This window comes from Acidobacteriota bacterium, assembly GCA_038040445.1.
GTDB classification, from domain to species: domain Bacteria; phylum Acidobacteriota; class Blastocatellia; order UBA7656; family UBA7656; genus Onstottus_A; species Onstottus_A frigus.
In genome coordinates this window covers 1-57,671 of the sequence record JBBPIG010000004.1, presented here as the reverse complement: position 1 = coordinate 57,671, position 57,671 = coordinate 1, and the positions used below count along the sequence as shown (strand labels likewise).

38 protein-coding genes (1 of these 38 running past the window's edge) are annotated in these 57,671 nt (G+C 57.8%); 22 read left to right on the top strand and 16 right to left on the bottom strand.

The window, feature by feature from the left end; translation table 11 throughout:
* Window positions 1–736: the 5' portion of an alpha/beta fold hydrolase gene (locus AABO57_05605; protein MEK6285198.1), read on the bottom strand. Its footprint begins 272 nt before the window's first position; 736 of the gene's 1,008 nt are visible here — the first part of the coding sequence; its start codon is at window positions 734–736; its stop codon lies off the left edge, out of view.
* 297 nt (window positions 737–1,033) lie between these two features.
* Between AABO57_05605 and AABO57_05600 the strand changes: the two genes are divergently transcribed.
* Window positions 1,034–3,136, top strand: coding sequence for a PQQ-binding-like beta-propeller repeat protein (locus AABO57_05600; GenBank protein MEK6285197.1), 2,103 nt, complete (start codon window positions 1,034–1,036; stop codon window positions 3,134–3,136).
* 92 nt (window positions 3,137–3,228) lie between these two features.
* Here AABO57_05600 and AABO57_05595 read toward each other — a convergent pair whose 3' ends face one another.
* Window positions 3,229–4,671 carry a M20/M25/M40 family metallo-hydrolase gene (locus tag AABO57_05595; protein MEK6285196.1) on the bottom strand — a complete coding sequence of 481 codons (1,443 nt, stop codon included), beginning with the start codon at window positions 4,669–4,671 and terminating at the stop codon, window positions 3,229–3,231.
* A 158-nt stretch (window positions 4,672–4,829) separates the two neighbouring features.
* On the opposite strand from AABO57_05595, the gene AABO57_05590 reads away from it, so the two are divergent.
* Both AABO57_05590 and AABO57_05585 read left to right on the top strand, forming a co-directional pair.
* Entirely contained in the window at window positions 4,830–5,888 is a 1,059-nt protein-coding gene (locus tag AABO57_05590) for a lysophospholipid acyltransferase family protein (protein ID MEK6285195.1), read from the top strand.
* A gap of 64 nt (window positions 5,889–5,952) precedes the next feature.
* Window positions 5,953–6,738, top strand: a complete 786-nt coding sequence (locus tag AABO57_05585; protein ID MEK6285194.1) for a DUF1295 domain-containing protein — start codon at window positions 5,953–5,955, stop codon at window positions 6,736–6,738.
* A 26-nt stretch (window positions 6,739–6,764) separates the two neighbouring features.
* Here the strand turns inward: AABO57_05585 and AABO57_05580 are convergent, their stop codons facing one another.
* The 3 genes from AABO57_05580 to AABO57_05570 form a co-directional block, all read right to left on the bottom strand.
* Window positions 6,765–7,217 carry a hypothetical protein gene (locus tag AABO57_05580; protein MEK6285193.1) on the bottom strand — a complete coding sequence of 151 codons (453 nt, stop codon included), beginning with the start codon at window positions 7,215–7,217 and terminating at the stop codon, window positions 6,765–6,767.
* A 113-nt stretch (window positions 7,218–7,330) separates the two neighbouring features.
* Complete coding sequence (locus AABO57_05575; GenBank protein MEK6285192.1) at window positions 7,331–7,600, bottom strand: UBP-type zinc finger domain-containing protein; 270 nt, start codon at window positions 7,598–7,600, stop codon at window positions 7,331–7,333.
* Between the two features lie 4 nt (window positions 7,601–7,604).
* The gene (locus tag AABO57_05570) at window positions 7,605–8,531 is read right to left on the bottom strand and encodes a bifunctional 5,10-methylenetetrahydrofolate dehydrogenase/5,10-methenyltetrahydrofolate cyclohydrolase (protein ID MEK6285191.1); all 927 of its coding nucleotides are present in this window, start codon (window positions 8,529–8,531) and stop codon (window positions 7,605–7,607) included.
* 250 nt (window positions 8,532–8,781) lie between these two features.
* Between AABO57_05570 and AABO57_05565 the strand changes: the two genes are divergently transcribed.
* The gene (locus tag AABO57_05565) at window positions 8,782–10,044 is read left to right on the top strand and encodes a sialidase family protein (GenBank protein MEK6285190.1); all 1,263 of its coding nucleotides are present in this window, start codon (window positions 8,782–8,784) and stop codon (window positions 10,042–10,044) included.
* Here AABO57_05565 and AABO57_05560 read toward each other — a convergent pair.
* Window positions 10,037–10,999 carry a hypothetical protein gene (locus AABO57_05560; protein ID MEK6285189.1) on the bottom strand — a complete coding sequence of 321 codons (963 nt, stop codon included), beginning with the start codon at window positions 10,997–10,999 and terminating at the stop codon, window positions 10,037–10,039. The genes AABO57_05565 and AABO57_05560 overlap by 8 nt on opposite strands.
* Window positions 11,000–11,145: 146 nt before the next feature.
* Here AABO57_05560 and AABO57_05555 point away from each other — a divergent pair, with 146 nt between their 5' ends.
* From AABO57_05555 to AABO57_05545, 3 genes are all read left to right on the top strand, one after another.
* Window positions 11,146–12,426 carry a Glu/Leu/Phe/Val dehydrogenase gene (locus AABO57_05555; protein ID MEK6285188.1) on the top strand — a complete coding sequence of 427 codons (1,281 nt, stop codon included), beginning with the start codon at window positions 11,146–11,148 and terminating at the stop codon, window positions 12,424–12,426.
* A gap of 412 nt (window positions 12,427–12,838) precedes the next feature.
* Complete coding sequence (locus AABO57_05550) at window positions 12,839–15,355, top strand: OmpA family protein (GenBank protein ID MEK6285187.1); 2,517 nt, start codon at window positions 12,839–12,841, stop codon at window positions 15,353–15,355.
* Window positions 15,356–15,805: 450 nt separating this feature from the next.
* Window positions 15,806–18,691, top strand: coding sequence for an AMIN domain-containing protein (locus AABO57_05545; GenBank protein MEK6285186.1), 2,886 nt, complete (start codon window positions 15,806–15,808; stop codon window positions 18,689–18,691).
* Window positions 18,692–18,698: 7 nt separating this feature from the next.
* Here AABO57_05545 and AABO57_05540 read toward each other — a convergent pair whose 3' ends face one another.
* The 3 genes from AABO57_05540 to aroB form a co-directional block, all read right to left on the bottom strand.
* The gene (locus AABO57_05540; protein MEK6285185.1) at window positions 18,699–21,806 is read right to left on the bottom strand and encodes a pitrilysin family protein; all 3,108 of its coding nucleotides are present in this window, start codon (window positions 21,804–21,806) and stop codon (window positions 18,699–18,701) included.
* 288 nt (window positions 21,807–22,094) lie between these two features.
* Window positions 22,095–22,478 carry a hypothetical protein gene (locus tag AABO57_05535; GenBank protein MEK6285184.1) on the bottom strand — a complete coding sequence of 128 codons (384 nt, stop codon included), beginning with the start codon at window positions 22,476–22,478 and terminating at the stop codon, window positions 22,095–22,097.
* A gap of 102 nt (window positions 22,479–22,580) precedes the next feature.
* Window positions 22,581–23,672, bottom strand: a complete 1,092-nt coding sequence (gene aroB, locus AABO57_05530) for a 3-dehydroquinate synthase (protein ID MEK6285183.1) — start codon at window positions 23,670–23,672, stop codon at window positions 22,581–22,583.
* Between the two features lie 722 nt (window positions 23,673–24,394).
* Here aroB and rdgB point away from each other — a divergent pair.
* From rdgB to AABO57_05510, 4 genes are all read left to right on the top strand, one after another.
* On the top strand, window positions 24,395–25,027 hold the full coding sequence (gene rdgB, locus AABO57_05525) for an RdgB/HAM1 family non-canonical purine NTP pyrophosphatase (GenBank protein ID MEK6285182.1): 633 nt from the start codon (window positions 24,395–24,397) through the stop codon (window positions 25,025–25,027).
* 28 nt (window positions 25,028–25,055) lie between these two features.
* On the top strand, window positions 25,056–26,744 hold the full coding sequence (locus AABO57_05520; protein ID MEK6285181.1) for a carboxypeptidase-like regulatory domain-containing protein: 1,689 nt from the start codon (window positions 25,056–25,058) through the stop codon (window positions 26,742–26,744).
* Between the two features lie 332 nt (window positions 26,745–27,076).
* Complete coding sequence (locus AABO57_05515) at window positions 27,077–30,079, top strand: ATP-binding protein (protein MEK6285180.1); 3,003 nt, start codon at window positions 27,077–27,079, stop codon at window positions 30,077–30,079.
* A 61-nt stretch (window positions 30,080–30,140) separates the two neighbouring features.
* A complete protein-coding gene (locus AABO57_05510) occupies window positions 30,141–31,541 on the top strand; it encodes a sigma-54 dependent transcriptional regulator (GenBank protein MEK6285179.1) in 1,401 nt (466 codons plus the stop codon).
* Between the two features lie 45 nt (window positions 31,542–31,586).
* Here AABO57_05510 and AABO57_05505 read toward each other — a convergent pair whose 3' ends face one another.
* Window positions 31,587–34,169 carry a S8 family serine peptidase gene (locus tag AABO57_05505; protein MEK6285178.1) on the bottom strand — a complete coding sequence of 861 codons (2,583 nt, stop codon included), beginning with the start codon at window positions 34,167–34,169 and terminating at the stop codon, window positions 31,587–31,589.
* 275 nt (window positions 34,170–34,444) lie between these two features.
* Between AABO57_05505 and AABO57_05500 the strand changes: the two genes are divergently transcribed.
* The 6 genes from AABO57_05500 to AABO57_05475 all read left to right on the top strand — a co-directional run bounded on the left by AABO57_05500 (window position 34,445) and on the right by AABO57_05475 (window position 39,744).
* A complete protein-coding gene (locus AABO57_05500; protein ID MEK6285177.1) occupies window positions 34,445–35,086 on the top strand; it encodes a hypothetical protein in 642 nt (213 codons plus the stop codon).
* A gap of 100 nt (window positions 35,087–35,186) precedes the next feature.
* Window positions 35,187–35,732 (top strand): hypothetical protein, encoded by a 546-nt coding sequence (locus AABO57_05495; GenBank protein MEK6285176.1) that lies wholly within the window; start codon window positions 35,187–35,189, stop codon window positions 35,730–35,732.
* A 373-nt stretch (window positions 35,733–36,105) separates the two neighbouring features.
* Entirely contained in the window at window positions 36,106–36,615 is a 510-nt protein-coding gene (locus tag AABO57_05490; protein MEK6285175.1) for a GspH/FimT family protein, read from the top strand.
* Window positions 36,616–36,630: 15 nt separating this feature from the next.
* Complete coding sequence (locus AABO57_05485) at window positions 36,631–37,245, top strand: prepilin-type N-terminal cleavage/methylation domain-containing protein (protein ID MEK6285174.1); 615 nt, start codon at window positions 36,631–36,633, stop codon at window positions 37,243–37,245.
* Between the two features lie 7 nt (window positions 37,246–37,252).
* Window positions 37,253–37,888 carry a prepilin-type N-terminal cleavage/methylation domain-containing protein gene (locus tag AABO57_05480; protein ID MEK6285173.1) on the top strand — a complete coding sequence of 212 codons (636 nt, stop codon included), beginning with the start codon at window positions 37,253–37,255 and terminating at the stop codon, window positions 37,886–37,888.
* 17 nt (window positions 37,889–37,905) lie between these two features.
* On the top strand, window positions 37,906–39,744 hold the full coding sequence (locus AABO57_05475) for a hypothetical protein (protein MEK6285172.1): 1,839 nt from the start codon (window positions 37,906–37,908) through the stop codon (window positions 39,742–39,744).
* Window positions 39,745–39,830: 86 nt separating this feature from the next.
* Here AABO57_05475 and AABO57_05470 read toward each other — a convergent pair whose 3' ends face one another.
* A complete protein-coding gene (locus AABO57_05470; protein MEK6285171.1) occupies window positions 39,831–40,223 on the bottom strand; it encodes a hypothetical protein in 393 nt (130 codons plus the stop codon).
* Window positions 40,224–40,600: 377 nt separating this feature from the next.
* Window positions 40,601–40,993 carry a response regulator gene (locus AABO57_05465; GenBank protein ID MEK6285170.1) on the bottom strand — a complete coding sequence of 131 codons (393 nt, stop codon included), beginning with the start codon at window positions 40,991–40,993 and terminating at the stop codon, window positions 40,601–40,603.
* 323 nt (window positions 40,994–41,316) lie between these two features.
* Here AABO57_05465 and AABO57_05460 point away from each other — a divergent pair, with 323 nt between their 5' ends.
* The 4 genes from AABO57_05460 (at window position 41,317) to AABO57_05445 (ending at window position 48,336) form a co-directional block, all read left to right on the top strand.
* Entirely contained in the window at window positions 41,317–42,870 is a 1,554-nt protein-coding gene (locus AABO57_05460; protein MEK6285169.1) for a prolyl oligopeptidase family serine peptidase, read from the top strand.
* Between the two features lie 339 nt (window positions 42,871–43,209).
* Window positions 43,210–45,237, top strand: coding sequence for a S8 family peptidase (locus tag AABO57_05455; GenBank protein ID MEK6285168.1), 2,028 nt, complete (start codon window positions 43,210–43,212; stop codon window positions 45,235–45,237).
* 100 nt (window positions 45,238–45,337) lie between these two features.
* A complete protein-coding gene (locus tag AABO57_05450) occupies window positions 45,338–46,243 on the top strand; it encodes a GNAT family N-acetyltransferase (GenBank protein ID MEK6285167.1) in 906 nt (301 codons plus the stop codon).
* 29 nt (window positions 46,244–46,272) lie between these two features.
* Window positions 46,273–48,336 (top strand): HD domain-containing phosphohydrolase, encoded by a 2,064-nt coding sequence (locus tag AABO57_05445; protein ID MEK6285166.1) that lies wholly within the window; start codon window positions 46,273–46,275, stop codon window positions 48,334–48,336.
* Between the two features lie 8 nt (window positions 48,337–48,344).
* On the opposite strand, the gene AABO57_05440 is transcribed toward AABO57_05445, so the two are convergent.
* The 3 genes from AABO57_05440 to AABO57_05430 form a co-directional block, all read right to left on the bottom strand.
* On the bottom strand, window positions 48,345–49,871 hold the full coding sequence (locus AABO57_05440) for a M20/M25/M40 family metallo-hydrolase (protein MEK6285165.1): 1,527 nt from the start codon (window positions 49,869–49,871) through the stop codon (window positions 48,345–48,347).
* A 156-nt stretch (window positions 49,872–50,027) separates the two neighbouring features.
* The gene (locus AABO57_05435; GenBank protein ID MEK6285164.1) at window positions 50,028–50,810 is read right to left on the bottom strand and encodes a hypothetical protein; all 783 of its coding nucleotides are present in this window, start codon (window positions 50,808–50,810) and stop codon (window positions 50,028–50,030) included.
* A gap of 55 nt (window positions 50,811–50,865) precedes the next feature.
* Window positions 50,866–52,203: a S41 family peptidase gene (locus tag AABO57_05430; GenBank protein ID MEK6285163.1), complete on the bottom strand. Its 1,338-nt coding sequence runs from the start codon at window positions 52,201–52,203 to the stop codon at window positions 50,866–50,868.
* Between the two features lie 753 nt (window positions 52,204–52,956).
* Between AABO57_05430 and AABO57_05425 the strand changes: the two genes are divergently transcribed.
* The gene (locus AABO57_05425; protein MEK6285162.1) at window positions 52,957–56,763 is read left to right on the top strand and encodes a multifunctional oxoglutarate decarboxylase/oxoglutarate dehydrogenase thiamine pyrophosphate-binding subunit/dihydrolipoyllysine-residue succinyltransferase subunit; all 3,807 of its coding nucleotides are present in this window, start codon (window positions 52,957–52,959) and stop codon (window positions 56,761–56,763) included.
* A gap of 270 nt (window positions 56,764–57,033) precedes the next feature.
* Here the strand turns inward: AABO57_05425 and AABO57_05420 are convergent, their stop codons facing one another.
* Window positions 57,034–57,402, bottom strand: coding sequence for a nuclear transport factor 2 family protein (locus AABO57_05420; protein MEK6285161.1), 369 nt, complete (start codon window positions 57,400–57,402; stop codon window positions 57,034–57,036).
* Window positions 57,403–57,671 lie beyond the last annotated feature (269 nt).

Here is a 57,671-nt window from a genome sequence, read left to right as displayed (position 1 = left end):
TAGTCGTCCACAACACCGGGTTCAAAACCGCGCCGGGCAGCCGGGTGGCTCGCTTAACAAATTCTTCGGTTATGCGGCGCAGTGACGCGAAGGGGCTGTCCGCCCACACCGCCCGTATCCACGGGTTGTGAGCCGCGACTTGAAGCGCGATGGCCGCGCCCATTGATTCTCCGGCTATTCCAACCCGATTGCGGTCGATCTTTTTCTCGTCTGCCAGCCACTCAATCGCCGATTCGACGTCGCGGCGTTCGTAAAAGCCGTATGTCACAAAGCGCCCCTCACTGTCGCCGTGTCCGCGGCCGTCGAAGATCAGCACGTTGAAGCCCGCGCGCCGCAGCACCAGGGCAGCTCGCAAGACGTCCGTGCGATTCTTCTTCACGCCGTGAAGGACGACCACCGTCGGCGCTTTTCGATCGGCGCTCATCCACCAGCCGAATAATCGCGTTCCATCGAATGAGGGAATCGTGACATCTTCGAATGCTATGCCGTTTCGGCGAATCAGGTGTCTGATGTGTGGGCTTTTGAGTTGAGAGAGTCGCTTGAGTCTGGGACGAATGAGCAGTCCCGAAAGCGGGTAGCTCGCAGCGCCCATTGCGATCGCAAGCGAGCCCGCCGTCCCTAGCGCCAGGTAGCCCGCGAGCCGCAGCCAAGCCGGCACCCGTACTCTTGGCGGGCTCGCTGGGAGTTCGGTTTGCAGAGCCGTCAGTGTTTCGTTGTCAGCAGGCATTTGGCTCATTCGTTCACCTATCGGCACGCTCAATCTTTAGCAAGCTCAATGCCACTATGAGATGGTACGCTATGCGACCAGAGTTGTTTGCGATCGCTCGAACGGATGACGGCGGCGTCGTTGGAGCCTGCCGGTGATCCGGATCGGGTCTTCCCAGGCCGCGGGAATCGGAACTCCAGTGACATTCGAACTATCCTAGGAGTGTCACGGCGCTGATCTCGCCGTATTTGCGCGACCTGATTCGGCGTTCGGAGTCTCACCTGGAAGGGTGACCCGTGAATCGAACAGTTAGGAATGTACCCCCTTATGCCAATTAGAGCAGCCCAATACCTTGTTATTGCCATCCCCCTCCTCTCACTTTGTTTTGCGCCCGCGTCAATTGGACAGGTGGGCGCCGGCGTGCCGCAAAACGTCATCTGGATCAACACGACGAACTGCACGATCGCCGGGAACAGTCTTCAGAAGACCGCGGGCCGCAGCGATTCCGCGGATGCCGGAGCGAGATCGCAGCAGATCGTGACATCAGGCGATGCCCTTTTCGAATTTGCCGCCGGCGACTCAAACAAGGTCTTATTCTGCGGGCTTACACACGCAGCCATCGGCACCGGGTTTTCAGAGATAGACTTCGCCATCAAGCTCACCGAACTTGGCTTCGCTGAGATCCGCGAAAACAACGCCTACGGAGGAGAGACTTCCTACCGTATAGGCGATGTGTTTCGCATAGCAGTACAAGCGAACGTGGTGAGGTACTACAAAAACGGCGGGCTTTTTCATACGAGCTCGAAAGCTCCGAGCTACCCGCTATTTGCCGCAGCGTCTTTTCTGACGGTCGGCGGCAGAATCGACAACCCGGTCATCGGAGCGCTGGCGGTCAGCACGTCAGCCGAGTGGACATCCTATCAGCATGACTCAGCACATTCGGCGTTTTCGGAAACGTCGGCGGTCGGCGCCGCCAACGCCGGGACTCTGACACAGTCATGGTCGTTTCCAACGGGCGACTGGGTTACCGGTACGCCTCTCGTGTCGGGTGGTGTTGTTTATGTAGGCTCGTGGGACGGCAACATGTACGCGTTGCGCGAGAGCGACGGAGCCGTACTCTGGAGCTACAACGCGGGCACTATACGCATAGATCCCTGCGCGGACACCTACGGGATCGATGGCACGGCTGCGCTCTCGGGTGGCAAGTTGTATTTCGGCAACGGTCTGGCGCAGCTTCACGCTGTGAATGCAGCGAACGGGCAAGCAATCTGGCGGACCCAGCTTGCAGATCCCACCCAGGCTTTTCACATCTATGGTTCACCCCTGGTGTTTGACGGAAAGATATACATAGGCTTAGCCAGCCACTGCGTGAACCCATGCATTACCGGCAGACTGGTCTGTGTGGACGCGAGCGACGGGCGCGTTCTCTGGAATTTTGCGACGGCGCCCGACGGAAGCAAGGGCGGGGCGGTCTGGTCGTCGGCCACCGTAGACCCCGGGCGGCGGATGATATACGTAGGCACGGGCAACTTCTGCACCGGCGCCGATACTCATTCGTCCGCGGTAATAGCGCTCAACGCGGACACCGGAGCACTGGTATGGGAGTTCAAGAAGCTGCGCGCCGACCTGAACAATCTCGACTTCGGCGCATCGCCGGTCTTGTTCGACATCGACGGTCGTCCGATGCTGGCGATCCCATCCAAGGACGGACACTGCTACGGGCTCCATCGGGCGACCGGAGAGTTGATTTGGGATACCGTGGTGAGCGACGGCGACTCACGAGGCGGCAGCATCTCGTCGCCGGCCACAGCCTACGGCAAGATCTTTTTTGGCGCGACCGTCAGAGTCGCCACCGGTAAAGTTGTAGCGCTCGATCAACGAGACGGACGGATAGTTTGGGACACTCCGCTATCGCTTCCTGTGATAGGAGCGGCAGCAGTGGCCGGAGGCGCGGTGTTCGTCGGGGGCGCTGACGGAAGGCTTCGCGCTTTTGACGCTTCGACCGGGAGCGAAATCTGGAACACCCCGCAGCACAGCCAAATGTTGGGTGGGGTGTCGATCTCAGCAGCGAGCGTATTCATCGGATCGATAGATAACAGTGTTTATGCGTTCTCTCTTCCAAACGTGGGCCCTCAACCGCCGGCCTCCGCATCGATTGCGGTTAACTCGCCAAGCGCCGGCGAGCAATGGACGCCTGGTGAAAAGTACAGAATTAGCTGGTCCGCGAGCGCAGCCGTGAACAAGCTCGACGTCAGCATCTCGCGTGACGGCGGAAGTACGTGGCAGGTATTGGCCGAGGACGTCGATTCAAGCTTGGGTACGCTTCGCGTCAAAGCCAAGAAACCAAGGTCTGAGACTGTGCTCGTGCGGCTGACAGACTCTTCAAACGACTCGGTGTTTGGACAGTCGGGAATGTTTTACATCAGGTAGGACAGAAGGCAGAACGCAGAAGGCGGAAGGCAGAAGTCAGAAGGCAGATGTCGCGTCTCTGCCTTCTGCCTTCTGCCTTCTGCCTTCTCGCCTCACTTCCATATTCCTGCCGCGCGCCACTGTTCATCCACTTTTGATTCCGCCGCCATCTTCCTCACCTCCTCGGAAGTCAGCCGGCGTCCGAAACGATTCACGCGATCGGCTATGCCGAACGTGCTGGCGGCTACCGTAGCAACACACGTCGCAAAGTCACGCGGGTCTGCCTTATCAAAGGTGTCGGCGACGGTGTGATGCACGGTGAAGTATACCGACTCGTCCTGAAGCAGGATGAGGTTCGGGACGCCCTCAGCCATGAAGGCGGCGTTGTCAGTGGCGGCGAAGGCGCCGTGCTCGATCGTAGACACGCCGAAGGGCGCGAGCGGCTTCATCAACTCTCGAATCTGCTCGTCGAGATCTGTTCGTCCCATCGAAAACCATCCAACAGGCCTTCCCGCTCCGACGTCCATTATCAAAGCCGCGACCGTGCTATCCATCTCGTCTCGATGCCGAGCCACGTAGGCGTTCGAGCCGAGCATTCCTTCCTCCTCGCCGGTGAACAGAACGAAGCGGATGGTTCGCCGCGGAGCTACCCCAAGCGATTTGATCGCGCGAGCCGTTTCCAATACCGCTGCCGAACCCGCTGCGTTGTCGAGCGCGCCGGGGCCGAGATCGTTTGAGTCGAGGTGCGCGCCGAGCAAAACTATCTCGTTCGGGCGCTCGCGCCCGATGATCTCGCCGACGACATTGGTTGATTCAAAGGCCGGACCAAGCTTGTTGCGCACGTCCAGAGCAATGCGCGGCTTCTGACCGGAAGCAAGCAAACGCTGAAGCAAGCCCACGTCTTCGCGCGCAAGGGAGAGAGTCGGGAGCGCCGCAACGCGAGCGTTGAAATCGACGGGCGCTGTGTACAGCATTGCGTGTTGCTTGTCCGAAGCGATCAGCAAGGCGATAGCACCTGCATCTCTTAATTCACGCGCAAGCAGCGGCGTGCGATAGAAGTTGTAGATGACCGCGTCGAGCGTCTCGCCCGCTGGAATCGCAAACGCGACCCGCCCTCGCAAGCGCGCTCGCACTCGCTCGACGTCTTCCGGACGGCCGGCCCCGACGTCGACGACTTCCCCCTCGATAGCCCCGCCGGTTCCCGGCGTCCACGTGTACGAAGCGACCGTGAGCGGGCGGTTCGAGTGAGAAACAAGCCGCGCCTCGGCCGAGCCGCGCTCCCAGGACACGGCAACTGTGAACGCCTCGCGATGTACGTTCGCCAGTCCGAGCCGCTTCATTTCGGCTTCCATTGCTTCTTCGGCCCGGCGCGCGCCAGGTGAACCCGTCAGGCGGCTGCCGATCTCATCGCTGAGCATCGAGAGGTATTTCAACTGTTGACCGCTCGTGAGTACTTCGCCAACTAACCGTGAAGACATCGTGTCGCTTGATTGAGGCGCGGCCATTTGGGGCCAGGTCGCGAGAAGCAAGACGAAGGCGCATGTCGTTTTTCGCATCGAGTGATCCTCCGGGAGTCAATAAAGGATGAGAAGTATAAAGCAATTTGATAATCTCCCCGAACTGAAAACGAGGCCCGGCAAACTTCAAGTTGTCGCGTTTGCGAACACGGCCGAGGCCGAACGGGCGACAAGCTGAAGTTTGCCGGACATTGGAGATGAACCGAAACGGCATGAAGCAACAGACGCAAGGCTCGCCGATGGGCAACGGGTTGGGCGCGGCCGAATCGTTTGCAAAGCGATGGGGCCGGCGAGCGATCACTGTGCCGCTGTACACAGCGTCGTGTCTCGCGCTTCTTGCCAGTCTCCCCGCGCTGATCGTGATTGCCGCCGTTGCGGACATCGCGCGCCGAAGCAACTGGGCCGCCGTTCGCTTCATCGCGCTTCTGGCGTTTTATCTATGCTGCGAAGTGGCGGGGATCGCGATGAGCTTTTTCCTATGGCTGGCGAGCGTGCTTACACGAGCCGGGCATGAGCGATTCCTCGACTGGAACTTTGCGCTGCAACAGTGGTGGGCCGGCTGTTTGTTCCGCGCGGGAAGGGTGCTCTTTCGAATCAGGGTCGACATCGAAGGAGCGGACGACATTGGAGAAGGGCCGTTCATCGTTTTCATTCGGCACGTGAGTCTTGGAGACACGCTGCTTCCGTCGACTATCTTGTCGAAGCGGCAGGGTCTTCGGCTGCGCTTCGTGCTCAAGAGTCAACTTCTGTGGGACCCGTGTCTGGACATCGTAGGCAACAGGCTTCCCAACTGCTTCGTGCGCCGGGGGGCCGGGGACGAGCTGGCAATCTCGGCGGTGCGGCGGCTGATGGATGGTCTGGGTACGAAGGACGGTGTGCTGATCTATCCGGAAGGTACACGCTTCACCCCTGAAAAGCGCGAGCGGATACTCGAGCGGCTGGCGAGCGGCGACGGCGAACTTTTTCGCAAGGCGAGCACGCTCAAGAATGTGCTGCCGCCTCGACTGGGAGGGACGCTTGCTTTGCTCGAACGGAACGTCCGTGCGCATGCGCTTTTTTGTGGACACTGGGGTCTGGAGGGCGTGACCAACTTTCGGGATTTCTTGCGAGGGTCTATGGTGGGCGCAGTGCTCCGCGTCCGCTTTTGGCGAGTGGCATTCGAAGAGATTCCGAGAGATCGCGCGTCCCAGACCGCCTGGCTGTATGAGCACTGGTCGCGGGTCGATGAATGGGTGGGACAACAGAAACAGCGTTGACGTAGCGTAGACTCAGTCTGCGCAAACACAGACTAAAGTCTGTGCTACCTCTCGGAGGTGATTTGTGAGCGAAACACTGTGCGTCATCCTCACCACGTTGGCCGCGACTGGCGGGTTGATGCTGAGCGTCTGGTTGCTGAGCCTTATCAAGAAGGACGCGAGCATCGTCGACATCTTTTGGGGACTCGGATTTGTTCTGATTGCGGTCGTGTGCTATGCGACCACAAACGGCTACCCGGATCGCAAGGTCCTGATAACGTCGCTCGCCGCGGTGTGGGGACTTCGGCTTGCGTCGCACATCTTCTGGCGGAACAAAGGGAAGGGGGAGGACTTCCGATACCAGGCGATGCGAGCGCGTTTCGGCAAGCGATTCCCGATCGTGAGCCTCTTCACGGTGTTTGGGCTTCAGGGGTTGCTGATGTGGATCATTTCATTGCCGCTTCAGATAGCGCAGATTTCGCGCGAGCCTGCGCGGCTCACCTGGCTCGACTGGGCCGGCGCAGCGATATGGCTCATCGGATTTCTGTTTGAATCAGCCGGTGATCTTCAGCTCGCGCGGTTCAAGGCTGACCCCCGGAACAAAGGCAAGGTTATGGACCGTGGGCTGTGGCGCTACACGCGGCACCCGAATTACTTTGGCGATGCGCTGTTGTGGTGGGGCTGTTTTTTGATCGCGCTGTCTACGCCCGGAGGAGTATGGACGGTGATGAGTCCACTGATTATGACTGGGCTTTTGATGAAGGTCTCAGGAGTTGCTTTGCTTGAGAAGACGCTCACGAAAACCAAGCCGGAGTATCGCAACTATGTCCGCCGCACGAGCGCGTTCTTTCCGTGGATTCCTCGGGGATAGATTGTGGACTATGCCGGTGGTTCTTGTCAGCGGGTGCGAGCGAGGATTTCGTCGTGCAGGCGCCGGTCGACCCTCTTCAGCCAACTTTCAAAACCGAGGAGACGGTCGTTGAAGATCTCTATCTTGCGGGTGGTGTCGTCGAACCCGTCCTCAACCTTGCTAGTAAGTTCCGTGAGGCGCACGTCAAGCCGGTCCTGTCTGGCTGCGAGTTCGTCTTGCTTACCAGCAAGCGCATCTTGCATCGCGGAAATTGTCTCCTGCTTCGCAGCGATCACGTCTTGCATCGCAGAAATTGTGTCCTGCTTAGCATCAATCGCGTCTTGATTAGCAGAAATTGTGTCCTGCTTAGCATCAATCGCGCCTTGCTTATCGGACATCGTGGCGATGGCGTCACGCATCTCCGCCAATTGGGAAGCAAGCTGGCGCTGTCCCTCCAGGAGCGCTTCAAGCATAGGTTGCGTTGTGAGTTCGCCGGTCATCGAGTACGCTGTTTATAACACACCATCTACTTACAATACAACACTGGTGAGCGGCAGTTGACTTCGTGCTCCGTAGTCACGGCGTTGCGGATCCGGCCGTCATCCCATTGTGCTCAGTTCTTCAAATACGCGTTGCACCCGTAGCACCATGTGAACGAACGCTCGGAGACCGGAAGCTCGCGTATGAGCGGATGGCCGCTCGACTTCGAATGCGCGAGTGCGTGACCGCTGGTGGTCTCGCAGCATCCGATGTGACCGCACGTCATGCACACTCGGGTGGGCGCGCTCACGCCGCATTCCACGCAGGCGGTGCTGGTGACTTCGAGAGCCTTGATGTTTGTGTCCGCGAGGTGCGGGCACTCATTTGCTGTGACATTTCCCATAGAGTTAGTCTTTGGAACCGCGGCGCATCTTCATCGCCGCCAGAGTATTCTTCATCAACATCGCGATCGTCAGAGGCCCAACGCCGCCTGGAACCGGCGTCAGGTAGCCGGCCACCTCTGCGGCCTCGCGCGGGTTCACGTCGCCAATCAGCGTGTAGCCGTTCTTTTCAAAAGCCGCGCGCCTTTTGGGGTCGTCGCCGAAGAAACGGTCGAAATCTTCTCGGGTTGTTACCCTGTTCATGCCCACGTCAACAACGGCAGCGCCCGGTTTTATGTAGCTGCTGTCTACCATACCCATCCTTCCAATTGCGGCGACAAGTACGTCGGCCTCGCGGGCAATCGCGGGCAAGTCGGGTGTTCGCGAGTGGCAGATCGTCACCGTCGCGTGCCTTTGCAAGAGCAACAACGCGACCGGCAATCCGACAATCCGGCTTCGACCCATCACCACGACACGTGCGCCCGTCATCCGTATGTCGTGGCGCTCGAGCAACTCAATGATCCCAGCCGGCGTGCACGGCCTCAGCCCCGGCTCATTCAGCACGAGTCTCCCGACGTTAACCGGATGAAAGCCATCGACGTCCTTCGCGGGATCAACCGTATTCAGCACAAGAGCGGCATCGACTTGCCTGGGCAGCGGGAGCTGAATGAGTATGCCGTCTATGTCGTCGCGCGCATTCAGATCGCGAACCAGCGCGAGCAACGCGCCGGTGGTCGTTGTCTCCGGTAAGTCGATCTTCTCGGAATAGAGTCCAAGTTGCTCACAGGTCTTCACCTTTCCCGAAACGTAAATCTGCGATCCCGGATCGTTTCCTACCAGCACCGCCGCGAGTCCTGGCCGGAGCCCGCGCGTTGAATATTCGGCCACCTCGCTTGCGACTTCGTCTCTTATTGCTTTTGCGACGCTCGCGCCATCCAGAATCGTAGCCGTCATCCATCTTCCCCTGCAGATGAGTTGCGAGGTCTGAGTATGATGTCCGCCCGCGCGAGGTGTCAAACTTCACGACGGATGGCCAGATGGTGACCTTTCAATAGCAGTGAGACGCGGATTCGGGATCGGTGACTGTGCTATCGTTTGAAGCTTCGGCTTGGAAGCTACAGTTGAAATACGAGTTGAAACTCGGGTAACATCTAATCCGTCGCTTGCGGGTTTCAGTTAGACTTCACTCTTCAACGCTCGTCACATGAATAGAAAAAGTGTTTCAGTGATTCTGTTGGCTGCGGCGGTGATGCTCGTCATCGCCGGTTCTTCTCCAATGTCCAGGAGGGCTCGGGCTCAGACATTTTTCGGAGCGCAGCGCTTTCCCGCAATCGACGTCGACAGCGGTGACAATCTTTACTTGATGATGTCGGTCGCAACTGCTCCCGCCAGTGAACACAGGCCGCATAGCCAGATCTTCTTTACGATGTCGCGTGACTACGGCGCCGCGTGGGACAATCTCCCGGCGACGCGCAATCTTTCGAACTCGCCCGGCGAAGCGTTCGGCCCTTCATTGGCGATAAATAAGACCGGCAAGGTGAAAATCTACGTCGCCTATCACGATAACTCGACGGGGACCACCCAGGCTTATCTGATTCGCACGAAAAAGAAAACGAAGTTTAGAAAACCGGCAAACATCACGCCGCACAGCGGCGGCGCCTTCGCGCCGCGTGTAGCGCTCGACTCCAACGAGGCAGTCAACATTGTTTGGGGCGACACCAGGGACAACGGCGGTAGGGTTATCTTCGTACGATCTACCGATCTAGGCGCAACGTTTTCGGGGCCTCTTGATGTTTCAAGGTCATCGGGTGTTGCATTCGATCCGGAGATAGCCGTCGATCCAGGCGGCGCGATAAACGTAGTGTGGCAAGACACGGCTCCGGGCACTAGCGTCGTGATGTTCGCGCGTTCGATTGATGGGGGGCAGACCTTTTCCGAGCCTTTGCAAGTTTCAACCGGGACCGGTGCAGCTACCGAGGCGGCAATTGCGGCCGACGGCGAGGGCCGGTTGAGCGTTGTTTGGGTGGACGAGAGCGCCGGCAACGCTGAGGCTTATTACTCGCGCTCGACCGATAGTGGCGGGACCTTCGCTGAGCCGATCAACGTCAGCAGATTTCCTACTGGCGATATTCACAAGCCGTCGGTGATCGCTTTCCAGAATGCGGTTTACGTCGCGTTTCAAAACGGAGACCTGTTCGGGGAAGAGTCGATCAAGAACCGGCAGGTATTCCTCGCGAAGTCTGACAACGCCGGAGCGAGTTTCGGAGAGGTAGCGCGGGTTTCCAACGCCAACAATAGCATTGGTCGTGCGCATAGTCCGGCGATGACTGTCGACAGCCGGGGCGTGCTTCATATCGTCTGGATCGACGCTTCAATAGTCGGCCGGGATGAAGGGCTGCTGTTCTACAGCAACACCGCCAACGGCCATCAGTTCTCTAACCAGCTTATGATACTGGCGGTCATCTGATCGGTCCCGGCAACCTATCCAGAGCATTCACCAGCACGTCATCTATCGAAGCACCTGCGGCCCGGCTCGCAGCCTCTTGGCTCGATAGCGCGCCGTCTTCAGTGATGATCCCGGTGAAGTAAGTAAGCGGTGTCGGTTCGAAATAGCAATTTACCAACCTCACTCCCTTAGGTGCGTCCGGCCACAATTCACTGGCGCTTCCTTCGTCGAAAACGGAGGCGCTACGATAGTCCGCAGGTATGAGCTTCGATGTGTCGCAAACCGAGTAGACGGGCAGACCACCCGCGCGCGCCGCAAGCGCAATCATCCGGGTGCCAATCTTATTCACCAGATTCTGTGGCGTGATCGTATCGGCTCCAACGAGGATAATATCGACTTTGTCCATAGCGAGCGAAGCTGCTGCGTCGGCGATCAAGGTAACGCGAATGGCATGACCGGCAAGGGTCTCAGCTAAGCTGCGGCCTTCCAGCATCGGGCGGCTCTCGGTCGCGATGACCGAAAAGTCTCTTCCGGCGCGCTTAGCTTCGACGAGAGCTGCCAGCACTGTAGAGCTTCGCGAATGAGTCAACACGGTCGCGTCGCTGCGAATCAAACTCGCCGCTTGCACTGCCGCCGCATGAGCCGCGCGTTCGGAGTTCTCGATGAATGTCATCGAAGCGGCTTCTGCGGACTCGAGCGCTTCCCCCGCGCCCTCCGCCGTTCGCGCCACCGAAATCACGAAACTTGCCAACCGGAGTAGCGGACTCATGTGAGGCTGAGCCCTAACCAGAGCTATGCAGGTCTCGATGACAGCTTGTCGCGCTTCCTCTACGCTTGTTGGAGCGTGCCCGAATTGCCGGGCGGTGAGCAGCGGAAACACCTCCCCGGCGCGGCGCAGGATCTGCGCGGCCCCCGAGGAGTTGTCTGCCGCGATCTGATTTATTACTTGATCTGCTTGAATGTTTCTTCGGCTCAAGAGGTGACTCCGCTCGCTCGTTGCCTGGCCTTTCAACGTTGGGTATAATCGCGACTCAACGGGCAAGTGGACATCTCAGTCCGCTCAAGAAAATTGCCTCGAACCAAGTAGCCTTTGCACTTAACATCTGTGTTCGGAGGAAGTCAATGCCAAGCGCCTTTGTTGACGACGCCAAAGAGATCAAAGAAGAGAATCCATTCGAGTCGATGATGCAGCGGTTCGATGAAGCCGCGGCCAGGCTCAATCTGGACCCGAACATTTATAAGATACTGCGATGGCCGAACCGGGAGATCACCATCTATATTCCGGTGATGATGGATGACGGGAACTATCAAGTGTTCACCGCCTATCGCGTGCAACACAACTTCGCGCGCGGCCCTGCAAAAGGCGGAGTGAGGTATTCCCCGGACGTCAACCTGGATGAAGTGCGGGCGCTTGCTGCGTGGATGACGTGGAAGTGCGCCGTCGTCAATATCCCTTTTGGCGGCGCAAAGGGAGGAATCATCTGCGACCCGCGCGAGATGAGTCTGATCGAGATCGAGCGGTTGACCAGGCGCTACACCGCCGAATTGCTTGATTTCATTGGTCCCGAGCGAGACGTGCCTGCCCCCGATATGAACACCAATGAGCAAACGATGGCGTGGATGATGGACACTTACTCGATGCACGCTCGGCACACGGTTACGGCCGTCGTGACCGGCAAGCCGATCGAGATCGGCGGATCGCGCGGCAGGAAGGAAGCCACCGGGCGCGGGCTGCTTTTCGTTTGCAACGAGGCCTGCAAGAAGTTCGGTTTCAGAATCAACGACACCAGGGTCGTTGTTCAAGGCGCCGGCAACGTGGGCGGTACGGCTGCGCTGTTGATGCATCAGGAGGGTTACAAGGTCATCGGTCTCGCTGACATCACAGGTTCGCTCTACAACCCGCGGGGGCTTGATGTTCCAGGCGTGCTCCAATACTTGAAAGAAAACAAGACGGTCGAGGGATATGCCGAAGCCGAGCATATCAGCACGGCCGATCTGCTCGAGGTAGAGTGCGAAATACTGATGCCGGCGGCAACCGAAAACCAGATAACCACCCACAACGCTGACCGCATCAAGTGTCGAATTCTCGCCGAGGGTGCAAACGGTCCGACGACAGCGGATGCCGACGAGATCGTCTCCGCGAAGAGTATTTTCGTCATACCGGACATCCTGGCGAATGCCGGGGGAGTCACCGTCAGCTACTTCGAGTGGGTGCAGGACCGAATGGGCTTTTTTTGGAACGAGAAGACCGTCAACACGCGTCTGCACGAGATAATGGTGAGCAGCTTCAACGATGTGGTCGGCTTTGCGGACAAGTATCGCGTCAATACCCGTCTGGCGGCCTACATGCTTGCTATCGATCGGGTGGCCTACGACACGCGGCTGCGCGGCATATACGCCTGAGCGAAGTTTATCATGGCATCCTGGCGGGGCATCCTGGTGGGGCATCCTGGTGGGGCATCCTGGTGGGCCGACTCAAGTCTTTGAAAGGAGCGCCGAAATCTCGGTCGGCGCACGTCCGCGCGGCGGTTTCTAAAGTGTGAGGGTTGTTGAAAAAAAAGTAATTTTTATGTTGACCCCAACGCTAATTCCGAGTATAGATATACCTGTAATGGGCCGTAGTAGAGCCAGCTTCATCGGCTAGCAAGCATCGAACTCATAATGAACCTCGCAGGACGGTTCAGGTGGACGCTCACATAGAACTACATCCCGCCCCCTTGGTTCTTAAGGGGAGGCAAATCACCTCACTAAGTTTTGGGAGGCGATCCTGAAAACGAACTACATTCCGTGGATGACTACGTCAGGAGGCAAACTAATGAAAGCGGCTAGAAAGATAAGCACGCTTGTAACAGTGCTTTTGGTTCTCGCGGGGACTGTGCTCGCACAGGAGCACCACGATGGTAACCTTGCCGAGCGGCAGAAGGCGCCAACGGTCCTCGGCGGCACCGGATTGTTCAATACCTTTTCGACTCGCACTTTGTGCAAGGGCGAGTTCAACTTCGCGCTGTTTTGGAACAACTACACGCGCGACCCCGGTGACCTGAGCATCAATCAAGTTCCATTCAACTTTACCGTCGGCATCACCAACAGGTGGGAGTTATGGCTCGACTGGAACGTGTGGACCAACACGACCTCGCGCCAACCGCAACTGTTGAGTGGATATCAGTTGAGTGCGTCGCGCTTCTTTGGCGATCCTTTTGTGCTGTTAGGTCCGCCGGTTGGTGGACAGGGCAAGTCGGCGGCATTCTTCCCGGGAAGCGGTTCGGCCGTTGGAGGAATACTTCCTTCGTTGGGTCGATTCGGCACGCCGATCGGATTCCCGTCGAGCAACTTTTCACCCGCTGGGCCGGGTGGCAAGCTGGTTAGGGGCCTTGGCCCACTGATCGCCATCAACCTCCCGAGCTACTATCCTGAATTGCCGTTCTTCGGCGAGCTCGATTTTCAGGGCTTCGACAGCTCGGGCCGTCCGGTGTTTGGATTCCGCGAGTCATCAAACGGCTCTGGCGATTTCTACATCGGCACCAAGTTCAACCTTATCGATCCTAACCATCACTGGTTCAGCATGGCGCTCGGCGGCTACTTGAAAATACCGATTTCGAGCGGCGATGGCGCGCGGGCGCGCGGACGCACCAGCGGTGAATATGAGTTTGGGCCAATCCTGATGTTCGGTCAGGAGAGTGGCGGAAAACGGTTCAGGCTTTATGAGAACATTGGGTACATTCGAACCACCGACCCGAGCAAGAACGACGTCAAGATCCTGGATCTGCCCGACAAGCTTCTGATGAACGCCGGTATGTCGGTTGCCCTAAACTCGCACGTCGAGTTTCTTGCTGAGTTGGCGCACACGCAGTTCGTCGCTCATCGCACGCCAAACCTCCTGCCATTCCTGGGCGAGAATATCAGTCCAACCGATTTGAACCTCGGACTGCGGTTCTTCTTCAAGAACGGCGCGATCTCTTTCGGCGGCGGCTACAGGCGAAACCTGAACAACGCGGACGACGTAACCCTGCCCGTGTTTGTTTCGAATACCACCTTCATCAAATCGCGCGGTGTGACCCCGCAGTTCTTTATCATCAATCCGCTTTTCAGCACCACGCCTCAAACGTTCGAGTCGGAAGGCGGAAACGGATTCGTCGCATACTTCTCGATAGGAACTCGAAAGCGTTGTCCGTTGCCTCCGGCTCCGACTTGTGTGCTTGCAGGCAGCGCGACGACGGTCAACAAAGGAGACCGGCTGACGCTGACCACGACGCCGACCACTCCGGGTTACGAATCGAGCACGGTCACTTACGAGTACCGCTGGCAGGTGACCGACGGGCAAGGCCGGCCGGTTACGGTAAGCGGCACTGGAGCTGCGGTTGACGTAGCTACCGGATCGCTTGCCTGCGGCAGGTATTCGGTGACGACCACCGTGACCGCAACGGTCCCGGCGGTTGATTGCCCGAGCGATTGCGTAACCACTGGTCAGACCACTTGCACGGCAAGCTTTGAAGTAACCGAGCCGCCGTGCCCGACCGTCACTTGCGAGGTCCGAGCTTCGGAATCGTCTGTGATAGTTAACAATACCGTCACCTTCAGCGCAACAGCGACGGGTGCTGACGGAGCAACCTTCACCTGGTCGACAACCGGCGGAACGCTTTCGTCAACGACCGGTGCTGAAGTCAAGCTCGATACGACAGGCGCATCGCCTGGGACGATCACTGTAACGGTGAATGTCGGCACCAGCAGGACGCGTTGCGACCAACCGTGTCCTGGTGGAAGCTGCTCGACAAGCGTCACTGTGGTGTCGCCCGATAAGCCAATTATACCGCCACCGATCTCGCCGTGCGGACCGATCTTCTTCCCGTTCAACTCGGCGAGGATCAACAACGAGCACAAGGCGTGTCTTGATGAAATCGCACTCAGAATGCAGCAAGACCCGCGTTCGTCGCTCGTGGTTGACGGCCATCGTGACTCTTCTGAGCGCGTAGGCATCTCGCTCACCCGCGCCAACAACGCGCGCGACTATCTGGTGAACGAGAAGGGCGTCGACACCGCTCGCATAACGGTGCGCAACTTCGGCGACACCTGCCCGCATGACTCCGGTGATCCGAACCTCAACCGTCGGGTCGAATTCTGGATCGTGCCTGCGGACGGCAGAGCTTCTGACATCGACGGGATGAAGAAGTGCGCTTCCGGCGCCACACCTTCGGTCATCACGACTGAGGAACCCGCGGCGTCGGTAGACAAGAAGCCGGCGCGCCGCGTTCCTCGACGACGAGCTCGGAGGCCCGGCGAGCCGGTTGGAATGATCCTTCAGCCGGAAACGTTCAGCGCGTCGACGAACCAATAACTCCGGGAATCCTCTCGGACCCACAGCGGGGCGGTCTTCGGATCGCCCCGCTTTGTTTATGGGATCGCCCGCTCCTCAACGGCCACCGGCCACCCACCTGCTTACCCACGCGGGGAATTGACGCGTCAAATCTTTGGTGTATAGTCGCGAATGGCGCCACTGGTGTTGAACTATTCCACGTGGCGCTTACGTTTTCTGCTTTTAGAAACTCACCGAAAAAGGCTTCCTGTAGCCGCGCGCTCAGGCTGCAAAGCCGCCCATTTCCGGCGGCTGCCGAAGTGAGAAAAGCGGTTCAAGATCCGTACGCTCGTTCAAGAAAAGAAAGCTAGGGAGAAGGCCCCCTAAGATTCGCTCGCTATGGCCGATCAAAAACCATCAGGCGAGTTGTGCCTGCGCTCGATTAGCGCTGGGCCCCCCGCGAGTCGCGTACGGATGCTAAGAGAGGCAAAGATGCAAACGATGAAAACAAACGCGCTGGTTCTCACGCTCCTCATCATCAGCGGAGTGGCACTGGCGCAAGAGAATCAATTCGGTAACATCGCTGAGCGCCAGCGGACATCGACGGTGCTGGGCGGCACCGGAATGTTCAACACGTTTTCCACCCGCACTCTCTACAAGGGCGAGTTCAACTTTGCGGCCTTCTGGAATAGATTCAATCGCGACCCCGGCGGCTTGCGAATCGATCAGACCCCATTCAACTTCACCGTCGGACTCACTAACAGGTGGGAGCTGTGGGTTGACTGGGTGGCCTGGCAGAAGACCAAGTCAAACAATCCGCTGTTACTGAGCGGGTATCAGTACAACGCGGTTCGGCTTTTCGGCGATCCGGTTCAGATACTCGGCCCGCCGAGCGGCGGCGATGGAAACGCGGCATTCTTTCCAGGGACTGAAGTGGAGGGCGGCGGGATACTTCCAGCGCTTGGCCGCTTCGGCACTCCGGCCGGCCTCAACGGCGTGAGCACCACTTCGCCAGGAGGCGCCGGTGGCCCTCTTGTTGCCGGGCTTGGTCCGGCAATCGTCACCAACCAGGCGAACTTCTATAACGATCTTCCATTCTTTGGCGTAGTTGATTTTCTCGGCTTCGATGGTCTCGGCAGGCCGGTCTTAGGGCCTCGCCCGTCAGCGAACGGCTCCGGAGATGTTTACGTCGGGTCAAAGTACAACCTCATCGATGCGAACCGCCATTGGTTCAGCATGGCGCTGGGCGGCTACGTGAAGATTCCAATTTCGCGCGAGGACGGCGCTCGCGCCAGAGGTCGCACTAACGGCGAGTACGAGTACGGACCCATTCTGATTTTCGGCCAGGAGAATTCCAGCCATCGGCTCAGATTCTACGAAAACGTTGGATACATCCACACCGGTGATATCAGGAAGGGCGGCGTGAAAGTTCTGGATCTTCGCGACAAGGTCCTGTTGAATGCAGGTGCATCGTTTGCGCTGAACAAGTACATCGAGTTTCTCGCCGAGGTGGCAAGCACAGTCTATGTTGGAGACGGAACGCGGAGCCTGGAGCGCATCAACCCCGTCGACTTGAATGTTGGCATGCGCTTCTATCTGAGAGGCGGCTCGATTGCCTTTGGCGGCGGTTATCGCTATGCGCTAAACAGCGCGAGCAAGCGCACTCTGTCGGTGCTTGAGTGCATGAAGATCGTCAAAGAACATCAAGTTAACTCTTATTCCGACCCACACATATATGGCGGACCGCCTCCCCCGCCTCCCCCGGTGATAGAGTGCAAGCCCAAGGAGTTTGAATTTGGCGAGGGCGAGCGTCACGGCTTTGTTGGGTTCTTTTCGATCGGCACTCGAAACGGCTGCCCTCCGCCGCCTGTGCCAAGCTGTGTGGTTGAAGCCTCACCGGCAGTAATCACGCGGGGCGATCGGTTGACGCTTACCGCGAAGGCGACTACCCCGGGTTATCCCGATGCGAAAGTGAGCTACAAGTTCCGCTGGGAAGTGAAGGATGCCCAGGGCCGTTCCGTGGGGTTGAACGGAAGTGGGGCCACCGTTGAGGTCCCGACTGCGCAGCTTGCTTGCGGGGGCTATTCGGTTACCACGACCGTCACTGTCACCACTGAAGCCATCGATCATCCGTCTGGTTGCGTCAGCACCGGGGAATCAAATTGCTCAACGTCATTCGAAGTAACCGAGCCGCCTTGTCCAAACGTAACGTGCAGCATCATCGCATCGGCTTCGACGGTAACCGAGGGCGATCGCGTCGCATTGCGCGCCGCGATTGCGGGCGCCGGCAGATCGACATGCACGTGGACGACGACTGGCGGAAGGCTGTCGTCGACGACAGGCACTGAAGTCACACTGGACACCACCGGCGTAACAAGCCCGGTCACCATTCGAGCGATGGTCACCACAGACCAGCGTCGTTGCGATCAGCCTTGTCCGGGCAGTAGCTGTGTCGCCAGGATAACGGTGCAACCAATCCCGCCGCCTCCGCGAAGACCCGAGGTGATCAAGCCTTGCGGACCGATCTCCTTCCAGTTCAATTCGGCTCGGATCAATAACGAGCACAAGGCATGTCTCGATCAGATCCAGCTTGCTCTACAGCAGGACCCGCGCGCGGCCTTGGTGATCGACGGACACCGGGATTCGTCTGAACGCCCAGGCATATCGCTCACCCGCGCAAACAACGTTCGCGACTACCTCGTTAGCGAAAAGGGAGTCGATCCGGCTCGCATAACGGTGCGGAACTTCGGCGACACGTGCCCGCAAGAAAGGAGCGATGCCCAGGTCAACCGTCGAGTTGAGATGTGGATACTCCCCGAGGGTTCGACGCTCTCCGACATCGACGCGGTGAAGAGATGCAGGGAAGGCTCGACACCGCGAGAGATAACCGATGAGCAGCCCGCGTTGGGAGATCCCGTTCGGCCTTCTCGCACCAGAAGACCCGAGCCTATCGGTGCACTGGCAGAGCCGGAGAGCCGGTTGTCACCGAACATCACGGCAACCACGAGCACACGAAGCGAGCGACAGCTTGCGCCCGCGAGCGTGGTGCGTTCGGTCGGGGTCAAGATGGTGGAGGGCGCGCTTCGCGTCACAGTCGCAACGGATCGCGCTGTTCAGTTCAAAGACTTCACGCTCACTGGACCGTCGCGCATCGTCATCGATCTCACGGGCGTCCGTAGCGAACTAGGAAGCAAGACGATCCCGGTCACCGGCAGCCTGGTTGATCGGGTAAGAGTGGGCGAGCCGGGGCCGGGCGCGGTGCGCATCGTGATAGACCTTCGGACTAATTTACGCTACCAGGTGATGAGGGACGGGTCCTCACTTGTTGTGATTGTGGGCGAAGAGGGAGCAGCCGCCGCCTCGGGAGGTTCCAGGTAACAGGCGATCAGTCCTGTTTCGGTGGAGACAGGACTGGTTGTTGCGGGGTGCCTCGAACGATACCGGCGCCAGCGGACGATACTTTCAAATAAGCACCGGCGATTCGCTTGATGTCCTCGGAAGTCACCTTCGACAACAGCTCAGCGAAGTTATCGACATCAGACGCTGAAGCTTGCTGCCGATGGAAGATTGCTCGCGCGTACTGAAGCGCGTGTTGCGAGTGTGATTGCTGAAGCGCAATACGCGACGTCGTGGCCAATGCCCGGGAGCTTGCCATCTCATCGGCTGTCAGTCCCCCGCGCGCCAGGCGCTCGAACTCGGCAAGGAGTGCCGCCCGCGCCTTCTGCTCGTTCTCAGCCCGGGTCGCCGAATACGCGGCTATCACTCCCGCGGCGAACATGGTCTGGTGTTCAAACCCACCCATCGAGATCAGGTTCTGTTTGTCGCGCAGTTCTCTGAGCAGACGCCCACCTGGCCCGTTCAACGCGGATTCGATCAACTGGACGGCTGTGAGATCGGCGCTCTCCGCTTTTGGTCCTGCGAAACCAACGGCAATGGTAGCCTGCTCGAGCCGTCGCTGCTCGCTTTTTTCTCCCGCGGCAGCGGGCTGAGCCGTTCTTACTTGAAGCGCAGCGTCAACGTCTCTTCTCTTGAAACCCTCGGCGATCTGTGAGGAAACCAGGGCCGAACCATCCGTGTCGCCGACGATGATCGCAAGCGGAAATTGCCGCACGATCGCGCGTGCATGCCACTCGCGGAGCTTCTCAGCGGTGAACGCGCCGACGATCTCCTCACGTCCGTGCGATGGGAGTGAGTAAGGATGTCCGGGGAAGAGCGCTTGAAGCAGCAGCTCTCGCGACCGCGTGAAGCTCGAGTCGCGGGCGTCGCGAATCGACGCGATCTGCCCGAGCCGTGCTCGCGCCACGTCGTCATCTCTAAAGGCAGGTTCCTCGATCATGTCGCGCAGAAGCTTTAGCGCGCGGTCGGCATTGCGCGAGAGGACGCTCAGCATAAAGCCAAAGAAGTCGGGCTCCGCAACAATCTCAATATCTGCTCCGAGCTGTTCCAGCTCTTGAGTGACCTGCGCGAAAGTCCTGCGGGGCGTGCCATACAAAATAGAGCGAAGCATCAACTCGGTCGCGCCGCTGGTTGTCGCCTCCTCAACGAGGCGGCCCCCTTGAAACAGTATCGCGATGGCCACCTCGTGCTGAGCGTGGTCTTCGCGCACGAAGGCTCTTGAGCCGTTCAGCGTTGAGAAGTCTTTGACAGGCATCGGCTGAACGGACTCGAGGATCGACTGCCGTTCGGGAGAGCGCTCCGGGCCTTGCGCCACAGCAGCGAGCGACGAGTTGGCGTCTGCGGTTTGCACAATGGCGCTCTCAACCGGTTGCGCGAACCCTGGCGCCCACGCCGTCACAGTCGCAGAAAAAGTGTCGGCGTCGAACGTGCGCGCAGGAGCAGAGAGAGGCTCGTATTCGTGAATTGAAGTGTGGCCGAGCGTCAGATATTTGGCGGCAGCGCGTTGTACATCCTGGGCGCTAATGGCGCGAATGCGCGATCGATAGTCGAGCGCTGCGCGGAACCCCACTCCCGCAACTTCAGCGCGCGCCAGCGCTTTGGCGCGTCCGAGATAGGTCGCGCTCTCGGCGACGGCCGTTTTTTCCAGAATCGTTTTTGCACGCGCCAATTCCCCTTCGGCCGGTATCTCGCGTCGCAACCGGTCCACTTCTTTGAACAGCGCAGACTCCGCTTTGTCGATTGAGGAGCCTTCGCGCGAGTCTTTCGACGACCACGTCTGAAGGGCAACCAATCCCGCGCCTGCGACTGCCACATAGTGCGCTTCGATGCGGTTGGCGACCATTTGCCCGTCGATCAAAGAACGGCTCAAACGTGACGCTCGACCACGGCCGGCGACCGCTGCCAACACTTCGAGTGCGGCCCAGTCCTTTGATTCGGCTCCGGGTACGTTGAAACCCACGCTCACGATTGATTGACTTATGTCCCCGCGATCCGCTGCGTAGCGAAGTTTGGTTTGTTCGGCCGGCGGCGATGGCTTAACCGTTTGGAGTGTTTCTGGTTTGGGTGCGTTCGGCTTGGCGGTCTGCTGCTGGTTGTCAGACGTGGGAATTGCGGCGCGCGCAGAGGGAGTCTTAGTCTTGATGACTTCTGCTGCTTTGACCTGCTCCACCGCTGGTTCGGGTTTCACTCCGAAATCCCCGTAGAGTTGTTGAATCTCGACCAGCGTGCTGAACGTCGATACATCGCCGGCGACCGAGACAATCAGATTGTCGGGTCGATAGTGGCTTCGATAGAATTCGACAAGCTGCTCGCGGGTCACCGAGCGCAACGCATCGATGTTCACGGAAGCTCCCGATGTGAATGCGATGTTGAAGAGTCTGACCATCGAAAAGGCGGCGGGATCATCGAAGTCTTTCAAGCGGGTGAGGGCTTGATCGCCAGGATCCGCGGTGAAGGTTCGAGTCGTAAAGGCGTGTGAAGGAGGCGTCAGCCCGGTTACCAGCGGAACTCCCTGACCTCGTGTCTCCTCGATCACCGTCGCAATTTCTCGGCGCAACGCCTCAGCGTCCACCTTCGGGTTCTGCAGCATATCAGCTTGAATCGTCAGGGCCTCTTTGATCTTGTCTGAAGGCGCGACCACCGAATACGCGGCGCCGTCATACGATGTGCCGGCCTCAATGGACGCGCCCAACGTACGCAGATCACCCAATGCGCGATCACCAGGCCGCAGCACGGTTCCGTTGAAGATCATGCGCTCGACCAGTTGCTGGGCGCCGCTCATCGACCAAGGCTCATCAAGGGCACCAGCCTTGAAATAGGCTACAGCAGCCGCTATGGGGGTTGCGTGGTGTTCGCTGATGACGATCGTGATTCCGTTGCGCAGCACGAAACGCGAGGTTGTGCCTACTTGCTCTTGCTTGATCACCGCTGCGGCAGCCGGCACGTTAATCACGGGCGGAGGTTGAGAAGTAGTGGGCGAGGGCTGAGGAATTTTGGGCCGGCCTCGCCCGCTCTGCGACAGGCCTGGAGCCGCTAGCGTCGTTGTTATTAGGATAAGAATCGAGAAAGCTGTTTTGGAAGGCTTCGAGTATTGCACCGCCGCTCCTCGCTGACTGCTACAAAGAATCATAAAGGTCGGTTGTCTGGATAGTCAACGAAGAGAGAACCAACGACTTGGGCCGGAGTCCCCCAAGACGCTAAGCGCTTTGGCGAGAGGGATGGAGTGTGTCTTCGGGCGAAGGAGGGTTGTTGTCGAGAAGGAAACTGGCTAGCAAAATAGTCCGGTTGCTGACGCTGGCGCAGGCCCAGCCTGAGAATCGCGGCTGACAGGTGAAGGAATTTAACCCAACGTGAGAATATAGCGGTGTGCAGACTGGGCGTTGCTTTACAGGTCCTTGCCAGCAACCGTGCGGTCGACTTTCCACTGATATGTCGTTACCAGAAAGTCTATGTCTCTTTGGTAACTGATAGATATCTGGACTTTGCCGCTCTCACGGGATACGAGGTTGATGCTATTCTCCGGGAGGTTGTATTCTTTTTTGATCGCGTCGATCGCCTTCTTGATATCGACCTCCTTGGAGTTTCGGACGGCAGATTTGTTTGCAAGGTCGTCGACCCTGAAGGTAACTTGCCGCTCGTCTACGTAAACCGGCGCGATTTTGATCACAACGAAAGCCGCGACGGCAACGAGAACAAGCATTAATAGCGTCTTGATTGATATTGCTCCGCGCTCGCGCGGCCGGGCATCGGCGCAAGTGGCGTTGCTCATGATTTGTCTCCAGTCGTAGTTAGTGTATCGAGGAGTGAGCGCCGATAAACCATGCTTGCAGCAACGCTGCTATGCGTTTACCGAAACCGCTTCAATCCTCTCTCATCTGAAAGTGTCTTTGAGGGCTGCTCTAACGACCTGCGGGGGCACGTTCGATCTGATCACGACTTTTCCTATCTCAACCGGCAGCACGAATGCGGCTCGGCCGGATTCGACCTTTTTGTCGCGATGCATTGCTGAGATTATATCATCGAGCGCAAGAGTATTGGCGCTTGGAAGCCCTCCGACGCTGGCAATCGCGGTCTCGATCATCTGACGGTCGCTGGTCCCAAGAAGCCCCAACCGTTCCGCTATGCGCGATGCGGCGCGCATGCCGTGGCCAACTGCTTCGCCGTGGAGAAAGCGCCGGTAGTGTGTAACCGCTTCGAGAGAGTGCCCGACGGTGTGGCCGAAGTTCAGGATTCGCCGGAGCCCGCCCTCGCGCTCATCGCGTTGCACCACGCGGGCTTTGATGGCGCAACAGCGCGCGATTACGTGCTCCAGTTCGGCGGATTCAAATTCTTTCAACTCGTCGATGTTCAGCGCGATTCGATTGAACAATCGACGATCGCCAATCACGCCGTACTTGATGGCCTCGTAGAGTCCCGATTGCATTTGGCGCGCGGGAAGCGAGCGAAGCATCTCGGGATCGATGGCCACAAGCGAAGGTTGGTGGAAAGCGCCTATCAGGTTCTTACCAAGAGGATGATTGACCGCAGTTTTCCCTCCGACTGAGCTGTCTATCTGAGCGAGCAGCGTAGTTGGAACCTGAATCAGGCGTATGCCGCGCAGGTAAGTCGCGGCGACAAAACCGGCGAGATCGCCGACAACACCTCCACCCATCGCGACGATAACGTCGGAGCGTTCAATGCGCCGCTCGATCAAGAACGCAAACAATGACTCCGCGGTGCGCAGGTTCTTAAACCGCTCGCCGTCGCCAATTGAAAAACGACTAACTTTGAAGCCGGCGCCGGCTAACGATTTAACAGCGCGGCCGCCGTAGATCGAGTCCACAGTCAAGTTGCTCACAACAATGGCGTGTCTGGTATTCTCGCCGAGCGCGCCGCGTGCGAGGGCACCTAGTTCGTCCAGCAAGCCGGAGGAGATTTGAACCTGATAGCTGCGCGAGCCAAGTTTTACGGCGGTTGTGCGCATAGCGGGTAACACCGATGTGGAGAGGAAGCTCTGCCGCCGACGTGTCACGTCAAGGCCGCGTTGAATTCATCGATCAGCGGGTCGAATCTTATGGGACCGATGCCTATTGACCTATCTCCTCGCTGATCCAGCATTAAGAGCCTCGAACTGTTTCGAAGCTTGAACATATCGGCGCTGCAAATGGGGTGTCAAGCTGGAGATGCGAAACGGAACCACTCAAAGAGAACGGCCAGCCGGGAAACGGCAATCGCTACGCAGGACTGAGCGGAAAAAAAGAGGCGACGCAGCGTGGGAAGACTGCGTCGCCTTTTGTCTCGGGCTACTGTCCTCATCACAGCAGCCGAGAATCGAGAACAGGAAGTGATGTTGTCATCACCCGTTTCTCTTGCCCCATCCACTGTCGAGCAAGCGACAGGCCACGAGTTGAGAAGCACTCATTCCGGTTACGCTGCTCAATGTTTCGGATGACTTATTGCTCGGATGAGCATCCGCCACCATGCGAGAGAGGCTCGCTCACGTGTAAAAAGTACATAAGTTGGAAGAAATATTTACCGTCCGTCTTGCCGTTGATCGTCCACGTTCGCATCGCGTTCGAACGAGAATCGACTGACCCAATTTGCCACAGTCCGCAAGAATATTTTCCCGAATGGTTCTAGTTCCAAGCGAGCTGGCAAGAGTTTTTGGGCGAGTCGGCCAGAAAGTTGAAATGGTATACTGAGCGTATGCGTATCCTGCTGGCCACGACCAATCAAGGCAAGCTCGCCGAATTGAGACAAATACTGGGTGAACAACGGATTGAAGTGGCCGGCCTAAGCGATTCAGACTCGACCGAAGAAATAGAAACAGGCTCGACGTTTGTAGAGAACGCCCTGCTGAAAGCCCGGCACTACTATCGGGTCTCAGGCCTCCCGACTGTTGCGGACGATTCCGGGCTCGAAGTCGAAGCGCTTGGCGGGGCCCCTGGCATTTACTCAGCGCGCTATGCGGGAGAAAGCTCATGCGATAGCGACCGGATAGCGAAGTTGCTTGATGAGATGAAGGATCTACCGGAACAACTTCGGCGCGCTCGGTTCGTTTGCGCCGCCGCTGTTGTGTGGGAAGGCGGAGAGAAGGTATTTCTGGACGAAGTGCATGGGGTCATTCTCAAGACCGAACGCGGCGTAAATGGTTTCGGCTTCGACCCCATTTTTTTCTACGAACCGTTGGAGAAGACCTTCGCGGAACTCACACGATCGGAGAAGGTGGACGTGAGTCACCGCGGCCACGCTTTTCGCCGGCTTGCGGCGTGGTTTAGGGAGTCAGGCCTGCTTGACACATCGAGGTCGGATGATAGAATTATGACTACCGCGGATTAGACCTCTGTTTCTCAGATATAGGTGACCTATGAGACAAGCGACAAGACTGTGGGCGCTAATCGCTGTTGGAGTAATCGCGTACGCCAGCGTACCAGCACAAGCTGCCGGGGGCCGCGGATCCATACGCGGCATTGTGATGGATGGCAGCGGCAGCCCGCTGATTGGAGCTGCCGTCGTGGTTCTGGCTGAAGCTGAAGCAGCTAAAGTCGACAAGGTTGTTAAGCGAGCCAGCACCGACGGCGAAGGAAAGTTCACCGCGGCGGGCATCACTCCTGGTCGCTACCGCGTGAAAGCTGAGGCCGAGGGCTTCGACCCGGTCGAGCTTGCGGCGGACGTGAAGCCTAACAAGGTCACCGTATTCGATTCCATATTCTTGCGACGGATAACCACACTGGGCGACGAGACGAATCTAAACCTCGATTCGAAATACGCCGCGCGCCGCGTTCGTGGCTCGATCTTCCATTATGATGAAACGAAGAAGGACGTCTCGGCAGCGCCGGACTCATCGACTGTCGCGCTGACCGCGCGCTCTACAGAGCTGCACGGTGCGGTGAATACGTTTGCGCAGACCACTGCAAGCGGTAACGCCGACGGTGGCTCATTCGCAGGAGCGAATTTCGCGGTCTCAGAACAGATCGGGAAAGATGCCAATCTTTTAGTAAGCGGGCAGCTTGGTTATGGCAATGGAGCGCCCCAGAGTTTGACGGCCCGGACCACGGTGCATGCGGGCGATCGGCATCGCCTATCGGTTGCGATGGGCTATGGACGTTTCACGTTCTCGCGGCACAGCGCGACCCCGAGGCTTGGGCAGTTCTCGATTTCGGCAACGGACACCTGGCAGGTCTCCGGCCCCGTGCTGATCGTTTACGGGCTGGAGTTCGCGCGTTTCGCCGAAAGAGGATCCGGCACAAGCTTTTTGCCCAGGTTCGGCGTAGCGCTTGACGCAGGAACGCGCACCCGGGTGTTTGCCGGGCTAGTGCCTGGCTCCTCCAGTGATACTCAGTCAAGAGTCAATCTTGAGTCGGGCGAAATAGAATTCTCTGAACCGAAACCGGTGGCGCTTGCTGGAGGCCAGCCAGTGATGGAGCGTAGCTACCGACTCGAGTTCGGAGGCGAACAAATACTATCGGACAAATCGTCGCTCGAAATGATGGCTTTCTTCGATACGGTCTCAGGCCACGGCGTCGGGCTACTTGCTGTCCCGAACGACGCCTCTCAAGCTAATCCGGCGTTTCGCAGCGAAGAGCAATCGGGGCGCACTCGCGGGCTGCGTGTTGTTTACCATAGACACGTCAACAAAGTGATTGACGGCTCTATCGGCTATTCGTTTGGCGAGGGGCAGCGACTTGATAGACGAGGCATAACGACCCCGGCGAATCTCTTCAGCAACGGGCTCTTCCATGTCGTCTCAACGAAGCTGGACGCGAACTTTGTCGGCACCGGGACAAGAGTCTCGACTGTTCTGAGGCTTTCCCCCGGACAGGCCGTGTTCGCGATAGATCCCTTTCAGGGACAGATCTCCACTTATGATCCAAACCTGAGCGTTTCGCTGACCCAGGAGCTGCCCAGCATTAGCTTCATACCGGGACAATGGGCTGCGGTCATCGATCTGCGAAATCTGTTCGACCAACAGGCCTCTATTAGCGATGAACGCCAGGAACTGGTGGCGAGCCGCTTCCATAGGCTGGTCCGCGTCGGGTTGTCGCTTAGATTCTAGTAAAGCGGTTCCGGGCTTAGGTGATCCCTCGTTTGATTCGAGTTCACAAAACACCCTGAAGTCGCTTTGAGTTCAACTCCCCTGCTCCCACGGCTATACATCGATCGATCCGTCGGTTTCTTGGTTTAAAAGAAGGACTTGTTGATATCCAAAAAATTGGAGTCTCGTCCGAAAATATGGAAGCCGGCGCCTTAACATATTCGTACGGCGGAGTTAAAGCCTTGGTTTAGTTAGCGGTAAGTGAGAGCAAGACCGGGAATAGCAGTTGCACCAACGCAGCACAGGCTGCCGGTGCCCTCCATCTTGGCTGAAGCATGCAAAGGGGCTTGAGCATGAAAGATCTGATGAGCACGACCAAGCTTGTCGCCATCCTGGCGGTAACCGTCGCGCTTGTCGTGATAGGTACTCTCAACCTGCGTGATCGTTTGAGCCTGCCACCCGTAGCCGATGATGGAATTGAATGGGTCGATACCTCCGACGGTGTTCAAGCCAAGTCGGTCACCGCGGATTCACCTCTCGCCTCAGCCGTAAGGAAAGGTGACTACGTCAGAGCGTTCTTCTATATTGGCGATGACGCTGCGCGAAGCAAACCGGACTCTCGCAATCTTGACTATGAGGTAGTCGCCCGGGCGGAAACGCTCTCTCGGTATCTTGAGAACCAGGGTGTGGGGAACAATGCGCGCTATGCGATTGTGCATCAAGATGCGGTTCTCAAGGACCTCTACGGAATTAAGCATCCGATTTACGATGTGGACTTCAAGGTCGTCGGTCGCGACCAGCATCTCGGGCGCGGGCTCTATCTGGCGTTTATCGGATTCGTTTATCTAGCGATCGGGTTATTTGTGCTTTTCAAGCAGCGGCGTGCCGCGCTGACCTACCACTTCTACGCGTGGTCGCTGCTTTCATTCGTAGGGTATTTCTACAGCTCCACCTTCGAGTTCACAAAACTCGATAAGCTGGCGAGCTTTCTTGATGGCGCGGCATGGGCCCTGCTGGCGCCTCTATTCCTGCACTTCTGCGCGAACTTTCCATCGGGACGTGGATTGACAGTACGGCTGCGGCCGGTAATCGCAGCGCTATACGTTCCCGCGCTCGCCCTCATTACTATTCAAGCTTTCTGGCACTACAAACCTGACTTTAAGCTAGGAGCGGACGCGTCTCTCTTCGGCAAGGCATCGCTCGTTGACTGGGGCAATACGCTTGGAAAGGTGGAGCTGGCTCACGGCGCAGTCTTCTTCATCATCGGAAGCATGCTTCTTCTGCGAACATTCCTTCGAGCTGAGAAGCCGCTGCTTCGCCAGCAGCTCAAGTGGATCATTTGGGGACTCGGGCTGTCAGGGCTGCCGTTCGCATTGTTGTATCTGGTTCCTTACGTCTCGAACCTCGAGATCACTCCGGTGATGGAGACGGTCGCTTACGGGCCGCTGATCCTGATCCCATTCTCGTTTGGCTACTCGATAATCCGCTACCGTCTGATGGACGTCGACGTGATAATGCGACGGAGCTTCGTGCATGCTATGGCGAGCCTCGCGGTGGCCGCGATCTACATGGCGGTGCTGCTCGGCGTGGGCGATCTTGTGAGATTCATCTGGAAGACCGCAGACCTGAACTCCTGGCGGACGCGCGTGGTGGTCGTCGCGGGAATGCTCATCGTGGCGATGCTGTTCGCGCCGATCAAGAACAGGCTTCAGGTATGGGCCGACCGCTGGTTCTACGGCGAGAGATACACGATGCGAACCGGGCTTCAGGATTTTGGGAGAACGCTCTCGCAAACGACGGCGCTTCCGCAATTGCTCGACTCGCTTGTCCGGCGGTTATCGGACATGCTTTCGGTCGGCAAGGTCGCAATCTTCATCGAAGATGCGGGCACGGCTTCAGGGTTTCGACTTGCGCATGGGCCTGGCATCGATGGCGATGTGAGTCTGCCGGAGGACGTAAAGCAGACGATTCGAATCCGCTCAGCGGGACGGGGCTTCATCGTGGCCCACGATCTGCGCAGGGAACAAGACTCCTTCTTAGACAATGATGAAGTCGAGTCATTGGCCCGGGGATACGAACAGCTTCACTACTATGTGCCGTGTGTGGTGAGAGACCGGATGGTGGCCATCATTGGGATCGGGCGCACGACAACCGGCGCGATGCTCACCAGCGAAGATACGGATTTGTTGAGAGCGGTATCGGGCTACGTCGCAGTCGCGATCGACAATAGTCTGCTGTACCGGTCCGAGATGGAGAAGGCTGAAGAGCTTGCCCGGCTCAAGGAGTTCTCCGAGAACATCATCGAAAGTGTCAATGTCGGCATACTCGTTGTTGATTTCGACGGCCGGATTACGACCTGGAACAGCTCTCTTGAAGAGATTTTGGGAGTCGCGCGCGAGCAGGCGTTGCGCCGCAGCATTGACGATATTTTCGACCGCGACTTGATTGAGACCATCCGGAATGTGATCGGTCAGGAAGGTTGGGCGATTCGCGACACCAGGCATCTCTACAAATACAATGCTTCGACCGAGGACGGCCGCCCGCTGACGCTCAATATCTCGCTTGCGCCGTTTGAAGCCGCTCGCGGCGTGGTGACCGGCACTCTTGTGGTGATCGAAAACGTGACCGAGCGCGCGCAACTCGAACAGCAGTTGCTCGAGCGCGAGAAGCTCTCGTCGATCGGATTGCTGGCAGCGGGAGTCGCGCATGAAGTCAACACCCCCCTCGCGGGGATTTCGTCTTATGCGCAGATGCTGCTGCAACAGGTCCAGGAGAACGATCCCAAGCGCAAGCTCCTCGAGAAGATTCATGCTCAGACACTTCGGGCATCGGGGATAGTTAATAACCTGCTGAACTTTTCCCGCACAGGCGACGCTGAATTCCGCGAAGTCGATATCAATCGCGTTCTCGATGACACGATTCAGTTGCTGGAGCCGCAGCTACGGAACGCGAGATTCCAAATTACGCGCAACTACGGCGAGCACCTTCATCAGGCATACGGCAGCGCGTCGAAGCTTCAACAGGTGTTCATGAACCTGATACTAAACGCGCGCGACGCGATGCCCAACGGCGGGCGGCTGACGATACACACGCGCGCCGCCGACAGTTCGCTGGTTATCGACTTTAGGGACACCGGTGAGGGCATCGCGCCTGAGAATATCGCGCGGATCTATGATCCGTTCTTCACGACGAAAGGAGTTGGTCAAGGCACGGGTCTCGGCCTCGCGTTGTCTTATGGAATTATCCAGGAGCACAACGGCCGCATCTTCGTTGAGAGCCGCCCAGGGGAAGGCGCGCACTTTACCATCAAGCTACCCACCGCCTTCGCGCGCCAGCTGCAGGCGGCGAGCGATTGACTTTCCTCAATCGAGTCGTCCGCTGGTACACGCTTGCGGCTAGTTGGTAACATTCACTCGTATGGCAAAGAAAGGCAGCATCCTCGTTGTGGACGACGAGGAAGTAATGCGTGACGTGCTCGATAGCTTGCTGTCGGCCGAAGGCTATCAGGTTGATCTTGCCAGGAGCGGCGAGGAAGGGCTGGAAAAGCTTCAGCAGCGCGCATACGACCTGGTCTTGCTCGATGTCTCAATGCCAGGCATGGGCGGCTTGAGGGCGCTCGAAGAAATACTCAAGCTCGATGGCGAGGCTGTGGTGGTAATGATAACGGCCTACGCGACCTTCGACACCGCCATCTCCGCAATGCAGCGGGGCGCCTTCACGTGCATCAGCAAGCCGTTCGACAACAAAGAGATCCTCAAGCTCGTCACCGCGGGCATACGCCGCCGCCGCAAAGACGAAGAGCGGCGCACGCTGAAGCAGACTCTCAAGCGCAGCACCGAACCCAGAGAGACCGTTGCGCGCAGCGAAAAGATGCTCGAGATCCTTACCTTTCTCGAGCAGGTTGCGCCCGCGCGCAGCACAATCCTGGTCACCGGCGAGAGCGGGACTGGCAAGGAGTTGATCGCTCGCGCAATCCACAATCAAAGCGCGCGATCCGATAAGCCGTTCATCACCGTCAACTCAGCGAACCTACCCACCGAGTTGTTGGAATCGGAGTTGTTTGGCCACGTTCGCGGAGCGTTCACTGGCGCCATCGCAGCCAGGAAAGGCTATTTCGAAGTTGCTGACGGCGGTTCGATTTTCCTCGACGAGATTGGAAACATCTCGATGGAGACGCAAGCGAAGCTGCTGCGCGTCATTCAGGAACGCGACTTCTCGCCGCTCGGCGATACCACGCGCCGCCAGGTTGACGTGCGAATCATCGCGGCGACCAACGTCGATCTCAAGCAAGCGGTGGATGAAGGCAGCTTTCGCGAAGATCTCTTTTACCGGCTCAACGTGATTTCAATAGCTCTGCCCCCGCTTCGAGAGCGCCGCGAAGATATTCTTCCGCTTGCTCAGCACTTCATTCGCAAGTACGCCGCGGAAAACAAGCGGGAGATCTCAGATCACATCGGCGCCGCGGTCCTGTCTGCGCTCGAGGCCCATAACTGGCCGGGCAACGTGCGCGAGCTTGAGAACGTGATGGAGCGCGCGGTCATCATTGCGCGCGGAAAGACGATCGAAAAGGAAGACTTGCGCGAAGAAGTCATCAATCCTCAGCGCGCCGCCGCGCAGGTTGGAGGGCAGAAGGTGGCAACCCAGATCGACCTGTCGCACGGAATATCTTTCTACGATGAAGTAAACCGGTTCCAGATTGAGTTAATCCGCCGTGCGCTCGAGATAACTGGCGGTCATCAATCACGCGCGGCCAAGCTGCTTGGGATGAACACCACTACGCTTAATAGCAAGATCAGGTATTACAATATCAGGCCGTGAATCGGAGGGCGGAACTTGCTGCTCTTCTGCTTTCTACCTTCCAACTCAGAGCCGCAGCACGAAAGGCTGCGACCGCTCGTGGTTCTCAATCAAGACGATGTGATTATCACCGTCGCCCAGGTTGAGTTTGCCGCGTTTCAGCCTGATGCGCAGAGAATTGGCCGTTGAGTCAAACTCAAAAAGCCGGTCGATCATCCGTCCGTTTATTTCCACTAGAGCGGCGGCAGTGAAATCGCGTCCCACGATTGTGATGGTTTTCTTCACGTAGGTCACGCCGAAGATGAGCGGGCCATTTCTTGGAGGTGGCGGAGGAGGAGGCGGGACGGTCGCCGCAATATTGTAGACTACCAGGGCAAAGTCCTGATCGAGACTCGTTTCGTTCCCAGGCACTCCGTCGCCCGCGATGTTTGCCGCGCGCACCGTGATTGTGAGGTCGCCTTGAAAACCTTGAGGTATCGCGTCTGGTGGAAGATAGATCGACTCAACGTTGTTGAGTCTGTCAGCCTCGCCCCCTTCGACTGAGTAGGCGCCTGCGAAGTTGTTGCCGCGATACACGGTCACGCCGCCGACTACAATTTCGAGGTCAAGGTCGTTGACTATGGCCGGTCCAACAAGCGATCCGGGTGCGTCGGTCCACGCAAGCGTCACCCGCAACGGACGCGACCGGTCAGCGAGCGAGCCTTGCACCTCAAACGCCTGGCCGCTTTCCGTGAACAGCTTTGTCTGATCAACCAGCTCTCTCGGCGCGCCGTCAAACGACCGGGACAGGTCCACAAGACCCCAGCCCTGCCTTTCACCCGGTAGGTTTCCACCAGCATTCTCACCGGTCATGTAGGAAGCAGAGTTGATCAGGTAAGCCTTGGTCATCGCCGGCGAGGGCGCGCGAGCGTCTCCAAGCACGTTCCGCGAGACAAAGTACCTTCGCACAAGCGACGCCGCTCCGGTGATGTGAGGCGCAGCCAGGCTCGTTCCTGAAGACCACGTGTAGAGCGACTGGTCTGGCGGCTGAAAAACGGGTCGGCCCGCGCACAAACCTTCGCCGAAGAAGCCCCGTGATTGAGACGCGGCGCCGTAGACGTGTGTTCCAGGCGCCGCGATGTCGGGCTTCGCACGCCCGTCCGCGGTCGGCCCTCCCGATGAGAACCTCAAGATATCGAGTGCACTGTCCGCGCCGTCCGGCCCTATTGCGCCGCCGCCGTCGAAGTCGCAAGAGTCAAATCCTTCCGGTCTGTAGTTCTCGCTCGCCGCAACCGAGATGACGTTTTTCGCGGTTCCGGGCGACCCCACATGTCCCCCGGCGCCCGTGTTGCCGACTGAAAAGACGAAGATCATCTCTTGATTGCCGGAGACCGTCGGTTGAGCGTCCCGGACAAGCGCATCGTATTCCTGCGCTGTGGCGTCATAGGTGTTTAGAAAGCTGCCCCAACTACAATTCGAAGCACGAGCGCCGGCAGCGTACGCGATAGACGCGACGCTGGTAAAGCTCAAGGTAGACGGCTGCCGCCCTCTGTCATCAAATATTCGAGAGACGCCCAGCCTCGCGGCAGGATCGACGCCCAACCCGTACATATAGCCTGGCGCATCGTCGCGGCTGCTGTCGCCTCGCCCGGCGGCGACTGACGCCACGATTGTGCCGTGCCCGGGCCGATCGTCTATCAGCCCGTCAGTCGCATAGTTGAACATATACGCCACGCGGCTGCGGAGAGCCGAGTCGAGAAAATCCGGGTGAAGCTGGGTTGGCGAAGCAGACCCGCGATCGAGCCCCGAATCCGCGAAGTCGATAACAAAGTCGGGCTGGCCGTCCAACCCTTTCTCCGCCAGCCAGGCCGTGTAGCCGGGCCCGCTTGGCTGCTTGCCGTCCGCGCTCAAATTCCCAGCGACTATTTGAGCCGCGCGTTCATCATGCAACCTCAGTTTGGGAGCTGGACTCACGAACAGCACTTCATCGAGACCGGCGATATCCAACAATTGATCCGTCCGCAAGGTGACCGAAAGAATAACGAAGTTGAGGAACTTCCTGGGCTCGCGGTTGATGCTCGATGCCGTGCTATTGATCGCCTCAATTGCCGCCGCGGAATCGGTTGAATCTATCAACTCGATCTCTACCTCGGCGTCTCTTCGGGACGGGCCGCCGAGCATTTCATCGGTATACGTTGGGTCGAGCTTTTGAACTGCAAGCAGCCGACCCATCCATCGTATCGGGCGCGCGTCTTCCCAATCCGCTCCGGCATTGAGCTTCGCCACGCGCGCGAGATCGCGCGGAGCACCTCGAATGATGTAGGCGTTGTTCGGAATATAGCCGACTATCTCGGCGCCGGCTGCGTGAAGCGCATCAATCCACTTTGATCTGATTGGACCCGCGAACTGAACTATGCGCGTGCGCTTCGAGGCCGAAACACTCATCGCGGACATAACCTGCTGGTCTTCTCTTGAAGTGTCCAGATCGCGGCGCGCCGCTGTGTCGAGGGCCGCCCGTTTGAAAAGGATTAAGTTCTGATCGCGAATCGAGCCGCTCCGCGCTGGTTGGTTAATGTCAGACGAAGCCGCACCAGGCGAGAGAAGCGCCGGGAAAAACACCATCGCGGCTGCGAACGCCACCAGATAAAGGTTGATCCTTTGTGCAGTCAATCGGTTCATTTGTACAAGAGAAAACAGTCTAATCCGCTTACCCTGCGCTCGTACGCTGAGCAGGGGGAATTATATCGGCTGGCAACATCATTTGAAAGAGACTTCGCACCGATGGATTGATGAAGCTGGTCGTTGAAGCGCGGGCCTCGACCACAAGCGCCCCCGCTGATACCTTGCCGCGAGCGAGCCGCATGCCCTTCCTGGCTCGCACGTGTGTATAATATTCACCTAACGGGACGCTTCTATTGTGGCAGCACTAAACGAGGAGAAAGCAAATGAGACGAAGTTTGATTACCGCTGCGAAGCTGATGCTGATGGCGGCGATTGTTTTGGGTGGGCTGCCGGACTCCACTGCGGACGCCCAGACGAGGCGCACGCGTCGGCGGCCTGCGACGGTGGTGCTCGTGCCTGCAGGGACTCAACTGCGAATACGACTCAACGATACCCTGTCGAGCAAAGAAGCGCGTGCTGGCGACCGGTTCACCGCAACGGTGGTTAATCCATCACGTTACGAGGAGGCGAAAGTAACAGGCCACATTCGCTCGATATCGAAGTCAGGACGCGTTGAGGGACGCACGACGATGAGCTTGTCCTTCGACTCCATTAGACTTGTGGATGGGCGGACTGGCCCACTGCGCGCCGAGGTCGTGCGCGTCTATGATTCCGACTCGGCGAAGAACGTCGATGAGGAAGGACGCGTCCAATCAGGTGGCCGCGGAAAGCAGACGCTCAAGCGAAGTGGCATTGGCGCAGTGGCCGGAGCTGTGATCGGCGGAATTGCGGGTGGTGGAAAAGGCGCGGCTATCGGAATGATAGTTGGTGGTGCGGCAGGTGCGGGCTCGATAGCAATTGAGGGTAGCAAGGAGCTGAAACTTGAGAGCGGCACTGAGATGCTGATCCGCGCCAATCGTCGATGACACGTCTGAGTATGGGTAAGGACTGATCACTGAGGGTTCCTTGAATAAACTCAGGGGTGCTGCTATGGTTCAGTCCACATCAGCTAAGAGGAACAAGTTAATGTCCGACCGAGTAATTGCGCCCGCCTCACGAGTAGTCCTCGCGCTTTTGTTGACATGCATGACTGCGCTCGCGCAGATGGAGTTTAGCAAGCCGAAGCCGGTCAAGCCTCTGGCCAACCCTTCGGTTATCCTCTCGCCGCGCGATGAGGTGTTGTCAATAACGAAGCAGATGCTCGAAACACGTGAGATTTCGCTCGACAAGGAGGACTGCAACTCTACAACTGGCGAATGCACTTTGCTCACGAAGTCCGTCGTTTTCATCAAGGGCATAGCAACCAAGAGTCAGCTCGGGCACTACTGCGAGACGCCGGCGGTCGATGTGCGCAACTGGGTCAGGGGCCGATTCGTGCTTCGCTTTCAGATCACTCCGGCCACGCCGAAGAGTTCTCAGGTCGGCGTCTATGCCAAGTTCGAGGGGATGACAAACGCGGTCACCGGCAGCGAATGGGTTCCGCTCACGTCAAAGGGTGAGCTTGAGGATTTGATGCTGCGATGCATCAAGGACCGCGTCCAAGGCGGAGACTGCAAAGACATATTCCGTTAAGCCGAAAGCCGCCCCCCCCGCTCTCCAAACTGTGTTCTTGTGTGACAGCGCGTTCAGCGTATTACCAGGCGTGTAAGGTACGCTAATCGGCGGGCGCGGACTGTCGCCAGTCTTTTTGACAGATGGTCAAGCCCTGGTGATTACCTCACCGGGTAACCCCAACCGCGATTCTCTTCGTCCTCGTTGGAGCTAACGCCGACGCAGTCGTTGTCGAGTTGCCCGCCCGCTGCGTTTCGCCGGTCTCACAGACACATGACGATTCATCTTGTCTAGCGGCACCCCTATTGCTCTAAGTCAGGTTGTTCGATCCAAAGGACGTCTTGAACGTGCTGGATAGCAATGGAGGCAATCCGCGCCATGAGGGAGTGTGATTATGTTCAACAAAACACCACGAGCCACAGCTAGTGGAAGATCAGATGCCGGCGTATCCCTAGTCGAGGTGGTGATGGTGACTCTCGTAGTAGCTATCGTGACTGCCTTCACGCTGCCTGCTGTAAGCGGGGCGATAAGAGCCTACAACCTTCGCAGCGCCGCCGATCATTTGGCTGAACGATTAAGCGCTGTGCGCGCTCTTGCAATGGCTAAGAACAGAAATGTGACGTTTTCTTTCAATAATAATACCGGCCGGTACGGGTTTGATTTTAATGGTGACGGCGCCCCAGATACGAGTGATCCTGACGACCCTCTGCAAGGAGGCTATTACTGGGGCACCCTACCGGACGGAGTCACTACAACCTTCCCAGGTGGCAATCCAATCGCGATTACTTTCAACTCGCGCGGCGAGTTACCTATCGGCGCTGTAGCGCAGAACCTGGTGCTCCAAAGCTCTGGCAGGTCCGCGACGGTGAGCGTCAACTTGCGAGGCAGGATTAGCGTCCAGTGATCAGGAGTAGAAGCGATGACTGAAAAACAATTCGACAAGAGGCTTTTACAACCCAGTGCCGGCGAGAGTGGGTTCTCGATGATCGAGATGCTGATAGCGATAGTGGTCGTCACATTCGGTCTCGTCTCGATTGTTGGAATATCGGCTTATGTTTCTCGCGCCAATTCGATCTCGGCTACTTTGAACGTGCTGGCGGCCGCTGCTCAGGATCAAGTTGACAGGCTTCGCACGGCGCGATGGACCCCGACCTTAACAGATCCTATGCTCACGATTGGCGGCTCGGTGCCGGCTGTTGCGAGCGTGTCGGGATCGGAACCAACCATCTTGAACTTTACCCGGCCTAACACTGCTTACTTATTGACAGCCCCGACGCCTAACCCCAGCCCGACACCTAGCCCCACACCTACGCCGACACCAGTGGGGGCGACATACACCTACACGCTTGACCCAGCCAACCCGCATCACGCTACGGCATCGGGAACTCCTGTGGGCGATCTTAATATCACCTGGCAGGTGAGGCAGGGGGCTACCGCCGATGTTCGCTACGTAACGATCAACGTGGCGCAAATCGGTGCCCCGCCAAATTTGGCGAGCGGGTTCACGGTCACGACGATAATAGTTAGGAACTGAGCAATCTATGAAACCGGAAAGAAAATATGAGAGCGGCTTCTCTTTGATGGAGCTAATCATAGCGCTAATGGTGTTGACGATAGTGGTGGGTATTGCGTTTTCGCTGCTAAATAGGTTCCAGCAGACTTACAGGTACGAGGAGGCGTACGCGGATGCCCAGCGCAACGCTCGCTTCGCGGTCGCGCGGTTGAACGAAATAATCCGCAGCGCGGGCACGAATCCCACCGCCAATACGACGGTCAATCCCACCAACTTTGTTTCGTTGCTGGCGCCGGCGACTGCTTCAGGGACCGCGATCTCGTCTTCGTCGATCCAGCTTCGAAGCGACTTGAACGGAGACACGCTGAACACCGCGACGATTTCCTCCAACTCGGATGTGATAGTGACATCTGAGAATGTAACGCTTCGGTTGGATGCAGCCAACAGTTGGATCGTGATGGACGATAACACCGTGACGCCGCCGTTGAGCGTTACCATCGCCGAAAATATTCGCAGCGTGACCTTCACCGATCCGAACGGGGCGAGCAACACGAATAAAGCGATTCACGTGCGGTTGGTCGCGGCGCCAAGCGGTATCGCGATCGGAGACCCGCGCTATCGCGAGGTGAGCTACAACGCGACGATCAGGCTAAGGAATCGATAGACGAGAACAGGGTTATTATGACTGACGAAACGATGCAGACACGCGACAACGGCGAACGCGGGGCCGCGCTGATTATGGCGCTGCTTACGCTAGCGCTTCTCCTTGCACTCACGATGGGCATGAGTCTGACGGCAATTTCCGAACTGGGTGTGAGTAACACATACGGAAATCAGACCGTCGCACTCGAGGCCGCGGAGGCGGGGCTGAATCACGCAGCGAGCCTGGTCATGAACTACATCCCGCCGCCAAACACCCCTAATCCTGGCTTCACCGATTTGCTTCTGCTTCGTCCAGGGCCACTGGACCAATCATACCTGTTGGGCAACTACAATCCTTTTAGCGCCGCCAACTCGGCGTGGTTCACAGCGGGGGCCAACATGATCGTTAATGAAGACCCGAGCCGTGGTTACCAACTCCGCAGCGCCAGGATCGATCCGGCTACTGGGCAGCCGGTCCCAGTGCCCGACGCGTATTACAGAGTGAACCTTATCGACGACGAACCATGGGGGGCGACAACCCCCAGTGTGCCGAATTTCATTCCGGCGGCCACGTTTCCGGAGACTGTTGGCGTACCCGCATTTCCAAACCCCAACAATCCGAGTGTTGATCTAAACAACCGACTGGTCATCTACTCGACCGGCACCTTCGCCAATGCATCGGTAACGCTCGAAGGGTGGGTTGCCTTCTTGCCCTATCCGGCATTGGCCGCGAATGAAGACATTAATGTAGGCGGCAGCATGGAAGTGAGCGGTATCTATGGCGGTATCCACTCAAATGCCAATCTCGTAATTGCCCAGGGAGGCGGAAACAACTGGCAAGTTGAACAGACCTTTACCGCTTGCTCCAACATTCTGCCTGATACTACCGCCGCCGCCGGGCATGTGGGTGGATTCTATGGTGGCGGCCAGGCGCGGCTCGATATCCCCGCCTTCGTCACAACTGAGCCTTTGACGTCCGGAGGACCTGCTACCCCTCCCCGCCTTCAAGATTTCTTGATCAGGAGGGCGGATAGAATTCTCATAGATCCCAGCTTTGCGGATGGCGCCCACACCTCCGATCCCAACGACGCCACGGGAGACGTAAATGGCAACAAGGCAACCAGACGACTTTCTTCGCTAGCCCAGAGACTGGGTGTGGACTACGGGGTACTTGCCAGTCAGCTTGATTCGGACGCCGCAGCTACTAAGGTCCAACAGAGCAATGACGCGGCCGTAGAGTTTACACGCGCCACGCCAGGTGGCGCTGTGACTGCCGTCGCAAAGATGGTCACGGCAGACACTGGCTGGAGTTACTCCGGCGGCACGAATGCCAGTTGGGGCATCCTCGTCAATAACAACGGGATGTTAGCAGGTGGAAAAACGTACTACGTCGTCGGTCAAGACAACTATAACGATGGCCCAACGGGTGCAAATCCCAGCACTCCAAATGGCGGGCGCGTGGTTCTGACTGGCAACGTAGGTTCGAATGGGGCGCCGCTTAATGTAAGCATCCTGGCCACAGGATCAATTGTGATCAGTGGAACTCCAAACATGACTGCCAACCTCGTTAACGTAAATACGCCGCTGCTTCCGCCATTCGTTCGTATCAATATGTTGTTGGCTGCGGTGGAGGATCTCAAGATTAATGGCGACAATAACACGGCGATCTCCTTCACCGGAGTCAGCTATGCGGGCGAACAAGTCGAATTGAGCGGGAGTGGCGACATCAACGGACAGGTCATCTCGATGAGCAACCGTAACGTCAGTGGATCGCCTGTTTCAGCTAATACCATAACAGGCAGCTTCAATCTGACGCTCAATAACGGCAACTCGGTCGGGAACATAAAATTGTTCTCCTGGAGACAAATCAAACGGTAACAGGCGACGGGACGCGGGGCTTCCTTCAACGCGACGGGCTGTTCTTACCAACTAAGGCACGTTTCGCTGCTGTCGCCTGTTCAGCATCAGCAGTCGAGGCTGATGGAGCCACGACCTTCAAATACCTCAATGGCCCCTTTGTCAGTCAGGTTTCCTTCCCTGAGCCATTGCGCCATTTGAATAATGCCTTCCGTATGGCCGTGGAAGACATCTGGGTCAATGGCGATTTCGCGGCAAACATCGCGTTTACCGGCGTCAGCTACGCAGGCGAGGCGGTAAAGTTGAGCGGCAACGGAATTATCAATGGACAGATGATCGCATTTAACTGGCCGCACGTCAGCAACTCGCCGGTTGACGCGCTCAATATGGTCACGGGCAGCTTCCAACTGAACCTGAACCAGGGTGATGCCATCGGCAGGGTCAAGCTCTACTCCTGGCGGCAAATCAAAAGATAGTTCTGAATGGTGTTTGCAAGTCAATCAGCTTTGCGCTGACGACGGCTCTTAAGGCGAAACTGAGAACCAGACGTGTCATTCGTCATAGTCAGAACACCTCAATCCTTCTCCTGTCTGAACAAAGCGAGTGTGAATCCCTTTTCGCTTTAACTAGCGTTTGCGCCGCACTCGTGCCAGGTGCTGCCAGGTGCTTAACAAGGACCAAGATGGCATTCAGCCTCGACGTAGACTCGTTATGCTGAGATCGCTATTGGAAACAGATGGCAGTGTCGTGGGACTGATCTTGAGGTGACTGCTTCGAGTACCACTTGCTTGGCTTGGGCATCGCGATTGCGCTGATCATTGTGGGCGGTAGGTTGTGGTCAGTAGATCACTCCTTGTCTGCCGCTGCATATTGAGCTTCAGGAATTCTCGGTGCTCAGATTTGACCCCGCGTCAAGAAGCCGTTCTATGTTCTTTTCCAGCTCATCGATGCCGATCGGCTTCACCAGATAGCCTTGCGCTCCGGCGCTTATTGCATCACGAATGTCGGATTCACCTTCTAGTCCTGAATGGAACAGAACCGGTGTGTGCGTGTCAAAGAGGCGCAACTGCCGGCAGAGTTCGACGCCGCTTCCGTCGGGGTATCTACTGTCAAGAAGATAAAGATCAAAGCGCTCGGTGCTCGCCAATCTCAGCCCGTCTCGCGCGCTGTTGGCGGTTACTACTTCGTAGTCTTGCAGAAGAACGCGCAGCATGTCGCACGAATCAAGGTCATCCTCGACACAGAGTATTCGTTTTCTTTCACCCTCCACGATAGCATTTCCTCGATTGAACAGTTTATTCAGAAGCTAGGCAACGATCGACAATACAACCTTGAAGGATTATAAGCTGGTCCTCGTCAGAGTCAAACTTGGCAGTGCTGCCGCGCACCTGCGTGAGCTTCTTGGGCTCGAGGCTGTCCCTGAGGCTCGAGTTGTGAAATGGAAGCGTGCTCATTACCCGAATTGGGAATCGAGGGAATTGCCATATCTGCAAGGCAGCGATCACCTTGAATGCCCCAAATATGGGTAGTAACATCCCTGTGCCCCACAGACTTAGTCGTGGTCACGATAAAGTGAGAAGGAGAACCCCAACGATGATTTCGAAAGCGACTCGACGATTTATTTTTCAGACGGCAATTGTGATCGCCTGCTGCGCGATCGTGTTCGCGCAAGACTCCGGCCAGGTGCTACGCGTTTCGGTGGGCTATGGAACGATGAAGAACACGCCGGCCGTCATGGCTAAGCTGACCCCGGAGGCGCGCGCCGAAGTCGACCGCCTCGGCGAGTTGGCTCGGGCGGCGAACGCGGAAGGCAAGTACGGCGATGCGCTCAAACACCTCTATCACGCGTTGGCGTTGATGCGTGGAACGGAATGGACGCCGGCGCGCGCGCTTACCTCGGCGCTCACCGTCAAGCTCGACCGTGCGATGCTCGATCCTGGCGAAAAGGTCGCGGTTCGAATCACTCAGATGTACGCGCTCGACGAAAAGCCGAGCGGCAAACTCACCGCCAACGTTTCGCTGCTCAAGATGAAGGGCGACGAGACGGTAAAGGATCTCAAGACTATTGACTCGCTCGATCCTGACTTTATGTCGCACCCTCTATCCGCGGAAGTCGTCGTGCCCGACATCGGAGCTGGGAACTACCGAATAGCTGTGCGAATTCAATTGGGCGACGAGCCTATAGTCAAGTACGCGACGATTCACATCGAACGAGGGCTTGCCTCCGAGTTTGCTGAAGCGAAGGCCCGCGCGGCAAAGATAGAAACGGCGCTCAAGGCCAAGCGTCAAGTCGGCCTCGTTGCCGCGGTGCCTTCGGCCGAGTATCGCATATCGCTTTTCGAGCTCGCCCGAGCCGGCGAGATCAACTTCGAGCGGATAGATTTCCGCGACTCGCTCAAGGAAGCAAACTCGTTGCTCGACACTCTCGGCGCGGGCAACGATCCGTTCGCTGCGCGTCGAGGAGAATTCAAGAAGGCCTACCGCTCGAAAGTGGACAACGCGCTTCAACCTTATCAAGTGTTCGTGCCGTCCGCTTACGACAAATCGAAACCGTTTCCACTGGTGATCGCGCTTCACGGTATGGGCGGAGATGAGAACAGTTATTTTCAAGCTTACGGGCAAGGCGCGTTCAAGCTTGAAGCTGAGAAGCGCGGATACATTGTCGCCTGTCCGAAGGGCCGCAAGCCGGCTTCGATGTACATGGGCGACGCCGAGAAGGACGTAATGGATGTGATCGCCGAAGTGAGACGCGATTACAACATCGATGCGGATCGCGTCTACTTGACCGGACACTCTATGGGCGGCTTCGGCACATGGTCGGTCGCTATGAGCCATCCTGATGTGTTCGCGGCGATCGCTCCCGTGTCCGGTGGATCCAATATTCCAGCGGGGATGTCCAAGATCGCTCACATTCCTGAGATCGTGGTTCACGGCGACAATGACGCGACGGTTCCGGTTGAGCGCTCTCGGGTGATGGTCGCGATGGGCAAAAAGCTCGGGATGGAGATCAAGTACGTCGAAGTTCCCGGCGGCGACCACGGCAACGTCGTGGCTCCGACCTTCAAGGATGTCTTCGATTGGTTCGACGCGCACCGCCGGAAAAACGCCGAGGCGAAAGCTGCCGCCGCCGGATCGAAGAGCAAATGATCAGTTGAGAGTCGTCCTCAGCCGGGCGCCAGTTAAACGCAAGTCGAAAGAAGCCACGCAATTTGGCTTTCGAGCCGGTTCCGTGGCTTCAGCCACGTTCAAAGCCGCAGTAGCCCAATGTTTCTCGCCACCCGTCAAATTGACGGAACTCTGCCTAAAACGGTCAATCTCCAAGGTCAGCCTGCATTCAGCCCCGAACAGGTACCACTATCCTAATCCGAATCATATCGCCAATTGCGAAATGAGTGCGGTCAGGCACGGACCTTGCCCTAGCTGATGCTGGGTTCTAATTCGATTTGCATGTTTGTACTTTTCAATTCGTGGTTCTTGGAGGCCGAAATGAACAGGATGAGACGTTCCCCATCGATAGCCTGGTTCACTTCATTCACGCTTTTGCTCAGTTTGTGCGCAGGCATTGTGCTGACTGGCTCAGCTCAAGCGCAATCTGACGACCCGCCCGCTCAACTCGAGAGAACTCAAGCCGATGAGTCTTCTGACCCATCCAACGATGACTCGACGCAAGGAGACAAGTTGTCCCCGGACCTTCGCGCGCAGGTCGACACTTCGCCTGACGGACATGGTTTCGGCACGATGGCGGCGAAAGAAGGGGTCCTAAGAGCAATTGTTCAACTCAATCAACAGCCGAGCGGCAGGCTCAACGGGCTGCTGAACAGCAATAGCGTGTCGGAAAAAGGTCGCTTCTATTACCTCAATGCCAGAGTGATCGAGGCGCCCCTGAGCGTCGTCAGCCAAATAGCCAGCTTCAAGGAAGTGTCCTACATTTCCTTGGACAGAGATGTTGAGTTGCTCGGCCACGTCGAGAAGACGACCGGCGCAGAGGCGATGCGTCAACAGTCTGGTAACGGCGGACTCAACGGAACGGGCATCGGCATCGCAGTACTTGATTCCGGTATCTACAACCCGCACCTTTCGTTTAATACCGGCGGCAATGCCAGCAGTCGTATCGTAGCGAACGTGGACTTCACGGGCGAGGGGATAAATACAAGTGACCCATTTGGCCATGGCACTCACGTCGCTGGACTGGTGGGCGGTAACGGCACGGGCACCGGCGTCCCGAGCGCGTACCAGGGCATTGCGCCCAATGCTAACCTGATTAACCTTCGTGTTTTGAACTCGCAGGGTAAGGGTACTACGTCCGCGCTTTTGAGCGCTCTTGATTGGGTGATGACCAATCGCGCGACCTACAACATCCGTGTGGTCAACATGAGTCTCGGCGCTCTGTCTATTGATTCTTACAGGAACGACCCTGCGTGCCGTGCTGTGCGTCGGCTGGTTGACGCAGGTATAGTATGCGTGGCCGCCGCCGGGAATAACGGCAAAAACAGCCTCGGCCAAAAAATTTACGGATCTATACATTCACCGGGCAACGAGCCGTCGGCGATCACTGTTGGCGCGTCCAACACTTACGCAACCGATGCGCGAAGCGACGATAGCGTCGCAACGTACAGCTCACGCGGTCCGACGCGCAGCTACTGGACGGACACGCAAGGCGTCAAGCACTACGACAACCTGATCAAACCTGACGTCGTTGCTCCCGGCAACAAGCTTATCTCGGCCGAAGCGCAGGGCAACCTGCTCGTAACAACGAATCCGCAATTAGACGCCACTAAGACCGCTGTTGAACAGAAAGACATGATGTTCCTGAGCGGCACGTCGATGGCTACGCCTATAGTAGCGGGCGCTGCGGCGTTGTTGCTGCAGGCCAATCCAAATCTGACCCCGAACATGGTCAAGGCGATCTTAATGTACACCGCGCAGCCGCTGGCTGGCTTCAATATGCTCGAGCAGGGCGCGGGAGAGGTGAACATCGAAGGGGCAATGCGTCTGGCCAAAGCGGTTCGCACTGATCTGACCAATAGCACAGCGCTCGGTTCGCCTCTGTTGATCACGAATACGCCTCCTGTCCCTCAATCAACTATCGCCACACAAACATTTAATTGGGGACGGGGCATCATCACAAACTACACTTATGTCACTGGAGACAATCTCATCACCCAGTACCAGAAGATCTACGGCCTGGGAATGTTGCTGGGGGACGGTATTCTCCTCAGCAACGGCATGCTGCTGGGTGATACTACGATGATGTCGAGCGGGATGCTGCTGGGCGACAACATTCTAGTCAGTAGCGGAATGCTGCTGGGTGATGGCTCGCCTTTCCTCGCCTGCGGTATGTTGCTAGGCGACGGAATGTTGCTAGGCGACGGAATGTTGCTAGGCGACGGAATGTTGCTAGGCGACGGAATGTTGCTGGGCGACGGAATGTTGCTGGGCGATACCATTGCGCAGTCAAACGGTGCGACAGTGGGCGGTGAGCCTGGCGACACCATCGAGATAGTGGAACCGTAGTCTATTCTGAAAATGTCGGCGAGGCACCGAGACCTCACGTTACGTCTGTGACGTGTGTTGACTCGAACTGATAGCGTCAGAAACCATAAGGAGCAGCTTCATGTTGTCAGCGGCTGATAGACAAGAATTCGCAGCAATGGCGTTTGAGCCGCTTTCGGAAAGCGCCAGCTTATTGACAATCCACGCGCTCAGCGCTGAGCACCAGGCTGAAGTTCTTGCTTTTCTTGGCGAGCGCCCGGTCCACACCGTTTTCATGGCTGGTTTCATCCGCGACAACGGCCTGGTGAGCGATTTCAATCGCGGCACGTTTTACGGTTGCCGGGATAGGAATGGCCGGTTGGAAGGAGTCGCCCTGATGGGCCATGCCACGCTCGTGGAAGCGAGCGAAGGCGCCTTGGCGGCTTTTGCTCAGCTCGCCCAATACTGTCCCTCCACCTACATGATTTTGGGTGAGCGCGAAAAGGTCGAGCGCTTTTGGAGTTACTATGCGCGGAGCGGGCAAACGCCGCGTCGAGCTTGCCGCGAGCTCTTATTCGAACAGCGGCAGCCCTTGGAAGTGCCCGAGCCGGTGGGAGGCCTGCGCCTCGCCACGTCAGATGATTTAGAGATCGTATTGCCTGTGTATGCCCAAATGGTTATTGCCGAAAGCGGAGTCGACCCGCTCGAGGCCGATGCCGCAGGCTTTCAACAGCGATGGCTGCGCCGTATCGAGCAGGGCCGTGTCTGGGTATGGATAGAAGACGGGCGGTTGATCTTCAACGCCGACATCATGTGCGACACGCCCGATTGCGTTTATCTCGAAGGAATCTACGTCGACCCTGACGAGCGCGGCAAAGACTATGGGTTACGCTGTCTTTCTCAGTTGAGCCGCAACCTCCTACAACGCGCGAAGTCAATATGCCTCCTCGTGAACGAGCAGAATAAGCAAGCGCAAGCCTTCTATCACAAGGCTGGTTTCACGCTTTGCGGTTATTACGACACAATCTTTTTGCACCTGAAGAACTAAGGAAGGAGTAGCTGGCAAGGCGGGCGGTAATGACGAACGGACGAACAAATCGGAATAGTTACGGGTATCAAGTGGCAGTCAGCGCGGCAGGGTTCGCCGCGTGGCTTATTGCCGTTGCGACGATTTGCAAGAGCTATGGGTGGCGAGAGCAACTCACTTTTCTGGCACTGGTGCCGGTGATAATCACTGCCGGTCTGTTCGTTCAACACTTCCGATTGCCCGTAGGTCTCAAGTTCACACAAGACAGGATTGTGTTCACTCTAACAGATGCAATCGTCCTTCTGGTGGCGTGCTGGTTTGGGCCCTCTCCGGCAGTGGCTCTTGCTGGTATTGAGGGATTCACTTCATCGCGTCGCACTGTGCGCCGTCTTTCCAGCGACCTTTTCTCATCCGGCATGATGTCGCTCGCTGCCGCCGCCGCTTCTTTCACTCTCGGCGCCACGCTGCACTACGGCTTTGGCGAGGAGGCAGGGACGGGGCTCAATCGCACTCTACTCGCGGCGGCCGTCGCAATGCTGGTAGGGAGCGTGGTGCAGATTGCGATGAACGTGGCGTTGTTGTCCACTTTGTTCGTGTTGCGCCAAGATAATCGCGCAGCCGATGTATTCAAAGGGTTTCTTTGGGCCGTTCCCATGTTTCTCCCCACAAGTGCCGTCGCCGCTTTGATGTACTATGCACTTCAACATGACTTGAAAATCATCGCCGTAATAGGCGGGCCTCTCTTCATAGCTTTGTATTTCGGCCAGCGACTGTATCAAGACAGCATACAAAAGCGAATAGAGGTGATGGAGAAAGCGCATCGCGAAACAATTGAAGCCCTGGCGGTCGCGATCAATGCTAAAGACGAAGTAACTCACGAGCACGTCGTTCGCGTGCAGATCTACGCCGCAGGTGTCGCGCGCATTATGGGATGCTCGCCCGCCGAGATCGCCGCGCTCAAGGCAGGCGCGCTTCTGCACGACATAGGCAAGATCGCCGTGCCAGACTATATTATAAATAAACCCGGCAAGCTCAACGCCGCCGAGTTCGAGAAGATGAAGATCCATACAATCGCCGGGGCGCAGATCCTCAGCCGTGTCGAGTTTCCCTACCCGGTCGTGCCTGTCGTGAGGCATCATCACGAGCGCTGGGATGGCAAAGGTTATCCTGACGGTCTGAGCGGCGAAGGTATACCTTTGACTGCGCGGATATTGACTGTTGTGGACTGCTTCGATGCCGTGCGGGAGGACCGCCAGTACCGCAAAGGCATGTCTCGCGAAGAAGCTATTGACCTGATCATGCGCGGACGCGGCACGCAATACGATCCGCGCGTGGTAGGTATTTTCATCGCTCACTTGCCGGAGTTCGAAGCGGAGATTCGGGCGCATCGCGGCTCGCCGCTGCCAACGTTCGGGATCGAACCAATTGAGCAGCTTTCCGAAGCCGCGCGCCGAGTCCCTCCCGCAGCAGGCTTTGCAGAGCAAGACTGCCCTCCAGGCGAAAAAGTTCGCGATGAAATGAATGCGTTATGCGAGCTCGCGCAGGCAGTGATAGGCGCCCGCTATCGCGATGAAATGGTGGCGGCGTTCACAGAGAAGCTCAAGGCGGTTGTACCCTATTGTATGTGTGCTATCACGCTGGTTGAGCCGGAGACCGGCAACAACGTAGTCGTACACGCGGCCGGCTCACACTCGATGTTCCTAGAAGGACGCAAGATCGCGTCCGGCGAAGGCGTGACAGGCTGGGTGCTTGCTAATCGCGCACCGTTCTGCAACACTGATCCGAAACTCGACCTCCCACCGTCACTCGGCGAGCAGATCGCAGGCTATCTTACGCTTGCAGTCTTCCCGATCATGAAGAACGCCACGATGTACGGAGCTGTGTCGGTCTATTCGTCCGCGCTGACTGAGTACACACAATCTCACCAGAGACTGATGCTAGAGGCTGCGGTGCTGTTGGCGACGGCGCTCGCAGCCATCACTGAAACCGGCACGTGGGACAACAGTAGACTGCGGGCTCCTCGTGGCAACGCTGCTTCGCAGACGCCGCTGGTAGTTCCAGGCTCGTCACTGGGGCTCGCGGACACCGTACTGGAATACGAACTCACACACTGAAGTCGATCCTACATCGTCAGCAACGCCGCGAAGATCTCTATGCCATCCCACAGATTCTGAATTCGCAGATTCTCATTCGAGCTGTGCTGATTGTTGTCGTGATTAACGATCGGCACTCCCACTTGAGGAGCTTTCGTTGTGACATCGATCGCCCACAACGGACCGCTGCCGCCCATCGTCGGCAGCATCACCGGCTGCCGCCCGATGGCCCTCTCGACCGCGTTGATTATCTGCTTCACTATTGGAAGATTCATCGGCGTGCGCACCGCCGGATAACCTTCTTCACTCGCGACACGCGCGATCAGCGGATGCTTCAATCGAGTTTCCGCATTCGGCTCTTCACCCACGACGAAGTAGCCCTGCTTCTTGATGTGCGCGATCAGCCGATCCACCTGCCGCCGGGGCTCGATTCCTTTGACCAGCCGGAGATCGACGGTGGCTGTCGCTTCGGCCGGTATGATTGTACGCGACTGCCGGCCGACGTCTTCGCTGCGCAGGCCGTCGATGTTGAGCGACGGCTCGTTGATCAGTTCGCCGAGCGACCGCCCCCCGCCGTCGGTGGCCGCCAACCCGTACTCTCGCATCAAGTCGGCGTCGGTACCGGGCATCTCTTTCAACGCCTTCTTTTCCTCCGCGCCAAGAGGCACAGCCCCGTCGTAGAAGCCTTCCACCAACACCCGGCCGTTGTCGTCTTTCATGCTCGCGAGCAGTTTCGCCAGCCGCATACCGGGATTCGGCGACCAGTTGCCGTAGTGCCCGCTGTGCAGGGCGCGATTCGCGCCATAGACCGTGATGTCTACTTTGACTATCCCGCGCACGCCGAAATAGAGTTGCTGCCGCCGCGACTGGTGCACGGGCCCGTCCGCGCAGATCCACACGTCCGCGCCGAGCAGTTGAGCGTTGCGGTTAACGATATCGCCCAGATGAGGCGAACCCGCTTCTTCTTCGCCGTCCAAAAGGAATTTGAGATTCGAGGTGGGGTTCGCGTTTGAGGCTTTCAGAGCATCGAGCGCCGTAAGCATCGCGATGATGGGCGCCTTGTCGTCAGAAGCAGACCGCGCGTAGATGCGCCACTCGGGATCAAACTTCTCGTCGGCTCGTGGAAAGGGTATGTTTCGACCGCCCGCTTCGAGCGGCTTATCACGCAGCGTGGGTTTGAATGGATCGCTTGACCACTTCGACGGTTCAACCGGCTGCCCATCGTAGTGCGCATAGATGCCTACCGTCCGAGTCGCGCCAGGCGTCTTCAACTCGCCAAAAATGGCGGGTGAGCCCTTGCCTTCGAGCAATCGCGCCTCGATTCCCCGGCGGCTCATCATCTCGATCAATCTCGCGGCGTTGCGCCGGATGTTCACCGTGTCCGACGCGACATTCGGGATTGAGAGCAGGTCCGTAAGCTCGGCGATGATTTCCGCTTCGTGTGCTTTCCGGTATTCTCGAGCGCGGGTAGCCGAGGCTTGAGGGCGAGGGATTGAAAATGTGACGGGCGGGAACAGCGCGGCAAGCAAGCAAGCGGCGACCACGATTCGCTTCATAACAACCTCCGTCGGGATCTGGCTGAGAAGTCTGCAAGAATAGCATTCAGGAACCGAGCCTGCCACGCTCGAAACCCGGTCACTGAACGAGGTTGAGTGGAAGGGCGGCGCGCGGATGGGCCGTCCGTCCGCGCGCCGATTCTCCTGGATTAGTTATTACTGCGCCGCGGGCTTGTTGAACTTGCTTTCGTCGATCGGAACGTTGTGCTTCACTTCATCAACCTTGATGATGATCGTGAAGGCGGGAGTCACCTGACGGACGGTGTGCGGGACCTTCATTCCATCGACGTCCTTGTAGTCCTCCGTAAAGACCTGCACCGCCATCTTGCCCTGCGGCGACTCGCGCTCGATATCCATGCGCGACAGCAGACCGCTCGCCGCATCGAAGTACCACGTTTCCGGTGAACCTTCTGCCGGCGCCGCCTCCAGCACGTAAACATCCTTGTCGCCGATCTTGTCTTTGCCCTTTACTGTGATTTTTGGATAGAGCTGTTTGAGCCTTATCGGCTTGTAGAAATCCGCATCAAGCTTCGTAGTGGCGAGTTCCGCGCCGGTCTTTTCGCGGAACCCGCTCTGCGGATCCTGAGACCAGGCAACGGTTCCGTTGAAGCCTTCTTGCACGATTCCGAAGCCGGGGATGTCCAACCTCAAGGCCGTCTTGTTCGGCGCCTTCTCCCAGATCTCGGCCGTCCCGCTCGCGCCGAAAGTCGGGATTTCGAATGAGCCTTTTGACGCCGAGCTGGTGAACTTCTCGATCGTGGCCTTTCCGCCAAGCGCCTGCACGTATTTGTCCAGAATCTGATCGACAGTAGGCATCGCGGCTGCCGGTTTCATGGTTTGATCAGGCGGCTTGGCGCCTTGATCAGCGGGCTTCTGTTGAGCCAGCGCGGTGACTGCGACTGCCAGACAAAGAATCATGAGCGTGAGAGTTCGTTTCATAAGTTCATCCTTTCTCAATGCGAGCGGCTAGTGCATGGGAAGTGACCAGCAAGAGTCACCTGCCAGCCGACACCCGCCGTTGTTTCGAGTTCTTCTGATCGATGATGCTTACCGCAGCGTCAAGCTGAGGATCGCGACCCTCGAGCAAAGCGCGGCGAGTGAGTTTGACTTCGATGTCGGGTTTCACGCCGACTCCTTCGATCAACACGCCGTTTGGAGTTTTGAAATCCGCAATGGCGTACTGAAACAGCGCGCCGGTTGGGAGCTTGCCAAAGATCGACGGCAGCGCTGCTCCCATCGTTCGTTCCCCGACTATCGTGGCCCGCCCGTTCTCCTGAAGCCCGGCCGCAAAGATTTCGCTGGTCGAAGCGCTGCCTCCGTCAACCAGTATGACGACCGGGCCGAGGTACGCGTCTTTCTGCGGAAAGGCGATGAAGGCCAGCCGACTCGCGCGGCCCTTCATGACGCCGAGCGAGGTCTGCTTTGCTTCGAGCTGTCCGGCGATGCCCGGAGCCATACCGCCAAAACCGCCCGGGTTGCCGCGCAGGTCGATGACTATCCCGGGCGCGTCGGGCATCGAGCGAATCGCTCCGCGAATTCTGTCCATCAGCGGCGTGACGAAGACGTTGAACCTGATGTAGCCAATTCCTCCCGCAAGCCGCTTCGATTCGAACTCGGCATATTGAGGCGGGAAGTTCCCGAAGCGAGGTGACATCTCTCCCTTGAGCTTCTCGCGTTCGACCGTTACTTCGCGAGCTTGGTCGGCTTCGTCGAGGTAGGTGAGCCGAACGGTCGTCTCCGGTTTGCCGTTGATGCGGGCAAGCGCAACGCGGGTTATTCGAGTGCGGGTGATGGCCGGCGACTCGGTGCTCTTCGCGAAGCGCTGGCGGATTTGATCGATCGTCATGTCGTCAATCTTCTTGATGATAAAGCCGGGCCGCAAGCCGGCCACGGAAGCCTTAGAGCCTGCCTCAACCCTGTTGATGATCACTTGTCCGTCGACCAGACGAATGTCGAGCCCGATGCCGCCGCCCTTGGGTTCTTTCGAGTCGTCGTCGACGATCGCCTCGGGTGGGATGATGCTGAAGTGCGATTGATGAAGCTCACCGAGCATCGCTTGAAGGATGAGGTATAGCTCCTGATTGCTCTTGACTGCGGCGACTTTGGGGGCATATTGCTCGCGCACCTTGTCCCAGTTGACGCCGCCGAAGTCGGGATCGAAATGCTTTTCTTTGACCGTTGTCCACACCACATCAAAGGTCTCTTGCCGAAGATCGGTAGACGCGGCGACTGGCGCGGTAGCGGAGACCGACTGCCCGGGCGCTTGCGTTTGAGCCGCCGCGGCGAGCGACAGCAAGGTGAGCAGGAGGATTGTCAGCGTTAACTTCTTCAACTATGTTTCTCCAGTCGAAAGTTGATGAACGGAGAGCCGCTATCTGTACGACGAATGCGTGCTCTCGGGTTCATTGAAAGGGCCACGTTGAAGTTTATCCCACGACGGAGCGGCCGAACAAGCGACACGCCAGGACGGCTGCGGTCTGCAACCAACGCAGCATGATCTACCATGCGGCAACAAAGCGATTGCAGCCTAGCTCCGCAAGGCAATCCCAAAGGGATTGCAGCGCAGAGCCCAAGGTTGCCGTACTCGGCTACCTTGGGGGGCAGCGGTGATTCAGTCGCAACCCCAACGGGGTTGTGTCCCGCATCGGTAAGATAAACATGTTTTGAACGATCCAAACGGCGGTCGGCGACGCAACCACAATTGGCTTGATAGTTTTCGCACGCCCTCCCCAAGGTAGCCGAGTAAAGCAACCTTGGGCTCTGAGCCGCAATCCCGTTGGGATTGTCGCCCTGTGTGCGCACGGTCCCCAAGGTAGCCGAGTACGGCAACCTTGGGCTCTGAGTCGCAATCCCGTTGGGATTGTCGCCCTGTGTGCGCGCGGTCCCCAAGGTAGCCGAGTACGGCAACCTTGGGCTCTGAGTCGCAATCCCGTTGGGATTGCCCCCGGCATGCACGCCGTCCGGTAGCCGAGTCCGGCAACCTTGGGCTTTGAGCCGCAATCCCGTTGGGATTGTCGCCAAGCTCCCACAGTTGTTAACCGCTGCCGCGCGGATTAGACTCTAAATTCTATCGACGAGGAAAACGATGGCCACAATCAAACAAATGACCGAGGCGCAGCTCGATCAATTAATCGCCGACGAGTTCGGCGTCAACGCTGATTACGTCAGCGAGCTTCTGCGCCAGTATGAGCGCAACCCGGCCGAGGTTGACCAGGAATGGAGCGCATACTTTCGCGAGTTGCTCGTTGGCAACGACACAACTGGAGCCGCGACCGGCAAAACGCCGGGCTCGAGCGAACCAGCGAGGGCTTCGGACAATGCAGGGCGATCGACCGAGCCGGCACAACCGCGGGGCGGGCTGCATACGACTTACGATTGGGCGTCGAGCCCCGCCCAAACCGCGCCTTCATCGCAAACACCGCCGGCGAGCGGTTCTGCTTCGACTCAAGCTGTCTCCATCAAAGCTGAGGCGCAGGCGGCAGCCCCTCAGCCGAGCGCTCCCCGTCCCGCGGTTGCTCAATCGGAACAGGTCGAGCGTTTACCCCTCCGAGGTCCCGCGCTTCGGCTAGCCGAGAACATGGAAGCGAGTCTACCGGTCCCGACCGCTACTTCGCAGCGGCAAATCGCAATCAAGCTGTTGGATGACAATCGCCGGCTCATCACTAAACACCTCGCCACCTCGGGCCGCAAGGTCTCGTACACCCACGTGGTCGTGCGTGCGATTCTGAAAGCGCTCGAGAGTTTCCCCCAGCTCAACGATTCATTTGAGGAGGTGGATGGAAAAGCGTTTCGCGTGCGTCACCGGCAAGTGAACTTTGGCGTGGCGGTCGACGTCGCTCGAAAGGATGGAACTCGCACGCTGCTTGTTCCGAACATCAAGGAAGCTGACACGCTGACTTTTTCACAACTGCTCGATGCTTACGACGATGTCATCCGCCGCGCGCGCGCCGGCAAGCTTCAGGTCTCAGACTTTCAAGGAACGACCATTAGTTTGACCAATCCGGGCACGATCGGCACGACGGCGTCGAATCCGCGATTGATGTCCGGGCAAGGGGTGATCGTCGCAACCGGCGCGATCGCTTATCCGCCCGAGTACCAGGCGATGTCGCCCGAAGGTCTCTCGCGCATTGGCATCGGCAAGGCGATGACCATAAGCAGCACCTACGATCATCGCATCGTCCAGGGCGCCGAGTCGGGCGGATTCCTGGCGCTGATCGACGAGTTGCTTCGCGGTCAACACGAATTTTATGACGATATCTTCGCCGACCTCGGCATCCGCTATCGGCCGTATCGATGGGCGATGGACGTCAACCCGGCGATACTGGGTGAAGAGCGCCACATCGATGTTGTCCGCAAGCAGGCGCGCGTCTTCGAGCTGATCAACGCATATCGAGTTCGCGGACACTTGATCGCGGACCTCGACCCGCTTGGCTGCAAAACTGTCCAGTATCACCCCGAGCTCGACATCGAGACCTACGGTCTGACGATCTGGGACCTCGACCGCCAGTTCATCATCGGCGGCGTCGGGGAAGCGGAGACGGCGGCGCTGCGGGAGATCGTCGACCGTCTGCACGAGTACTACTGCGGGAAGGTCGGCATCGAGTATCGCAACATCCAGACTCCCGAGGAGAAGGAGTGGATTCGCGCGCGGGTTGAAACGGCACGGCCGCCAGTTCCCGTTGAAGTGAAGAAGCAGATTTTGTGGAAGCTCATCTCAGCCGAGTTGTTTGAAAAATTCCTCGGGACGAAGTATCTCGGACAAAAGCGATTCTCAATCGAGGGCAACGAAACTGTCATCGCCGTGCTCGATCAATTGATCGAGAGCGCCGCCGTGCGCCGCATCGACGACATAACGATCGGCATGGCCCACCGCGGCAGGTTGAACGTGATCGCGAATGTAATCGGCAAAATGTGCGAGCGGATCTTTACAAGCTTTGAAGGATCGATTCATCCAAACTTTCCACACGACCAGGGCGACGTTAAGTATCATCAGGGCGCGAGCGGCGTGCGTGAGACTGCAAGCGGCCGCGAGGTCGCGCTCGCGGTAGTACCGAACCCCAGCCACCTCGAATTCGTCAATCCGGTCGTCGAGGGAATTGTTCGCGCGCGGCAAGACATCGACGGCGAGCGCTCGAGCACGCTGGCGGTTCTGCTTCACGGCGACGCGGCGTTTGCGGGCGAAGGCATCGTGGCTGAGACGCTCAACCTGTCGCAGTTGCTCGGCTACAAAACCGGCGGGACGATTCACATCGTCACAAACAACCAGCTCGGCTTCACCACGCCGCCCGAAGAAGGACGTTCGTCGACTTACAGCACCGACATCGCGAAGATGATCCAGGCGCCGGTCTTTCACGTGAACAGCGACGATGTCGAAGGCGCCTACAACGTGCTTCAGATCGCGCTCGACTATCGGCAGAAGTATCAGAAGGACGTGGTGATCGACGTGATCGGGTTTCGGCGGCTGGGTCACAACGAAGGCGACGAGCCGACTTACACTCAGCCGGTGATGTATCAGCGAATCCGCGAGCACCCCGGCGTTCGGGCGCTGTACGCAAAGAAGCTGATCGCTGAGGGCGTGATGACCGAAGACTTAATCGCAACGCTTATGGATGAGCGAACCCGGCGCTACGAGAACGCACAGCTTGGAGCGAAAGCGATCGTCGAGAAACAAGACACTCAAATCGCGCTGCCCGCTCACGAGCCCGAACCTGAAACCGTTGAAGTGATCGCGACCGGCGTCGATCAACAGACGCTTCGCACGATCGCGCATGCAATCACTACGGTGCCTCGCGGGTTCAATCTGAATCCCAAGATCGTCGGCTTGCTTGCACGGCGAGCCAAGATGGTTGAAGGCGCGACGCCGGTCGATTGGGGCATGGCAGAAGCGCTCGCGTTCGGCTCGGTGCTGATCGAAGGCACGCGGGTGCGGCTCACAGGTCAGGATACCGTTCGTGGTACGTTCAGCCATCGTCACGCGGCGTTCACGGACACGCAGACGGGCGAGGAATGGGCGCCGCTCGCTCAGCTATCGGAGAAGGGCGCGAAGTACGAGATCTACGACAGCCCTTTGTCTGAAGCGGGGGCGCTCGGCTTCGAGTACGGCTACAGCATCGCGGCGCCCTCCGCGCTGGTGCTGTGGGAGGCGCAATTCGGCGACTTCATCAACGCGGCTCAAGTGATCGTGGACCAGTTCATCGCACCCGGGGAAGAGAAGTGGAACCAGCGGACTCGCCTCGGGCTGTTGTTGCCGCACGGCTACGAAGGCCAGGGTCCGGAGCATTCAAGCGCGAGGATCGAGCGCTTCCTTCAGCTTTGCGCGGAAGGGAATATGCAGGTTGTGAACCCGTCGACTGCCGCACAGTACTTTCACGTGCTGAGGCGGCAGGGACTACAGAAGGTAATCAAGCCGCTGGTGGTGATAACACCGAAGAGCCTGCTGAGGCATCCCGAAGCTGCGTCCGCAATTGAGCAGTTCACTAGCGGCGGATTCCTGCCGGTGATCGGCGATGACTCGGCCGTCTCAGCTAAGGTGACTCGAGTTTTGCTGTGCAGCGGCAAGGTCCACTACGACTTGGTCGCCGAGCGAAAGAAGCGTGATGACTCGAGCAGCGCTATCGTGCGTGTGGAACAATTCTATCCCTTTCCGAGGAACCTTCTGGTTGAGCAACTCAATCGCTTCCCAAACGGGAGTGACGTTCGATGGGTCCAGGAAGAGCCTGAGAACATGGGCGGATGGTCATTCATGGAGCCGCGCCTTCTGAAACTTGTCGGGCCTGAGCGAAATCTGCTCTATGTCGGCCGGCCGCCGAGCGCTAGCCCCGCTACTGGCTCGCATACTATTCATCAGATGGAGCAGCAGCAGTTGGTGAAGAACGCTTTCGGCTCGGCGTAAATGCGCACGGGAACTTTTTCATTCGCACGAGGTTCTTTGTCTGCGAGGTATTGGGCAGCGGACTTTGTGCCTTAAAGGAAGCGCTTACTCCGTCTCTCAAGAATGCTTATCGCAAGTTCGGCGGCGTGCTAACGGAAAGTTGACGCGGCGCGCGAGCGGCACACCGAGTCACAATGAAGCGTGCGTTTGCGCGCTCGCGTCGAACGCCGTGTTGTCATTCTTAAGTTGTTGGGCAGCGCCCGCCGCCCTGAATCTGATCCCGCAAGTGCCTCATGGATTGTTTGGCGAACATTGCTCTAATATCACTCGCCACTCACCGCCACGCCGGACACATAGCATTGTGCATCTATGGTCATCTTTGAAGGACTTCCCCTCGAACCCGCCTTCCGCCTGCGAGCGATGCACAACCACGGCGGCATCCTCCCCGACAGGTTTGATTATCACTTCGGTGCGTGTGCCGTTGTCTAGGTGATAGCTTGGCGACCGAATGATCTTGAGGATGGCCTGGCGATCCAGCATTTGGCCGTTGGCGGCGATATACACATACTCATCTGCCATCAGTTTTTCGACCAGCGCTACATCCTTGTCTAGCCAAGCTCGCTCCCACATCTGATTGAGACGTTCCAAATCAGCAGTCATATGTGAATCCTCCGCAGAAGATGATCGGCTACAACTGTTAAGACCGATTAGCATTAATGCAAACACTGTCGCAAGCAGTTGAGACATGGTCTCCCTCCATTTCCGGGTTTCAGACTTGGAACTGATCGCGCGTCTGCCCAACGCCTGGGATGAGCTGCAGGCAAAAGCGACACGCCCTTTGCTCTTCTCTTTGCAAAGGGCGTGTCGCTTTTGCCTGTCAGCTCCATCCCTTTGTTAGGCGGCACCGCGTTCCACTCCCGTTGCGATCG

Excerpts from the sequence above, each read along its gene's own strand:
- AABO57_05475 (MEK6285172.1), top strand. The coding sequence starts at position 37,906 with ATGACTGACGAAACGATGCAGACACGCGACAACGGCGAACGCGGGGCC.
- AABO57_05420 (MEK6285161.1), bottom strand. The coding sequence starts at position 57,402 with ATGACTGCTGATTTGGAACGTCTCAATCAGATGTGGGAGCGAGCTTGG.
- aroB (MEK6285183.1), bottom strand. The coding sequence starts at position 23,672 with ATGCGCACAACCGCCGTAAAACTTGGCTCGCGCAGCTATCAGGTTCAA.
- AABO57_05590 (MEK6285195.1), top strand. The coding sequence starts at position 4,830 with ATGAACCGAAACGGCATGAAGCAACAGACGCAAGGCTCGCCGATGGGC.
- AABO57_05500 (MEK6285177.1), top strand. The coding sequence starts at position 34,445 with ATGAGACGAAGTTTGATTACCGCTGCGAAGCTGATGCTGATGGCGGCG.
- AABO57_05555 (MEK6285188.1), top strand. The coding sequence starts at position 11,146 with ATGCCAAGCGCCTTTGTTGACGACGCCAAAGAGATCAAAGAAGAGAAT.
- AABO57_05565 (MEK6285190.1), top strand. The coding sequence starts at position 8,782 with ATGAATAGAAAAAGTGTTTCAGTGATTCTGTTGGCTGCGGCGGTGATG.
- AABO57_05520 (MEK6285181.1), top strand. The coding sequence starts at position 25,056 with ATGAGACAAGCGACAAGACTGTGGGCGCTAATCGCTGTTGGAGTAATC.
- AABO57_05425 (MEK6285162.1), top strand. The coding sequence starts at position 52,957 with ATGGCCACAATCAAACAAATGACCGAGGCGCAGCTCGATCAATTAATC.
- AABO57_05575 (MEK6285192.1), bottom strand. The coding sequence starts at position 7,600 with ATGGGAAATGTCACAGCAAATGAGTGCCCGCACCTCGCGGACACAAAC.
- AABO57_05450 (MEK6285167.1), top strand. The coding sequence starts at position 45,338 with ATGTTGTCAGCGGCTGATAGACAAGAATTCGCAGCAATGGCGTTTGAG.
- AABO57_05440 (MEK6285165.1), bottom strand. The coding sequence starts at position 49,871 with ATGAAGCGAATCGTGGTCGCCGCTTGCTTGCTTGCCGCGCTGTTCCCG.
- AABO57_05535 (MEK6285184.1), bottom strand. The coding sequence starts at position 22,478 with ATGAGCAACGCCACTTGCGCCGATGCCCGGCCGCGCGAGCGCGGAGCA.
- AABO57_05490 (MEK6285175.1), top strand. The coding sequence starts at position 36,106 with ATGTTCAACAAAACACCACGAGCCACAGCTAGTGGAAGATCAGATGCC.
- AABO57_05570 (MEK6285191.1), bottom strand. The coding sequence starts at position 8,531 with ATGACGGCTACGATTCTGGATGGCGCGAGCGTCGCAAAAGCAATAAGA.
- AABO57_05515 (MEK6285180.1), top strand. The coding sequence starts at position 27,077 with ATGAAAGATCTGATGAGCACGACCAAGCTTGTCGCCATCCTGGCGGTA.
- AABO57_05445 (MEK6285166.1), top strand. The coding sequence starts at position 46,273 with ATGACGAACGGACGAACAAATCGGAATAGTTACGGGTATCAAGTGGCA.
- AABO57_05485 (MEK6285174.1), top strand. The coding sequence starts at position 36,631 with ATGACTGAAAAACAATTCGACAAGAGGCTTTTACAACCCAGTGCCGGC.
- AABO57_05435 (MEK6285164.1), bottom strand. The coding sequence starts at position 50,810 with ATGAAACGAACTCTCACGCTCATGATTCTTTGTCTGGCAGTCGCAGTC.
- AABO57_05550 (MEK6285187.1), top strand. The coding sequence starts at position 12,839 with ATGAAAGCGGCTAGAAAGATAAGCACGCTTGTAACAGTGCTTTTGGTT.
- AABO57_05460 (MEK6285169.1), top strand. The coding sequence starts at position 41,317 with ATGATTTCGAAAGCGACTCGACGATTTATTTTTCAGACGGCAATTGTG.
- rdgB (MEK6285182.1), top strand. The coding sequence starts at position 24,395 with ATGCGTATCCTGCTGGCCACGACCAATCAAGGCAAGCTCGCCGAATTG.
- AABO57_05595 (MEK6285196.1), bottom strand. The coding sequence starts at position 4,671 with ATGCGAAAAACGACATGCGCCTTCGTCTTGCTTCTCGCGACCTGGCCC.
- AABO57_05495 (MEK6285176.1), top strand. The coding sequence starts at position 35,187 with ATGTCCGACCGAGTAATTGCGCCCGCCTCACGAGTAGTCCTCGCGCTT.
- AABO57_05545 (MEK6285186.1), top strand. The coding sequence starts at position 15,806 with ATGCAAACGATGAAAACAAACGCGCTGGTTCTCACGCTCCTCATCATC.
- AABO57_05510 (MEK6285179.1), top strand. The coding sequence starts at position 30,141 with ATGGCAAAGAAAGGCAGCATCCTCGTTGTGGACGACGAGGAAGTAATG.
- AABO57_05455 (MEK6285168.1), top strand. The coding sequence starts at position 43,210 with ATGAACAGGATGAGACGTTCCCCATCGATAGCCTGGTTCACTTCATTC.
- AABO57_05480 (MEK6285173.1), top strand. The coding sequence starts at position 37,253 with ATGAAACCGGAAAGAAAATATGAGAGCGGCTTCTCTTTGATGGAGCTA.
- AABO57_05580 (MEK6285193.1), bottom strand. The coding sequence starts at position 7,217 with ATGACCGGCGAACTCACAACGCAACCTATGCTTGAAGCGCTCCTGGAG.
- AABO57_05600 (MEK6285197.1), top strand. The coding sequence starts at position 1,034 with ATGCCAATTAGAGCAGCCCAATACCTTGTTATTGCCATCCCCCTCCTC.